The sequence below is a fragment of the Hymenobacter seoulensis genome (assembly GCF_054780535.1).
In genome coordinates this window covers 346030-401709 of the sequence record NZ_BAAGWD010000003.1, presented here as the reverse complement: position 1 = coordinate 401709, position 55680 = coordinate 346030, and the positions used below count along the sequence as shown (strand labels likewise).

Annotated in this window: 55 protein-coding genes (2 of these 55 cut by a window edge); 25 read left to right on the top strand and 30 right to left on the bottom strand. The window is 56.9% G+C overall.

Going from position 1 to position 55680, the window contains the following annotated elements; all coding sequences use genetic code 11:
- Positions 1–1287, top strand: partial view of an AsmA family protein gene (locus tag ACYVHC_RS15350; RefSeq protein WP_460614656.1) — the 3' portion only. 870 nt of this gene lie to the left of the window's left edge; the window shows 1287 of its 2157 coding nt (coding positions 871–2157); its start codon lies beyond the left edge, outside the window; it ends in the stop codon at positions 1285–1287.
- A 125-nt stretch (positions 1288–1412) separates the two neighbouring features.
- On the opposite strand, the gene ACYVHC_RS15345 is transcribed toward ACYVHC_RS15350, so the two are convergent.
- Positions 1413–1817, bottom strand: coding sequence for a hypothetical protein (locus tag ACYVHC_RS15345; RefSeq protein ID WP_460614655.1), 405 nt, complete (start codon positions 1815–1817; stop codon positions 1413–1415).
- Between the two features lie 325 nt (positions 1818–2142).
- Here ACYVHC_RS15345 and ACYVHC_RS15340 point away from each other — a divergent pair, with 325 nt between their 5' ends.
- On the top strand, positions 2143–3774 hold the full coding sequence (locus ACYVHC_RS15340) for an amidase (protein ID WP_460614654.1): 1632 nt from the start codon (positions 2143–2145) through the stop codon (positions 3772–3774).
- A gap of 176 nt (positions 3775–3950) precedes the next feature.
- Here ACYVHC_RS15340 and ACYVHC_RS15335 read toward each other — a convergent pair whose 3' ends face one another.
- Together ACYVHC_RS15335 and ACYVHC_RS15330 are read right to left on the bottom strand one after the other, a co-directional pair.
- On the bottom strand, positions 3951–4193 hold the full coding sequence (locus ACYVHC_RS15335) for a hypothetical protein (RefSeq protein WP_460614653.1): 243 nt from the start codon (positions 4191–4193) through the stop codon (positions 3951–3953).
- 101 nt (positions 4194–4294) lie between these two features.
- Entirely contained in the window at positions 4295–4840 is a 546-nt protein-coding gene (locus tag ACYVHC_RS15330; RefSeq protein WP_460614652.1) for a hypothetical protein, read from the bottom strand.
- Between the two features lie 752 nt (positions 4841–5592).
- Here ACYVHC_RS15330 and ACYVHC_RS15325 point away from each other — a divergent pair.
- On the top strand, positions 5593–7503 hold the full coding sequence (locus ACYVHC_RS15325) for an ABC-F family ATP-binding cassette domain-containing protein (protein ID WP_460614651.1): 1911 nt from the start codon (positions 5593–5595) through the stop codon (positions 7501–7503).
- A gap of 129 nt (positions 7504–7632) precedes the next feature.
- Here the strand turns inward: ACYVHC_RS15325 and ACYVHC_RS15320 are convergent, their stop codons facing one another.
- Complete coding sequence (locus tag ACYVHC_RS15320; RefSeq protein WP_460614650.1) at positions 7633–8646, bottom strand: methyltransferase; 1014 nt, start codon at positions 8644–8646, stop codon at positions 7633–7635.
- 287 nt (positions 8647–8933) lie between these two features.
- On the opposite strand from ACYVHC_RS15320, the gene ACYVHC_RS15315 reads away from it, so the two are divergent.
- On the top strand, positions 8934–10280 hold the full coding sequence (locus ACYVHC_RS15315; RefSeq protein WP_460614649.1) for a type IX secretion system plug protein: 1347 nt from the start codon (positions 8934–8936) through the stop codon (positions 10278–10280).
- A 27-nt stretch (positions 10281–10307) separates the two neighbouring features.
- Here ACYVHC_RS15315 and ACYVHC_RS15310 read toward each other — a convergent pair whose 3' ends face one another.
- Together ACYVHC_RS15310 and ACYVHC_RS15305 are read right to left on the bottom strand one after the other, a co-directional pair.
- Positions 10308–11537, bottom strand: coding sequence for a hypothetical protein (locus ACYVHC_RS15310; protein ID WP_460614648.1), 1230 nt, complete (start codon positions 11535–11537; stop codon positions 10308–10310).
- Positions 11518–12510: a DUF2157 domain-containing protein gene (locus ACYVHC_RS15305; RefSeq protein WP_460614647.1), complete on the bottom strand. Its 993-nt coding sequence runs from the start codon at positions 12508–12510 to the stop codon at positions 11518–11520. The genes ACYVHC_RS15310 and ACYVHC_RS15305 overlap by 20 nt, the downstream gene beginning before the upstream one ends.
- A gap of 217 nt (positions 12511–12727) precedes the next feature.
- On the opposite strand from ACYVHC_RS15305, the gene ACYVHC_RS15300 reads away from it, so the two are divergent.
- The 3 genes from ACYVHC_RS15300 to ACYVHC_RS15290 all read left to right on the top strand — a co-directional run bounded on the left by ACYVHC_RS15300 (position 12728) and on the right by ACYVHC_RS15290 (position 17167).
- Positions 12728–14014, top strand: a complete 1287-nt coding sequence (locus ACYVHC_RS15300) for a cation:proton antiporter (RefSeq protein WP_460614646.1) — start codon at positions 12728–12730, stop codon at positions 14012–14014.
- 127 nt (positions 14015–14141) lie between these two features.
- The gene (locus ACYVHC_RS15295) at positions 14142–15602 is read left to right on the top strand and encodes a M48 family metalloprotease (RefSeq protein ID WP_460614645.1); all 1461 of its coding nucleotides are present in this window, start codon (positions 14142–14144) and stop codon (positions 15600–15602) included.
- Positions 15603–15736: 134 nt separating this feature from the next.
- Positions 15737–17167, top strand: coding sequence for a M48 family metalloprotease (locus ACYVHC_RS15290; RefSeq protein ID WP_460614644.1), 1431 nt, complete (start codon positions 15737–15739; stop codon positions 17165–17167).
- Between the two features lie 24 nt (positions 17168–17191).
- On the opposite strand, the gene ACYVHC_RS15285 is transcribed toward ACYVHC_RS15290, so the two are convergent.
- The 4 genes from ACYVHC_RS15285 to ACYVHC_RS15270 all read right to left on the bottom strand — a co-directional run bounded on the left by ACYVHC_RS15285 (position 17192) and on the right by ACYVHC_RS15270 (position 19624).
- Entirely contained in the window at positions 17192–17533 is a 342-nt protein-coding gene (locus tag ACYVHC_RS15285; RefSeq protein WP_460614643.1) for a hypothetical protein, read from the bottom strand.
- Between the two features lie 184 nt (positions 17534–17717).
- Positions 17718–17927: an alkylphosphonate utilization protein gene (locus tag ACYVHC_RS15280; protein WP_460614642.1), complete on the bottom strand. Its 210-nt coding sequence runs from the start codon at positions 17925–17927 to the stop codon at positions 17718–17720.
- 53 nt (positions 17928–17980) lie between these two features.
- Positions 17981–19078 (bottom strand): redox-regulated ATPase YchF, encoded by a 1098-nt coding sequence (gene ychF, locus ACYVHC_RS15275; protein WP_460614641.1) that lies wholly within the window; start codon positions 19076–19078, stop codon positions 17981–17983.
- Positions 19079–19276: 198 nt separating this feature from the next.
- Entirely contained in the window at positions 19277–19624 is a 348-nt protein-coding gene (locus ACYVHC_RS15270) for a DUF3276 family protein (protein ID WP_460614640.1), read from the bottom strand.
- Positions 19625–20027: 403 nt separating this feature from the next.
- Between ACYVHC_RS15270 and ACYVHC_RS15265 the strand changes: the two genes are divergently transcribed.
- A complete protein-coding gene (locus tag ACYVHC_RS15265) occupies positions 20028–20951 on the top strand; it encodes a DUF58 domain-containing protein (RefSeq protein ID WP_460614638.1) in 924 nt (307 codons plus the stop codon).
- Between the two features lie 293 nt (positions 20952–21244).
- Entirely contained in the window at positions 21245–21451 is a 207-nt protein-coding gene (locus tag ACYVHC_RS15260; protein WP_460614637.1) for a hypothetical protein, read from the top strand.
- On the opposite strand, the gene ACYVHC_RS15255 is transcribed toward ACYVHC_RS15260, so the two are convergent.
- The 3 genes from ACYVHC_RS15255 to ACYVHC_RS15245 form a co-directional block, all read right to left on the bottom strand.
- Positions 21448–22101: a DNA-3-methyladenine glycosylase family protein gene (locus tag ACYVHC_RS15255; RefSeq protein ID WP_460614636.1), complete on the bottom strand. Its 654-nt coding sequence runs from the start codon at positions 22099–22101 to the stop codon at positions 21448–21450. The genes ACYVHC_RS15260 and ACYVHC_RS15255 overlap by 4 nt on opposite strands.
- Before the next feature lie 24 nt (positions 22102–22125).
- On the bottom strand, positions 22126–22791 hold the full coding sequence (locus tag ACYVHC_RS15250; protein ID WP_460614635.1) for a metallophosphoesterase family protein: 666 nt from the start codon (positions 22789–22791) through the stop codon (positions 22126–22128).
- Positions 22792–23180: 389 nt separating this feature from the next.
- Entirely contained in the window at positions 23181–24209 is a 1029-nt protein-coding gene (locus ACYVHC_RS15245; RefSeq protein WP_460614634.1) for a threonine aldolase family protein, read from the bottom strand.
- 101 nt (positions 24210–24310) lie between these two features.
- On the opposite strand from ACYVHC_RS15245, the gene ACYVHC_RS15240 reads away from it, so the two are divergent.
- Positions 24311–24481, top strand: coding sequence for a hypothetical protein (locus ACYVHC_RS15240; RefSeq protein WP_460614633.1), 171 nt, complete (start codon positions 24311–24313; stop codon positions 24479–24481).
- Between the two features lie 158 nt (positions 24482–24639).
- Here the strand turns inward: ACYVHC_RS15240 and ACYVHC_RS15235 are convergent, their stop codons facing one another.
- On the bottom strand, positions 24640–25140 hold the full coding sequence (locus tag ACYVHC_RS15235) for a metallophosphoesterase family protein (protein ID WP_460614632.1): 501 nt from the start codon (positions 25138–25140) through the stop codon (positions 24640–24642).
- Between the two features lie 255 nt (positions 25141–25395).
- Here ACYVHC_RS15235 and ACYVHC_RS15230 point away from each other — a divergent pair, with 255 nt between their 5' ends.
- A complete protein-coding gene (locus ACYVHC_RS15230) occupies positions 25396–26097 on the top strand; it encodes an NUDIX hydrolase (protein ID WP_460614631.1) in 702 nt (233 codons plus the stop codon).
- Positions 26098–26127: 30 nt separating this feature from the next.
- On the top strand, positions 26128–26607 hold the full coding sequence (locus tag ACYVHC_RS15225; RefSeq protein WP_460614630.1) for a hypothetical protein: 480 nt from the start codon (positions 26128–26130) through the stop codon (positions 26605–26607).
- A gap of 94 nt (positions 26608–26701) precedes the next feature.
- Here the strand turns inward: ACYVHC_RS15225 and coaD are convergent, their stop codons facing one another.
- The 4 genes from coaD to ACYVHC_RS15205 all read right to left on the bottom strand — a co-directional run bounded on the left by coaD (position 26702) and on the right by ACYVHC_RS15205 (position 29508).
- A complete protein-coding gene (gene coaD, locus ACYVHC_RS15220; RefSeq protein WP_460614629.1) occupies positions 26702–27166 on the bottom strand; it encodes a pantetheine-phosphate adenylyltransferase in 465 nt (154 codons plus the stop codon).
- A gap of 71 nt (positions 27167–27237) precedes the next feature.
- A complete protein-coding gene (locus ACYVHC_RS15215; protein ID WP_460614628.1) occupies positions 27238–28113 on the bottom strand; it encodes a DUF3822 family protein in 876 nt (291 codons plus the stop codon).
- Positions 28114–28275: 162 nt separating this feature from the next.
- A complete protein-coding gene (locus ACYVHC_RS15210) occupies positions 28276–28788 on the bottom strand; it encodes an NUDIX domain-containing protein (RefSeq protein WP_460614627.1) in 513 nt (170 codons plus the stop codon).
- 111 nt (positions 28789–28899) lie between these two features.
- Entirely contained in the window at positions 28900–29508 is a 609-nt protein-coding gene (locus ACYVHC_RS15205; protein WP_460614626.1) for a DUF4126 domain-containing protein, read from the bottom strand.
- A 114-nt stretch (positions 29509–29622) separates the two neighbouring features.
- Here ACYVHC_RS15205 and ACYVHC_RS15200 point away from each other — a divergent pair, with 114 nt between their 5' ends.
- From ACYVHC_RS15200 to ACYVHC_RS15185, 4 genes are all read left to right on the top strand, one after another.
- A complete protein-coding gene (locus tag ACYVHC_RS15200; protein WP_460614625.1) occupies positions 29623–30057 on the top strand; it encodes a PaaI family thioesterase in 435 nt (144 codons plus the stop codon).
- A 191-nt stretch (positions 30058–30248) separates the two neighbouring features.
- The gene (locus ACYVHC_RS15195; RefSeq protein ID WP_460614624.1) at positions 30249–32462 is read left to right on the top strand and encodes a tetratricopeptide repeat-containing sensor histidine kinase; all 2214 of its coding nucleotides are present in this window, start codon (positions 30249–30251) and stop codon (positions 32460–32462) included.
- 133 nt (positions 32463–32595) lie between these two features.
- Complete coding sequence (locus tag ACYVHC_RS15190) at positions 32596–34020, top strand: ATP-dependent DNA helicase (RefSeq protein WP_460614623.1); 1425 nt, start codon at positions 32596–32598, stop codon at positions 34018–34020.
- Positions 34021–34212: 192 nt separating this feature from the next.
- Positions 34213–34764 carry a DUF1573 domain-containing protein gene (locus ACYVHC_RS15185; protein WP_460614622.1) on the top strand — a complete coding sequence of 184 codons (552 nt, stop codon included), beginning with the start codon at positions 34213–34215 and terminating at the stop codon, positions 34762–34764.
- A 121-nt stretch (positions 34765–34885) separates the two neighbouring features.
- On the opposite strand, the gene ACYVHC_RS15180 is transcribed toward ACYVHC_RS15185, so the two are convergent.
- From ACYVHC_RS15180 to ACYVHC_RS15160, 5 genes are all read right to left on the bottom strand, one after another.
- Positions 34886–35263, bottom strand: coding sequence for a DUF423 domain-containing protein (locus tag ACYVHC_RS15180; RefSeq protein ID WP_460614620.1), 378 nt, complete (start codon positions 35261–35263; stop codon positions 34886–34888).
- 48 nt (positions 35264–35311) lie between these two features.
- Positions 35312–35974, bottom strand: coding sequence for a YggS family pyridoxal phosphate-dependent enzyme (locus tag ACYVHC_RS15175; protein WP_460614619.1), 663 nt, complete (start codon positions 35972–35974; stop codon positions 35312–35314).
- A 182-nt stretch (positions 35975–36156) separates the two neighbouring features.
- Complete coding sequence (locus ACYVHC_RS15170) at positions 36157–37200, bottom strand: vWA domain-containing protein (RefSeq protein ID WP_460614618.1); 1044 nt, start codon at positions 37198–37200, stop codon at positions 36157–36159.
- Between the two features lie 112 nt (positions 37201–37312).
- Positions 37313–38206 carry a hypothetical protein gene (locus ACYVHC_RS15165; RefSeq protein WP_460614617.1) on the bottom strand — a complete coding sequence of 298 codons (894 nt, stop codon included), beginning with the start codon at positions 38204–38206 and terminating at the stop codon, positions 37313–37315.
- A gap of 58 nt (positions 38207–38264) precedes the next feature.
- Positions 38265–39164: a DUF58 domain-containing protein gene (locus ACYVHC_RS15160; protein ID WP_460614616.1), complete on the bottom strand. Its 900-nt coding sequence runs from the start codon at positions 39162–39164 to the stop codon at positions 38265–38267.
- 37 nt (positions 39165–39201) lie between these two features.
- Here ACYVHC_RS15160 and ACYVHC_RS15155 point away from each other — a divergent pair, with 37 nt between their 5' ends.
- Entirely contained in the window at positions 39202–39600 is a 399-nt protein-coding gene (locus ACYVHC_RS15155; protein WP_460614615.1) for a DUF4296 domain-containing protein, read from the top strand.
- Here ACYVHC_RS15155 and ACYVHC_RS15150 read toward each other — a convergent pair.
- The 6 genes from ACYVHC_RS15150 to egtB all read right to left on the bottom strand — a co-directional run bounded on the left by ACYVHC_RS15150 (position 39597) and on the right by egtB (position 45867).
- Positions 39597–39929 (bottom strand): tRNA-binding protein, encoded by a 333-nt coding sequence (locus ACYVHC_RS15150; protein WP_460614614.1) that lies wholly within the window; start codon positions 39927–39929, stop codon positions 39597–39599. The genes ACYVHC_RS15155 and ACYVHC_RS15150 overlap by 4 nt on opposite strands.
- A gap of 121 nt (positions 39930–40050) precedes the next feature.
- On the bottom strand, positions 40051–40605 hold the full coding sequence (locus ACYVHC_RS15145; protein ID WP_460614613.1) for a DUF922 domain-containing protein: 555 nt from the start codon (positions 40603–40605) through the stop codon (positions 40051–40053).
- 206 nt (positions 40606–40811) lie between these two features.
- On the bottom strand, positions 40812–42185 hold the full coding sequence (locus tag ACYVHC_RS15140) for an MATE family efflux transporter (RefSeq protein ID WP_460614612.1): 1374 nt from the start codon (positions 42183–42185) through the stop codon (positions 40812–40814).
- 44 nt (positions 42186–42229) lie between these two features.
- The gene (locus ACYVHC_RS15135; RefSeq protein ID WP_460614611.1) at positions 42230–43348 is read right to left on the bottom strand and encodes a pyridoxal phosphate-dependent aminotransferase; all 1119 of its coding nucleotides are present in this window, start codon (positions 43346–43348) and stop codon (positions 42230–42232) included.
- Positions 43349–43476: 128 nt separating this feature from the next.
- Positions 43477–44490, bottom strand: coding sequence for an L-histidine N(alpha)-methyltransferase (egtD, locus tag ACYVHC_RS15130; RefSeq protein ID WP_460614610.1), 1014 nt, complete (start codon positions 44488–44490; stop codon positions 43477–43479).
- A 78-nt stretch (positions 44491–44568) separates the two neighbouring features.
- Complete coding sequence (gene egtB, locus ACYVHC_RS15125; protein ID WP_460614609.1) at positions 44569–45867, bottom strand: ergothioneine biosynthesis protein EgtB; 1299 nt, start codon at positions 45865–45867, stop codon at positions 44569–44571.
- A gap of 266 nt (positions 45868–46133) precedes the next feature.
- Between egtB and ACYVHC_RS15120 the strand changes: the two genes are divergently transcribed.
- The 8 genes from ACYVHC_RS15120 to ACYVHC_RS15085 all read left to right on the top strand — a co-directional run bounded on the left by ACYVHC_RS15120 (position 46134) and on the right by ACYVHC_RS15085 (position 55294).
- Positions 46134–46370, top strand: a complete 237-nt coding sequence (locus ACYVHC_RS15120; protein ID WP_460614608.1) for a KGG domain-containing protein — start codon at positions 46134–46136, stop codon at positions 46368–46370.
- Between the two features lie 176 nt (positions 46371–46546).
- Positions 46547–47617 carry an o-succinylbenzoate synthase gene (locus ACYVHC_RS15115; RefSeq protein WP_460614607.1) on the top strand — a complete coding sequence of 357 codons (1071 nt, stop codon included), beginning with the start codon at positions 46547–46549 and terminating at the stop codon, positions 47615–47617.
- A gap of 116 nt (positions 47618–47733) precedes the next feature.
- Complete coding sequence (locus ACYVHC_RS15110) at positions 47734–49020, top strand: aspartyl protease family protein (protein WP_460614606.1); 1287 nt, start codon at positions 47734–47736, stop codon at positions 49018–49020.
- 184 nt (positions 49021–49204) lie between these two features.
- Positions 49205–50350, top strand: a complete 1146-nt coding sequence (locus tag ACYVHC_RS15105; RefSeq protein WP_460614605.1) for a lysophospholipid acyltransferase family protein — start codon at positions 49205–49207, stop codon at positions 50348–50350.
- A 95-nt stretch (positions 50351–50445) separates the two neighbouring features.
- On the top strand, positions 50446–51381 hold the full coding sequence (locus tag ACYVHC_RS15100) for an alpha/beta hydrolase (RefSeq protein ID WP_460614604.1): 936 nt from the start codon (positions 50446–50448) through the stop codon (positions 51379–51381).
- Positions 51382–51575: 194 nt separating this feature from the next.
- Positions 51576–52100, top strand: coding sequence for a phasin family protein (locus ACYVHC_RS15095; RefSeq protein ID WP_460614603.1), 525 nt, complete (start codon positions 51576–51578; stop codon positions 52098–52100).
- 185 nt (positions 52101–52285) lie between these two features.
- Positions 52286–53974 (top strand): ABC1 kinase family protein, encoded by a 1689-nt coding sequence (locus ACYVHC_RS15090; protein WP_460614602.1) that lies wholly within the window; start codon positions 52286–52288, stop codon positions 53972–53974.
- Between the two features lie 252 nt (positions 53975–54226).
- Positions 54227–55294: a hypothetical protein gene (locus tag ACYVHC_RS15085; protein ID WP_460614601.1), complete on the top strand. Its 1068-nt coding sequence runs from the start codon at positions 54227–54229 to the stop codon at positions 55292–55294.
- 48 nt (positions 55295–55342) lie between these two features.
- Here the strand turns inward: ACYVHC_RS15085 and ACYVHC_RS15080 are convergent, their stop codons facing one another.
- On the bottom strand, positions 55343–55680 hold the 3' portion of the coding sequence (locus ACYVHC_RS15080) for an outer membrane beta-barrel protein (protein ID WP_460614600.1). It continues 823 nt past the right edge of the window; 338 of the gene's 1161 nt are visible here — the last part of the coding sequence; its start codon lies off the right edge, out of view — the gene reads right to left on this strand; its stop codon occupies positions 55343–55345.

Here is a 55680-nt window from a genome sequence, read left to right as displayed (position 1 = left end):
GATACCTTGCGCCTTAGTCGGCCCCGGCTGGCACTTACGTTGCCTTCCCAGAAACCGCCCAGCCTGCATGAGCTGCTGGCCAGCTACCTCACTGAGTGCCGCCTCAAGCAGTTGGTGGTTGAGAAAGGGCAGTTGCGCGTGACCGGACTGGAACTGGCCCCATCTGTAGCCGATATTGATGTAAGCGCCTCGGATATGCGCGTGCTCCCGCACCAGCGCCAGCCGTCGAGTATGTATTATGCGCAGCGGTGGCTGGTCCGGACGGGACGCGCCTCGGCTACCCTCGATGCGCCATACTACCATCTGTCATGGCAAAAGCTAACCGCCGATACCCGGGCGGGGCAGTTGCGCCTCACCAATACCCTAGTGGTGCCAACTATGCCCGTAGAGGCGCTGGCCCGCAGCAAAGGCCACCAAAGCGCGCACGTCTCGGTAAAGATTCCGGATTTGCTGCTAACGGGCTTCGATTATCCGGCGGCCGCCAACCAGCAGCAACTCCGCGTGCAGTCCCTTACGTTGCGGCGCCCCAGCGTGAGCACCCGTTCTGATGGCCGCTTTCCGATAAACCCCAACCCATCCATTGCCACGCCTGAAAAGCTAGGGCAGCTGCCGTTTCGTTTTGGGGTGGAGAAGCTGCGCGTAGAAGGAGCTACCATCACGATGCTGTACCGGGCGCCGCGCGACCCCAAGCTGGGAGTAATGAGCCTGAACCGCATGGGCATCACGCTGCGCAACATCACCAACAACCCCCAGCGCATGAGTGCCGCGCGGCCCCTGACCGGGGAGGCAACGGGCTGGGTGCAGAACGCCGGATTTGCTAGGGTCGCGCTCAGGGCAAACCTGCTCGATGCTGCCGGCCGGCACACTTTCTCGGGCGCATTCGGGACTACCTCACTTACCATCCTCAACTCCATGACCGTGAACACGCGCGGCCTGGCATTCCGCAGCGGCGATATCCGCAGCATCCGGTTTCAGATGGCGCTGGACCGGCGCAGTGCCACCGGAACCATGTGGAGCGAATACAGCAACCTGAAGCTACAGCTGCTTAACGACCAGGAGCGGCCCGGCGTGCTGCACCGCATCGGAACGTCTGCCGTTAACGGCATCTTCATTCGCGACAATAACCCCCGTAAACCCGGCCAGCCGCTGGAAACAGGCAAAATCAGCTCGAGCCGGGAACTCCGCTATTCCGTGTTTTCGCTGTGGCGCCAAGGGTTGGTGAGCGGCTTGCTGAACAGCGCCGGCGTACCGGCGGGCCTGGCCAAAAAGCTCAGCGAAAGCGAATAGCCAAGCTGTTATCTGATTCTGAAAAGGAGTGAGGCCTCTCACGCATCGGGTAGCCTAGTAGGCAGTGGCCTGGCATGCCTCAGGGGTTCAACGGTAGTGCGGGGCTAGTGATGTTCCGCCAGAACCTATTCTGTGGCTCTTTGCTGTCGAAGCCATTGGGTTGCGGCGGCCATATCAGTGAAGGTGGCAATAACCGGTTTCTCCACGTATTTCAGCATCTCCTCCGAGTTTTTCCGGCCCTTAAAATCGGGGGCATATACCCAGGCTGCAAAGCGCAGGCCGGCCGTGTGCATATCCAGCAGCCAGCTTAGGCCCCAGCCAGTAAGCTGCATGTCCGCCGTAGTCACGTTGGTATTGTCATTCAGGATTTTGGCCGTGGGCCACTGGCTTAGCGCCTCCAGCATGTGCTGGCAGGCAGTACGGGCGCTTTCCTGGGTATGATGGCCCCGCCAATTAGCATGCAGCCATTGGTTGCTGTAATCGTAGCTGATAACAATTTCCGGCGTGTCCAGGATAAGATGCTGCTGCATACCAAGGCGTGTAGAGACAGGTCATATTACAATGGGTAACCACACCGCCAAGCGCCAGAGTACTAGGTGCCATTTCCTGAGCAAGTGTATGTACCCAGAAAATGCCTGACCCGCGCCAGTAAAGCTGCTCCTACAGCTAGGTAAGGGCAGTAAACTGAAGCAAAGAGCAGGCTGCTGTGTATTTACATGGGTTTACGTAGGTAGTGGCTGAGTCGGACGTGTTAACACCCGAATTATTACGGTGGAGCTCCCCACAGATTTGCAGCCAGCGCGCATACGTTGCGTCGGTTTCCGGTCTATCTTGAAGGCCTAAATCTGATTTTGTATGAACCGCCGAATTTTTCTGCGCAACGGCTCTTTAGCCGGCCTCGCGCTATCAACTCTTTCCTTGCCGGCCTGCTCCTCCGGCTCGGAACCCAAAACTGCCGAACGCGGCGCCGATGCTACTGCCGCTCCGGAAGCCTTTGAGCTAGACGAAACCACTGTGGCGGCTCTGCAGGAAAAGATGAAGAGCGGGCAGCTTACCTCGCGCCGCATCACGGAGCTGTACCTGCAGCGCATTGAGGCCATCGACAAAGCCGGTCCCAAGCTGAACTCGGTGCTGGAAACCAACCCCGATGCCTTAGCCCTGGCCGATAAACTGGACGAGGAGCGTAAAAACGGCAAAGTGCGGGGCCCACTGCACGGCATTCCGGTGCTGGTAAAAGACAATATCGATACCGCCGACAAGATGCAAACCACGGCGGGCTCGCTAGCCCTGGCCGGACACAAAGCCCAGCAAGATGCCTTCATCATCAAGAAGCTGCGTGAAGCCGGCGCCGTGCTGCTTGGCAAAACCAACCTAAGCGAGTGGGCTAATTTCCGCTCTACGCGCTCTACCAGCGGCTGGAGCAGCCGCGGCGGCCAAACCAAAAACCCGTACATCCTCGACCGCACCCCAAGCGGCAGCAGCGCCGGCTCGGGTGCGGCCGCTGCCGCCAACCTGTGCGCCATTGCCATCGGCACCGAAACCGACGGTTCTATTGTGTCACCGGCCTCGTGCAGCGGGCTGGTGGGCGTTAAACCTACTGTGGGCCTGTGGAGCCGCACCGGCATCATCCCGATATCAGCCACCCAGGACACGGCCGGCCCCATGACGCGCACCGTCCGGGATGCTGCCATTTTGCTAGGTGCCTTGGCCGGCGAAGACCCCACCGATGCGGTTACCAAAGAAAGTACCGGCAAAAGTCAGCCCGACTACACGAAGTTTCTAGCCGCCAATGCCCTAAAAGGCAAGCGGCTAGGCGTAGAGAAAGGCCACTTGAAAGGAGGCTCTGATGCTATTCCACTTTTGCTGGCTGCCGTGGAGCTGCTGAAAGCCCAGGGGGCTACCGTTGTGGAAGTAGAAGTAGAAAAACTCACCGACCCCTTGGGCGAGGCCGAGTACGATGTGTTGCTCTATGAGTTTAAGGATGGTGTGAACAAGTACCTGGCTGCGGCTGGTGCTCCCGTGAAAACTCTCACCGACGTTATTCGCTTCAACACTGAGAACAAGCCCAAGGCTATGCCCTTTTTCCAGCAGGAAATTCTGGAAAGCTCCGATAAGCTAGAAGGCCTGCAAAGCGCCAAATACCAGGCCGCCCTGCGCAAGTCGCATCAGGGAGCCCGCACCGCAATTGATACCGTCATGCGCGAAAACAAGCTCGACGGTTTGGTCGCCATCACCAACGCCCCGGCCCGCTGTATCGACCTGATAAACGGCGACTCGGGCGGTGGGCCGGGGTTCTCCTCACCGGCCGCCATAGCTGGCTACCCGCACATCACGGTGCCTATGGGCTTGGTGCATGGGTTGCCCGTGGGCTTATCGTTTGTGGGCGGTGCTTACCAAGAAGGGCCGTTGCTGGCACTAGCTTACGCCTACGAGCAAGCCTCCAAAAAACGGTCGGCTCCCACGTTCAAGCCGCCCTTTGTTGGCTAGCTTAAAGCAGGAGTAAGGCCTAGCAATTCATGGCATGTATAGCAGCTACAAACTGCTGGCTCTGCACACAACCTAAAACAATCAGCCCCGGCACCTGGCTAAGATTATCTTAGCCAGGTGCCGGGGCTGATTGCTAGGAGCTGGTTGTAGCCGAAGCCTACTACATAAATCTACGGCTACTTGCCAGATTCATCCTCGTTGGGTTGTTCGCGGCTGGTGCGCTCGTTGGAAGAGCCAGCGCTACCAGAGCCACCTTCTGCGCCTTCTTCCGCATCTAGGTTCAGCTCGTAGCCGCCGCTGCCATAGCTTGGCCGCCCCGAGGACTGGCCTACTGCGCTGCCAGATTGCTGCCCTTTGGCGGCCTGAGCAGTGCGGTCATCGGTATCATCGGGGGTAGCGGAGGGAGGGGTAGTTGCCATAACAAAAGGAGGTAGTAAAGTGAAACAGTTGCTCTCTTGTACGACAGCGCCGACTGTTTAAGCCACGTTTTTGTCGCAAAAACTGTGGGCATGGCCGTTTATTAGGGCACAAATTGCTCTGTCAGGCTGATAATTTCTCCTTGCTTGGTCTCCACCATAAAAGGGGCATACGTGAGCGAGGGCGGCGGTGTAGCCAGCACCTGCTCCGGCGACAAGGGCCGTTGGGCCAGTTGGGTGCCACCGTGCTGCCAGAACCGGAAGGTTGCCCCGGTGCGCAGAGGTAGCGTGCGCACTTTCTTGTCGTCGTTGACGATGTAATAGTCGTTGGGCACGGAGTATACCGTGTCGCCATTTTGCACCTCCTCCATCGCATCGCCACGTCGCTGGGCGGCCGCTACTGCATCGGCCCCTTTCAGAAATTGCACATAATCGACCTCAGCGTAATAACGCCCCTTTTGCTCATAGAAGCGTCGCACGTAGGCATGGCCCCGCCCGGTGTTGCCTACTTTCTCAGTCGTTGACTGCTCACCCGCCAATTCGGCCGGTACGTTGTCGCGGGACTCAGCTACGGAGGTTTCACTTTCCGCCGAGCGGCAAGCAGTTACTAGGGTTAACAAAAAGGCAAAGGGTAGGAGAGAGCGATTCATGCAGGAGTGTACGAGGCGGTGGCAAGGTGGTTTGTGACGAAAAGGAGCAGGAAGCCTACTATCTGAGCGCTAAGTGCATGCACAATGCCCAGGTACCTCTGGTAGCTGTGCTACTGGAGCAACCATTAGGGATTATATCGAAGGAAAGGAAGGCGTTTACGGCAATCGTACCTCTACCAGTTTACTGGAAGGATCAATTCTGACCCACTCAGGATTCAGGCCTCTGACAAGGATGCCAGTCAGCTCCCACTCCTTCAGGTAAACCTGCAACGACGAAGCTCCCAAATGTAGCACCAGCGTGTATAACCTCTGCCTCGACTGGTTTCCTTTACCGTAGCCTTCGTCAATCCATGCCCGCATTATAATCTGCTTGGTATGGGCAACATGTTCAGGCAGATAGTCTGATTGCCATTCCGGACCCAGTACACCATCACAGGTGAAACGGCCCGCAACGGCTGATAAAGCGCTGGCTAAATGCCATCCGAGGTCATCGTAGGATTTCTGAGTTAGCATATAGGAACTGAGCTTTTACACGAATGCATTAGCGCTGATATACAGATCGAACCTCAGCAGTAAACCTAAGGCTGAAGCTGCTCTCAGTAGCTCAGATTAGATAATTTGTAAAGCGTATAGAGAGATAAAAGAACCATCAGTGACACGCAACCGGCAGGCTATTCAACCTTTGTAACCGGACAAGTAAAACTCATCCTGCAGAACCCGTACCTTTGCGGCTTCATAGCCCGCAAAGTAGGATGATTTCCATTACCGACCTCGACTTTCATTTCGGCTCGCGTACCCTGTACGACAAGGCCAGCCTCCATATCAAGCCCAAGGATAAGATTGGCCTCATCGGGCTCAACGGTCGGGGCAAATCGACGCTGCTGCGCATTCTGGTGGGCGAGTATAAGCCCGACGGCGGCAGCATCTCGATGAGCAAAGACGTGAGTCTGGGTTTTCTGAACCAGGATTTGCTTTCTTACGACTCGCACGAGTCGATTCTGGTGGTAGCCATGCAGGCATTTGCCGAGGCGCTGGATGTTCAGAAGAAGATTGACGAGGTGTTGCTGGAGTTCGAAACCAACTACACCGATGATCTGGTAGAAAAGCTGGCGAACCTACAGGAGCGCTTTGAGGCGCTAGGGGGCTACACCATGCAAGCCCGCGCCGAAGAGATTTTAGAGGGTCTTGGCTTTACCACTGAGGAGCTGCAGCGCCCCCTGAAGCTATTTTCGGGTGGCTGGCGCATGCGCGTGATGCTGGCCAAAATCCTGCTGCAGCAACCCTCGCTGCTGCTCCTCGACGAACCTACCAACCACTTGGACTTACCCTCCATCAAGTGGATTGAAAACTACCTGGCGGGCTATGAAGGTGCCGTTATCATCGTATCGCACGACCGGGAATTCCTGGACCGCACCACTAACACTACCGTGGAGGTAACGGGCGGCAAGCTGGTACCGTACGCGGGTAACTATTCGTTCTACCTCGAAGAGAAAGAGGAGCGCAACGCCATCCAGAAAGGCGCTTTCGAAAACCAGCAGGCCCAGATTAAGCAGGCCGAGCGGTTTATTGAGCGCTTTAAGGCCAAGGCCAGCAAAGCCAAGCAGGCCCAGAGCCGCGTGAAAATGCTGGATAAGCTGGAGCGCATAGACGATGTCGCGCAGGCCGATGCAAGGGTGAATATTAAGTTCAACTTCACCGTGACGCCCGGCCGCCATATCCTGCGCATGGAGCACGTGGGTAAGAAGTACGGCGAGAAAATCATCTTCCGTGATACGCACGTGCACATTGAGCGCGGCGACAAAATCGCGCTGATTGGGGCCAACGGTAAAGGCAAATCGACACTGATGCGTTTGGTGGCAGGCTCGGAAGCGCCTACTACCGGCAACCACCAGTTGGGCCACAACGTCATCATGTCGTTCTACGCCCAGCACCAGCTGGAAAGCCTGCGCATTGAAAACGAGATTCTGCAGGAAATGGTAGAGGCCGGCTCGAAGCGATCCGAAATGGAGCTGCGCTCGGTGCTAGGCTCCTTCCTCTTCACTGGCGACGAGGTGTACAAAAAAATCAAGGTGCTAAGTGGCGGCGAGAAAAGCCGCGTGGCGCTGGCCAAAACCCTGATTTCGGAAGCCAACTTCCTACTCCTCGACGAACCGACCAACCACTTGGATATGCAGTCGGTGAACATCCTGATTCAGGCGCTGGAGCAGTATCAGGGCACTTACATCGTGATTAGCCACGACCGTTTCTTTGTGGAAAACGTGGCCAACAAGATCTGGTACATCGAGGATTACCAGCTAAAGGAGTACCCCGGCACCTACAACGAGTACGAGCAGTGGCAGGAAGACCGCGAGAAGGCCGCCAAAAAGGCCGGACTACCCTCGCCCTCGGCCCCAAAGCCACTACCCAAAGAGGAAAAGAAAGTGGATGCCAGCCCGGCTAAAACTCCTTCTCCCGACCAGAAAAAGGCCCTGAAAGAGCTGGCTGAGGTAGAAAAGAAGATCGACGAGCGGGAAAAGGAGCTGGCCCAGTACGAAGCCCAGCTCGCCGACCCGCAGATCTACCAAAACGCCTCGCAACTCAAGGACGCCACGCTAAAATTTGAGCAGGTAAAAAAAGAGCTAGCCCAACTGAACGACCGTTGGGAAATGCTGGCTGAGATGTAACAGACCGCATTGTATAGAATAGCCCCGCTTGATACAGCTTCAAGCGGGGCTATTCATTTTTCTACGATTAAAGGCGTCCAACAAAATCAGATTCCTGTTGAGGATAGATGAAGTTTTCGTTGAGTAACCTCACGCTATTCCGACGCCTTCAATGATGCTGAATGGCGACATCGTTGGTACAATTCGAGTCAGTTCAAAACCGGCTGCGTGAAGCAGTTCGCGGTATTCTTTCGCCGTTCGTTCACATCCGGGTAGATACTGTAACATCTGCAGATCAAGAAATTTGGCTGGCGACGGCTCGTTTCCTTCCGGCACAATCATTTCAACGATTAGCACCTTGCCGCCTTCTTTCATGGCGCTACGGCAGTTTCTGAGTATTGTGATGCATTGCTCATCGTTCCAATCATGAATAATATGCTTCATGATATAGGCATCACCTTGTGGAGGAACCTGATCAAAGAAATTGCCCCCAACTCTCTCACACCTCTCCAACACACCGTGACGAGCTAAAAGCTGTCCAGCTTCTGTAATAACAGCTGGGGTGTCGTATAGGATACCTTTAACACTAGGGTATTTTTCCAGAATGGAGGCCAATAGAAAGCCATGCCCGCCGCCTACATCTACCAAAGTAGAAATAGGAGAAAAATCGTAAGCATTCACAACGGCAACACTGCTGAAAGCACTGTTACTCGTCATGGCATCATTGAATTGTTTCCCCTCTCTTTCGTGCGTCCAGAAATAGTCAAACGACGACATGCCATGCACTTTGTCAAAGGATGGTTTGCCGGTTTTTACACTATAGGGTAGCTCTGCCCAAGTTTGATATTGCCAATCTGTAGTAATCATTTCGGCAAAAGCCCGCAAACTGCCGGGCGCATCACTCAACAAGGGCTCTGCTAAGGGAGTTAAGGAAAACCGCATTTCCCCGTCTTCAGAAAACACGCCAATGCTGGCGCAGGCGCGCAGTACGCGGTATAAGGATCTGGCATGAACCCCTAGTTGCTTTGCCAGTTCCTCCGCTGTTTTCGGACTATGTTGTAAATGGTCGGCAATATGGAGTTCGGCCGCAACTCCGATAGCGCGTGATGCAGCAAATCCGAAGAGCATTTGCATGAGTTGGTCGGGGACGGAAGCTTGCTCCATGGTCGTATGAAGTTTGGATATCATGTAATATATAGTAAAATTTTATTATATAATATGGTTTTTGGATGTTATAAGCCGGCTTAAACCAGCAACCAGGTTGTTCCTCCCAAACGATAGTGCCTTAAGGACACACCATATTTTCCTACTGATACTCAGCTTAACTGCCGCAGGCTGATATCAGGGAAACCTGTTCGCCCCTTGTTATAAAATAGGGCGCTGAGGCATAAAATGACATTGAAAACATAGGTAGAGTAGTGTGGTACTCCCACTTCGCGCTACTTTCGTTTATGCGCCTACTGCCTTTCCACCCACTTCTCCTGCTTGCCGCTACTGCCTGCGTGCCATTGGGTACGCCCATCACGGACCCTAATGCTGCTCGCCGACCTAGTACACCGGGGCAACAAGCACCGGAATACTACGCCGATAAAACCCTGCGCTACGAGGACGCTACCTACGACCCCAACGTGCGGACGGTGCAGTGCTACGTGCCCACGGGGCAGCCTAATGAGGTGTTTACGCCGCCGGTTGTGTCGTTGGCGCAGGGGCAGCCGCTGGCGCTGGAGTTTGATGTGCTGGGCGGACAGGGGCAGCGCCTCACGGCCAAGCTCATCCATTGCGACGTGAACTGGCAGCCTTCGGTGCTGACGGACATGCAGTTTCTGAGCGAGATTAACGAGCAGAACATCACCGATTACCGCGCCTCTGTTAATACCAAAGTGCCGTATTACCACTACCGCGTCCGGATGCCGCGGGTGAAGCTTTCGGGCAACTACTTGTGGGTGGTGCAGGGGCCAGGCGGCACGCCGCTGCTTTCGCGGCGGGTGTTGGTGTTTGACGAAGGCGGCGTGCAGGTATTTCTGAAGCAGGGAATTCCGGTGGCGGGGCAGGAGCGCTACACCTTGCAGCAGCTGGATTTCGGGATTCGCTACAGCATGAACTTAGTAAATCCGGCGCAGGAGGTGAAAGTGGTGCTGCGCCAGAATTTCCGCTGGGACAATGCCCGCTACAACCTGCGCCCTACGTTTGTGCGCGATGCTGAGCGCCAGCTTGACTACCAGTATTTTAACTTCGAAAATGCTTTTCCGGGCCTGAGCGAGTTTCGCTTCTTTGACTTGCGCACCTTCCGGGCCCTAGGGCAGGGGGTAGCCAAAATCGATGCCGAAGCCTCGCCGCGCACCGCCGTGCTGCTGCCCGAGGCTACCCGTAACGGCCAGGGCTACACCCAGTACGACGACATCAACGGACAGCGCGTGATTGAAAGCCGTGAGTATGGCAACGGAGCCACCAACGGCGAATACCTTGACGTAACGTTTCAGCTTCGGGCTGCGCAAGCCGCGCCCGGTCCCGTGTATGTACTAGGTGCTCTCACCGACTGGAAGCTCAAGGATGAGTTTAAGCTCACCTACGACCTAGCAAACCAAGTGTACACGGGCCACGCGCTGCTGAAGCAAGGGTACTATAACTACATCTACGCCGTGCAAACGCCCCAAGGCCCCAACAGCGTGTACTGGGAAGGCAGCCACCAGGAAACCGAAAATCAGTATGATCTGCTGGTGTACTATCGCCCGCCCGGCACCCGCTCTGATTTGCTGATTGGCTACCAGACAGTGACGGTAAACGGCCGGCGGCCCTAGGTTAGTTGTGGCCCGCAAGTGGCATCGTCAGTAGGTGCCCTCGGCGCCACCGCCTCCCGAGGTGCCCCCACCAAACTGAAAGCCGGGCTCGGGTACTTTCAGGCTATTTTCGGTTACGTGTGACATCACGAGGGCTTCCAGGTTAAGCTGGCTGAATTCTGTGCTGTCGGCTGGTTCGGAGGTTAGGCCATGCTTACTAGGGCGCAAGTAGCGCAAGGCCCAGCCGGCCACTACTATCAGCAGCGCGCCGCCCAGTATAAGCGCAACTTCTGGGGGTAGTAGCTGCCGGTAGAAGCGGTAGGTGTACAGCGAAAAAGCCAGCGCCACCAGGCCAGTATGCAGGAAAATTCGGTCGGCATGCCGTAGGCCCCAGTAGATGTAGAGCTCCGGAATAGCCGCCGTGAAGACGTAAAACAAAGGCGCAAAGCTGATCTGGACAGATACCGACAGGTTATTGAGCAGCGCATTTGCCTCGCGTACTACCAGGTAGTTGCCAGCAAGGTAAAAGCAGGCTAGCGCCAAAACCTTTAGGGTTCGGAGGCAAGTTTGGTAGTACGGGTAGTCGGCTCGGCGGGCAAGCTGCGTGGTGGCGTAGTAACTGCCAACGGCGGCCAGCATCAAGGCAAATGGGAGCAGGACTTTGCCTAGGGCAAACGGCAGCATAAAGGCCACTACAATTGCCAGATACACCCCGAAGCTGACGGCTCCCACCAGCGGATCAGCGTAGCGAACTAGGGCTACTAGCAGCAGGAACCATACAGGTAGTAGCAGTTGCCATAGTACGCCCCGCATCAGCGAACCCTCCAAATCCGAAGACCCAACCAATGCTTTGTTGTAAAAATACAAGAATGCTGCTACTCCAAAGCATAGCGCAATATAGAGCAGAGCATTGTCTACACCTGAGCGATAGAGGCGCTTAGACACGATGAGTGTTTCTAGCAGAATAAAGGCGAAAACGCTGCACAGCAGAGAGCATGACATAATCAATGACTCCTCATCGATGCTTGAATTTCCGTTGGAGAAAGTGCCTACTACAGACAGAAAGAACAGCAAACTTGCCCCCGCACTCCCAATGCAGGTGAAGATGAACAGCGTAATCTTAATGAACAGGTGCGGCGAGTAATGCTCGTCGGGGAAGGCGTGGGTGATATCGGTAACCTGGGCGTCAGAAAGCAAGTGGCTTTTCCGCCAGCGCCGCGCGGCTTTCTGTACAATTCCATTGAAAATCCATTGTTCGTTATAGGCTTTTGCTTTCATGGATTTCCAGAATCTTTTTCAGGTTGAGTAATAGCCAAATGGCGCCGATGGTTGACAGCGGGAAATACAGAAAGGCCAGCGCTACGGAAATAGAGCTATCGAGCTGAAAGAAGAGGTATGTGAAGGCTATATATCCATAAAGTGCCCCTAGCAGCAGAAACACGTAGGAGTGCGTTCGTTTGGCGTACCGATACAGGGCGGCGCTGAGGGCTAGAATGAGCAAGGCGGCCGGTACAGGCGACAGGAAACCAAGCTCCGTTTCTCCGCGCCACAGAATACTATTGGCCGCCACCAGCGCTAGGTTGCTGCCTAGTAGCAAGTAGGTGTAGCCGAAGTGCTTTTTCCTGTCAGCGTATTCCGAGAACAAGCCCACGACGCACAAAAGCAGCCCGAGCCCAATAGCTGCGGAATCAAGGTGAGGAAGAGAATAATTGTTCTGGGTGAAGGCCGACAACGGAGCCACGCTGACGCCTACCCAGGCCGCTAGCCCCGTAATAGCCATCGAGAGTACGCCCACGTGGTCGAAGCGGTAAGCACAGATGAAGAACAGCAGGGTAGGTAGTAACACCAGCAACCCGTACCGGCTCCCGAAGAAATTGTATTGGTATTGCAGATAGCCTACCAAGGTTAAGAAGGTAAGGCAGGCTAGTAGTAAGATGTAGGAGGCACCCGTAGAAGTCCTAGGATTCGCTTGCCAGGTAAATGGCTGCCGCTTCCAGTACGCATAGCCAAACCCGGCTCCGGAAATCAGCGCGATGCCTGCCACCACAAAGCCATGGCCAATGCTGTCAATATGCTGATAGATCAGAAGCCCCAGGCCAGTGCTCAGCAACGTAACGCCTAGCGCTAGCAGGGTGCGCAGCTCAACGTATAAGGAGAAGGGCTTTTTCTGCTCATATTCCGCTATAGCAGCTGCCTGCTCAGCAGTTAGCAGGTGCCGGGCCCGTAGCGAAGCCAGGATAGTTTCCGTCATAAAACAGCTTGCTGCATGAAGCGGCCAGCGCCAATAGTGGCGGGCGAGCAAACATAGTGCTTTCCGGGGAGGCAAGGAAGGTAGGCAAGCCGCTGAATGGCTGGGTAGTATGAAATGCCGCCTTGCGCTTTAGCAGCATGCAAGGAAGCTGGGCCGGACAGCCAAAGGGGCAGTGGTTGCGTAAGCGGGTATTCCTCTTCATTCTGGATTTCGCTGCATGTCGCTTTATAATTTGATTCTGGTAGTGTTGGGCGTTGCCATTATGGGCGTGGCCTGGTTACCATCTCTGCTCAAGAAGTTTCCGCTGTCGTACCCCATTCTGTTTGTGGGCCTGGGCATGTTGGTATACAGCTTGCCGCTGGGGCTGCCTACACCTGACCCTATCAAATACTCGGGCTTTACCACGCACCTCACCGAAATCTGCGTTACGGTGGCCCTCACGGGCACCGGCCTTAAAATCGACCGCAAGTTTTCATTCATTCGCTGGCGCATTCCGCTGCTGTTAGTGTTGGTGCTGATGATTATCACCATTGTAGGGTTTGCGGGTGCCGCGTGGTGGATGGTTGGGTTGGCGCCGGCCTCAGCAGTGCTGCTGGCCGCCAGTATGGCTCCCACCGACCCCGTACTGGCCGGTGATGTGCAGGTTGGCAAGCCCGGCGAGGGTAGGGAAGACAACGTGCGGTTTGCTCTCACCGGTGAAGCTGGCCTTAATGATGGGTTAGCTTTCCCATTTGTGCACCTGGCCCTGGTGTTGTTGCCCGTGGCGGCTTTGCCGCTAGCTGAGCGCCTAGTGCATTGGGCCTGGATGGATGTGCTCTACCGGACGGGAATGGGCGTGCTCGCCGGCTGGCTGGCCGGTAAGGTGCTGTCGTACCTGATTTTTGACTTGCCCCGCCGGATTAGTATAAGTCCGGAGGCGTATGGATTTGTGGCACTGGCGGTTACGCTTACTGCCTATGGCACTACGGAGCTGCTGAAAGGCTATGGCTTTTTGGCCGTGTTTGTGGCCGCTGTAACGCTTCGGCGGCATGAGCGCAGCCATGAGTATCACACGGAAATGCATGAGTTTACTGATCAGCTGGAACGCCTGTTCATTGTCGTCATTTTGATTTTATTTGGAGGCGCTTTAGTGCGAGGAATGCTCGCGCCGCTTACTTGGGGTGGCGTAGGGCTGGGCCTGTTTTTACTGCTGATATTGCGCCCTTTGGGCGGCATGCTAACGCTCATCCGCACCCGTATTGCCTGGCCAGAGCGTGTTGTTATTTCGTTTTTCGGCATTCGAGGTATTGGCTCGTTTTTCTACCTGGCATATGCTATCAACAAGGCAAATTTTCCAGATAGCCGCGAGCTGTGGGCCATTGCTGGCTTCACGGTTCTTACTTCCATTGTACTACACGGGGTGCTGGCCACGCCGGTAATGGACTGGCTCGACCGGAAGCAGGGCCGGCCTACCGGCGTGGAGCTGGACGAGCAGCAGCAACAAGAAGCGGAAGTGGCTAGCTAGCAAGCGTGAGGTATACTGGCAGAATAGGAGTAAGGGTAGGGAGGTAGCAGCGTTTCGGGTGGCTGAAGCCAACGGCAAGCGCCCAACTTGCGTTTGAACGCATATCTCCCATTCATTCCCTCCTCTCATGAAAAATACGCTTTTACTCGCCTTGGGCGGCACCGCGCTGGTGCTGGCTCAGGGCTGTGCTACTAACCCCGTGACGGGCAAACGAGAAGTAATGCTTGTGTCAGAAGGGCAGGAGCTGGCCATGGGGCAACAATCGGACCCGGCGGTGCAGGCCCAGTTTGGGGTGTACCCCGATGAGAAGATGCAGCAGTTCATCAACGAAAAAGGCAAGAAGATGGGCGCCGTATCGCACCGCCCCACGCTCACGTACCAGTTCCGCGTTGTCGACTCGCCTGTTATTAATGCCTTTGCGGTGCCCGGCGGCTACGTGTATTTCACGCGCGGCATTATGGCACATTTTAACAATGAGGCGCAGTTTGCCGGCGTGCTAGGCCACGAAATTGGCCACGTAACGGCCCGCCACTCGGCCAAGCAGCAAACCAACGCCATTATTGGGCAGGTGGGCCTAATGGGCGCCATGATTGCCTCGCCCCGCGTTGCGCAGTTTGGCGAGCAGGCCATGCAGGGCATGCAACTGCTGTTCTTAAAGTTTGGACGCGACGACGAAAGCCAATCAGATGAGCTAGGGGTAGAATATTCCAGCAAGATTGGCTACGACGCCTCCCAGATGGCCGACTTCTTCCGGACACTGCAGCGCGAGCAGGAGAAAAGCCAGACCGAGGCCATTCCGGACTTCCTGAGCACGCACCCCAACCCCGCCGACCGCTACGAGCGGGTGCACCAGTTGGCCGCGCAATGGAAGCAGCAAAACGGCAACCCCAAGCTCGCCATCAACCGCGACCAGTACCTGAAACTCATTGATGGCATTGTGTACGGCGAGGATCCACGTCAGGGCTTCGTAGAAAACAACGCCTTCTATCACCCGCAGCTAAAATTCAGGTTCCCCGTGCCCCAGGGCTGGAAAACCCAGAATACACCCCAGCAATTTCAGATGGCTGACCCCGCTGGCAAGGCCCTCATGATGCTAGCCCTTGCCCCCGGCAAAACCCTCGAAGAAGCTGCTCAGGCCTTGGTGCAGCAGTTTAAGCTGCAGCCCGCCGAGTCCAAGAAAACTACTGTGAATAACTTTCCGGCGCTGGCTTTTGTGGCCAACCAGGTGCAGCAAGACCCCCAAACGGGCCAGCAGGTAGCAGGCGTGCAGGTATTGTGCTACCTCATTCAGGACGGGCAAACCATTTATGCGCTGTTGGGCGTGGCCGCTCCCACTGATTTTGCTAACTACGCGCCCACTTTCACCAGCACCATGGAAGGGTTTCAGCGCCTCACCGATCCTGAGAAGCTCAACCGTCAGCCCGAGCACGTGCGCATCCGCTCGGTGAAAACCGGCCAAACGCTGGCCCAGGCCCTCAAGGCCAATGGCATGCCCGACGCTCGAATGGAAGAGCTAGCCATTCTCAACGGAATGCAGCTCACGGACCGCCTCGGGGCTGGCATGCAGTTTAAGATAGTGAGCAAGTAAGCGCCACTTTAGCCGCAAAAAGCACCTAGGGCTGCCCTACAGGAAGGAAAGTTAGGGCCTCATCAACGTGGCCCGATTTTTTCCGTAGGCAGGCTCATAGGTTCTGTTTGTGTGTTCCTTTCTCTCCCTGTTGCATGAAACTTCATCCCACCATTTCCCGCAGGCTGCGCCTAGGCGCACTCGGGCTATTGCTTCCGCTGGCTGGCTCCACGGCCTTTAAAGCGCCTCAGCAAACCAAAAAGGCCGACCCGCAGGTAATTGCGCAATTTGGCTTACTTGATAATGCGCCCCTACAGCGGTTTATTCAGCAGAAGGGTCAGCAAATGGCCGCCGTTTCAAACCGTGCGGACTTCGGCTACAACTTCACTATTGTTGATTCTCCTATTATCAACGCCTTTGCAGCGCCTGATGGCAACGTGTATTTCACGCGAGGCATAATGGCTCACTTTAACAACGAGGCGCAGTTTGCCGGCGTACTAGGCCACGAAATTGGCCATATCACGGCCAAGCACGGCCAGAAGCAGCAGACGCGCTCCACCTTGGCCTCGGGAGCGCTGCTGCTGGGGTCTATCTTCTCGAGTAGGGTAGCGCAGCTGGCCCAGCCCTTGTCGCAGGGGGTAGGGCTGCTTTTCCTGAAATACGGCCGCGACGATGAGCGGGAATCGGATAAGCTGGGCGTGGCGTACAGCACCAAAATAGGCTACGACGCTTCGTATATGGCCGATTTCTTCCAGACCCTGCAGCGCGAGCAGCAGTTGAGCGGCGCCGGTGCCGTGCCTGACTTCCTGAGCAGCCACCCCAATTCTGCTGACCGGTATACTACCGTAAAGCAGCTAGCAGCTGCGGCTAAGCAGCAAGCCGGTGGCCGCCAACTCACCGTGAACCGCAACCCGTATCTGCGGATGCTGGAAGGCCTGCCGTACGGCGAGGATCCGCGCCAGGGTTTTGTGGAAGGCGGCGTGTTTTATCACCCCGATCTGAAGTTTCGGTTCCCGGTGCCGCAAGGCTGGAAGTCCCAGAACTCGCCTTCGCAGTTTCAGATGGCGGAGCCCAACGGTAAAGCGGTTCTTATCCTGACTACTGCTGGCAACGGCACCCTTGATGCTGCCGCTCAGAGCCTAGCTGAGCAACTGAAGCTACAGTCGCCGCAGGCCAGCCGCACTACCATCAATGGTTTCCCAGCCATTGCCATTCAGGGCGACCAAGTAGGCCAGAACCAGCAAGGCCAGCAGGGCATCACTGCCAGCACCTTGTCTTACGTAATCCAGGACGGGCAAACGCTATATGCCCTCATCGGCCTATGCGGGCCTCAAACGCTGAACACCTACGGCCCAACTTTCCAGCGGGTAGCGCAGGGGTTTGCTCGTCTTTCCGATGCTAGTAAGCTCAACCGCCAGCCCGAAAAAATCCGCATCAAAACCGCTAAAGGAGGCCAGACGCTCGCCTCTGCCTTGGCCGCCAACGGTATTCCTTCCAAGCGCTACGAGGAGCTAGCCATCCTCAACGGCATGAAAACCACCGATAAGCTGGCCGCTGGTCAGTTGTATAAGGTAGTTGGGAAGTAAAGGATGTACTGATCTGGAAGTCAATCAACCTACTCCAAAAAATGCTGTGGTAACACCTGCATTTTTATAATAGGTCAAGCTTTGCATAAGTGCTTCAAGGTCCTCTAGCAGTTGTCCAGACTTGAAATATTCTTGCCACATGACGTATTGAGATTTTTTGGCTTTATAGCTTATTTCCTCAATGAGGGCTGGATTGCTCCTTACTTTGTCATAAAGAGCTCTGACTAGTTCCAATAACTCTTCAACGTTCTGTTCTGCCTCAGTATCTGGTTCTTCCTCAATGCTTTCTAAATATGCTAGCTTGACTAACGGATGCAAATCCAGTCCAAGGTAATTGCCAACACAGATAATCACGGAATCCTCCATGAACATTTCGTAGCTAGCGACAAAGTTGTAATATGACCGGTTTATAAAAACCTCACTGTCTTCGCGTGTTGAGTTCGCTCCTGCACATACAATTACATTGAATCCCATATTCAGCTAAATAAAAAGCGCCCCGACCGAATACCGGCCGGGGCGCTTAAGTTACTAGGCTGCTTGAGAAGCGAAACTATGCCTTCTTCAGAAACTCGGTTTTGAGCACCATGGTACTGCCACCGGCGCGGCCTTCAATTTCGCTAGGGCTGTTGGTGAGGCGAATGTTCTTTACCACGGTGCCGCGCTTGAGCGTAAGCGAGGAGCCCTTCACCTTCAGGTCTTTGATGATCGTCACCGAATCGCCTTCCGCGAGCAGGTTGCCGTTGCTGTCTTTTACGTCCATGCGAAGAGCCGTTGCTAATCCGTGAAATCCGAAAAATCCGTCTGAACCCGTGATCAGACGTTGAAGCGGAAGTGCATGATGTCGCCGTCCTGCACCACGTATTCTTTGCCTTCCACGGCCATTTTTCCGGCTTCTTTGATTTTTACTTCGGTCTTATATTCTTGGTAGTCGGCCAGCTTGATAACCTCTGCGCGGATAAAGCCTTTCTCGAAATCAGAGTGGATGACGCCAGCGGCGGCGGGGGCTTTGTCGCCGCGGTGGATGGTCCAGGCGCGTACTTCCTGCACACCGGCTGTGAAGTAGGTAATCAGGTTGAGCAGCGAATAAGAAGCCCGGATAAGGCGGTTCAGGCCCGACTCCGTGAGGCCGTATTCGCCCAGGAACATTTCCTTTTCCTCGGGGTCTTCCATCTCGGCAATCTGCGACTCAATGGCGGCCGATACTAGCACTACTTCGGCGCCTTCCTTCGCCACATGCTCCTGCAGGGCTTTGGTGTGGGCATTACCTGCCGTGATGCTAGCCTCATCTACGTTGGCTACGTAGATAACGGGCTTGATAGTAAGCAACTGCAAATCAGCTACGGCTTCCAGCTCTTCTGGGGTAGCCTGCACAGCGCGGGCGTTCTGGCCATCTTCCAGGGCTGCCTTAAACTTCTGCAGGGCCGCTACTTCCTTCTTCGCCTGGGCATCGCCGCCTTTGGCCGCGCGCTCCGACTTTACCAGTTTCTTGTCTACGCTCTCAAGATCTTTGATCTGCAGCTCGGTGTCGATTACGTCCTTATCGAACACGGGGTCAACGCCGCCGGCCACGTGCACAATGTTTGGGTCGTCGAAGCAGCGCACTACGTGGATAATGGCATCTACCTCGCGGATGTTGGCCAGGAACTTGTTGCCCAGGCCTTCGCCTTTGCTTGCGCCTTTTACTAGGCCGGCAATGTCCACGAACTCAATGATGGTGGGCAGTACGCGCTTGGGGTTTACTAGCTGCTCCAGAATCTGGAGGCGCTCATCCGGCACTGTAATGACGCCCACGTTGGGTTCAATGGTGCAGAAGGGGTAGTTGGCCGACTCGGCCTTGGCGTTAGAAAGCGCGTTGAACAGCGTGGATTTGCCCACGTTCGGCAGGCCGACGATACCGCAGCGGAGACCCATATGGTGAAGTTGTGAAGTTGAGAAGTAGTGAAACAGGCCAGAGGCGCATTTCATGGCGCAAAGGTACGGGGCTTTTTCGGGGAAAGCACTCTTTGAACGCACGACGGCGCGCCAGGGCCGAAGCCGGGCGCGCCGTGCGGTGGGAAGCGTATTAAATCAGAGTAGTAAAACGTGTTTCGCTAGGCTTCCGGAAAAAGGTTAGTACGTGTCGGGGGAGGCGCTGAAACCGGCTTCGCGGTTTTCGGCATCGTACGCAGGGCGGGGGCGGTCCAGTTCTGCTACCTCTTCTGGCGTCAGCAACTCGTCGCGCACGTAGTCCACGGCATCCTGCAGGGCATCCACAAACTTGAGGAAGTCTTCCTTGTACAGGAAAATCTTGTGTTTCTCGTAGGAGAAGGTGTCGTCGTCGCGTAGGCGGCGCTTGCTCTCCGTAATGGTCAGATAATAGTCCTGTCCGCGCGTAGCCTTCACGTCAAAAAAATAAGTGCGCTTACCGGCTTTAATGCGTTGGGAGTAAATCTCCTCCTGGTCGTGACGGTCTTCCACAGTCCTTCTAGTAAAGTTTTGTTATTCCAAGAATATTGAAGTTCCGTGCAAAATACGGGCTTTGATTTAGATATAAAAATTTGAAGTCCCGCTTTTTCAATTTCCTAGCTGAATACGTCTATAACCTAGCTAAATAGTAAAATCAGCCCACTTTGCTTGTAAAGCAAGGCTTGGGAAGAGGCTGGTATAAAATCAAGAAATATATCTCATGTTTTTATATTAAGTTATCACTATGGTTGACTTGATTTGTGAAATATACCTTAAGCTTTGCACAGCTTGCTTGCCTTACTAGCAGTACTCCTAAAGGAGCTGAACTAGGCAAATGGGGTTGCTGTTCACCTGGCACCTAAGGCAGCCCGCGCGGTTTCCTTGTATCTTGCTAGCGTCACACATTGTATTTGCCATGCCCCAACCACTCGATCTGGCCGCTGTTCGGCCCTTTGAAAACCTGGAGTTTCTGGCTCGCCAATTGGTGGAAGGCTTTATCACCGGCCTGCACCAATCGCCGTACCACGGGTTTTCGGTGGAATTTTCGGAGCACCGGCTCTACAATCCTGGCGAAAGCACGCGCCACCTCGATTGGAAGGTGTTTGCCCGCACCGATAAGCTGTTTGTGAAGCGCTACGAGGAAGAAACCAACCTGCGCTGCCATCTGCTGCTGGATGTAAGCCCGAGCATGTATTACCCCGCACCCTCGCATGATAAGCTGCGCTTTTCAGTGCTGTGCGCCGCGGCTATTGCTACGCTGCTGCAAAAGCAGCGCGATGCGGTGGGCCTCGTGACGTTTGCCGAGCAGGTGGAGCTGCAAACGCCCGTACGCTCCACCAGTACTCACCGCCACACGTTGCTGCTCACGTTGCAACAATTGCTGGAGCGCCCAGCCACGCCTGGCCGTGCCCGCACCGATGTAGCTGGTGTAATTCATACCATTGCCCAGCAAATACCCAAACGCTCGTTGGTCGTGCTGTTTTCGGATATGCTGGGCCGCGCCCCCGAGGAGCAAACCGAAACCCTGGCCGCCCTGCAACACCTGCGCCACCAGCACCACGAGGTGCTGCTGTTTCATGTGATGGACCGCGCCACCGAAGCAAATTTTGAATTCCAGGACCGACCCTACCTCTTCGAGGACCTTGAAACCGGCCAAACAGTAAAGCTGCAGCCCTCACAGGTGCGCGAGCAATACCAGGCCGCCATGCGCAAGTATGAGCACGAGCTGGCGCTGCGCTGCGGGCAGTATAAGATTGACTTCGTGCCAGTAGATATCCGCGAGCCGTTCGATAAAGTGCTGTACGCCTACCTCGTAAAGCGCGGCAAAGTGCGCGGGTAAAAACTGTTGTACTTATGATGGTGTGGTATTGCCGCGTGTGTGGCCTTGATTACGACGAATCGCCGTGGGGCCCAGATGACCAAACGCCGGATTTCAGCATCTGCGCGTGTTGCGGAGTAGTATTTGGCTACGATGATTGCCTGCCCGCCTCCGCCAGGGCATACCGCGCTACGTGGCTAGCCGCCGGAGCCACCTGGTTTTATCCTAACATGAGGCCCACCAACTGGGTTCTATTGGAGCAGCTAGCCCAGGTTCCAGCTTTGTACCGTTAGGCTTCTGCGTACTTTTGCGTTATGGATTACCTAAACCTGCTGTTTTTTGCTCTGCCTGTCTGCTTATTGTCGGCGGTGATGACCGTTTACATTGCGCACATGTACGGCCGGCGGTTTTGGCCCTGGCTGCTGTTCGGCTTCTTGGTGCCTATTCTGTCCACGTTTGTGGCCATTGCGCTGGGCATCTGGGATGCCCGCCGCAACGAGCGAGCGGGTAAGCAAGACTAGGGCTGCTTTTCGGCCGGTGTATTATCCAACGACTGCCAGAGGTATTTGCTGGCCAGCGTGCGGTACGGCCGCCACGGCTCAGCCAGTTCTATCATGCGCTTTAGCAAGGCTCGGCCGGTTTCCTGAAGCCCATAGTGGCGGCGCATGGCGTTCTGAATGCCTAGGTCGCCTTCCGGAAATACGTCGGGCTGATCGAGGGCAAACATTTGCAGCATTTGGGCCGTCCAGCGGCCTACCCCTTTTATTTGGGTAAGGTGGCTCGTGAAGGCATCATCGGAAAGCTGGCTCAGGTGGGCATGGTCTAGCTGGTCGCGCTGAGCAAAATCAGCAATGGCACGCAGGTAGCCGGCTTTTTGGCGCGAGATACCCGCGGCGCGTAGGTCTTCATCGGTGAGCAAAAGCAACGCCGCCGGCTCCGGATAGCCATCGGGCGGGAACAGGGCCTGCACTTTGCGCCAGATAGCTGCCGCTGCTTTTGTAGAAATTTGCTGGCCCACAATGGCACGTAGTAAGGCCAGGTATAAGTCTTCGTGGGCAGAAGGGTGAATGGGCCGCCCTTGCCGGATAAGTACAGCCAGCACCTCGTCTGCCTCAGATAAGTGCTGGAGAGCCGTTTCAGTTGCGCTTGGCGCGGGTGGGTTTGGAGTCATGAGCAGGGTAGCAAAGCAGGTGCCTCAGGACAGCACAATATCCAGAAGCGAGGTTGGAATAAGCAGTTCGGCTAGTAACTCCCCGGCCGCCGACAGCCGCAGGCCTGCCAGGTTACGGCCGAAGCAGGCGCCGGTATCAATATTGAGCACGTTGGCTGTTGGGTCATAGGTGGGGTCGCCATCCGGGGTAGGGGTGTGGCCCACTACCTGGCGGCGGCCCACGTTGCGCAGCGGTCCGCGTCGCCACAGCACGCCATCGGAGTTTTCGGGGTCGAGGGGGGTAGCGGTATCGGCGAAGCCGGCATGGCTGATGAGCAAGTGGTCGTTTTCCCAGAGCAGAGGGCGCCGTTCGAGCCACTGCAGGTGCTGCTGGAGCAGCTCGCGGCGGCCTTGGTACTGCTCCACCGTGGTGCGGCCGCCCCAGCGCAGCCACGCCGGATTGGGGCCGCTGGCCGCGAAGTGCTTGCGCATTTCATACTCGTGGTTGCCTAGCAGAAACACCGTGCGCTGCGGGTAGGCTGCTTCCAGCTCAATGGCCAGCTGCACGCACTCGGGCGCAAATCGTCCCCGATCTACTAGGTCGCCGGTTTGCACCAACAGCTCCTCTTGAGGTCGCCAATGGCTCAGCAGCTCCCGGAAGGTATGGTAGCAGCCGTGCACATCGCCAATCACGAAGAGGTTTGAACTCATAGCAGGAAGGCAGTGGAAAGGGTTAGGCAGCAGTTGAGAATGAAAAGAAGGCTAGGGCGCAATACCGGCAGCTTCCGCACTGGGTGGCCAAGGATACTACTACTATGCTAGCAAGCACTTACGCAGCACTGGCTCTGAGGTAGCACAGTAGGCCTGAGCAGGTGCTCCTGGTATGTGCAGAAGTAGCCCGTCACTTGTTGTACTAGCCCATTATTAACCAACAACCCAGCGTGCCGAATTTCTTATGGCAACAGAGAAATGGGCAAGTGCGGGTCAGGAAAAAGTCCTTCGTCAAACCCCGGTCAGTAACTGGAATGTCATATACCAGCGCCTTAGGCCCGGGGTTTGACAAAGGTAGTAACCTAGCCTATACTAGCCTGGTTAGAGGGCTAAACCGCTGCTGTTAGAGCCGCCTCCAGGCGCGCCATCATGCTGTCGTCGATATCGAGGTGGGTCACGAAGCGGATCATCTGGGGGCCGAACGATGACGCTCGGATGCCCTGCTGCTCTAGTCGGGCCAGGAACTGCTCAGCGGGCATTGTATCCTGCAGCCGGAAAATTACCAAGTTGGTTTCTACGGGCAGCACCTCGGCCACATAGGGCTGCGCGGCCAGGGTAGCGCTCAGTTGCTGAGCCCGGCGGTGGTCATCGGCCAGGCGCTCTACGTTATGCTCCAGCGCGTAGAGGCCTGCTGCCGCAATGTAGCCGGCCTGGCGCATGCCGCCACCCATGGCTTTGCGAATGCGCTTGGTTTTCTGGATAAACTTCTGGCTGCCTAGCAACACGGAGCCCACTGGTGCCCCCAGGCCTTTGCTTAGGCATACTGAAATAGAATCGAAGATGCGGCCATATTCCTGCCCCGACTGGCCAGTGGCAACAAGTGCATTAAACACGCGTGCTCCATCAAGGTGCAGCGGAATCTGGTGCCGCTGCGCTACCTCTGCCATGGCTTGCAACTCCGAAAAGGCATAGCAGCTGCCGCCGCCGCGGTTGTGGGTGTTTTCCAGCGAAATAAGGCTGGTGGTGGGGTAGTGAATATTATTGGGTCGGATGGCGGCTTCTACCTGCGCCGCGGTCAGGCGGCCTTGGTTGCCGGCCAGCAACGCCACCGAAGCGCCGGAGTGAAACGCAATGCCGCCTACTTCCCACAAGTAAATGTGCGAGGTCTGCTCACAGATAACTTCCGAAAAGGACTCGGTATGCGCTTTGATGGCTATTTGGTTGGTCATGGTGCCGGAAGGGCAGAAAAGGCCGGCTTCCAGGCCAAAGCGTGCGGCAGCTTCCTGCTCCAGGGCCCGCACGGTGGGGTCTTCTTCGTACACATCATCGCCCACGCGGGCCTGAAACATGGCCTCCAGCATGGCCGGAGTAGGGCGCGTTACGGTATCGGAACGTAAGTCAATCACTGAATCTGTCATGGAGGTATGATAGGGAAAAGAGGGGAAAGGTTTCCCGGTTTCAAATTTAGTCGTTACTTTTGCCCCTCGTTTATTAGAAGACCTAAACCGACCCGGAAAAAATGAGCATTACCCGTCTGAAGCGGAAGCACCGCAAGAACATTGCCCGCGCTAACAACAAGCAGCGCATCATTAAGCAACTACTCCTGACGCCCGTTCTGAAGAACGTGGACCTGGACGAGCTGAAAGCCCGCTTCAACAAGGGCGAAGCCAAGACCGAAGCTGCCGCGTAACTCCGGCCTTTGCGTCTGGTGCACCTACCCCGGTGTCGGTGGGTACCTGCCAGAATCTCTAAGCGTCTTTCCTGTCAAGGAGAGGCGCTTTTTTGTGTTCCTTGTACAAGTACGCCAAATTGCTAGGCCGGTTCAGGCCGCAAACCTTGCTAGGGACTTTAGCCTACCCGCGGGCCTAGCTCTACGGCCTGCAGCTGCTGCACTTTGCCGTCGGCCACCTCAAAGCGCAGTAGTGTGCGCACCTTATGAAAGCCGTGCCGGCCAGCCGCCCCGGGGTTTAGATGCAGCAGGCCCAAGCGCGGGTCGGGCATTACTTTGAGAATATGCGAGTGTCCGCTGATAAAAAGCCCCGGGCGCTGCTGCTCCACCAGTGGCCGGGCGGCGGGGCTATAGTGGCCGGGGTAGCCGCCAATGTGGGTCATGAGCACGTGCAGGCCCTCTAGCTCAAAGGCTTGCACCAGCGGCTGGGTGTTGCGTACATCGCGGCCATCAATGTTGCCGTACACGCCGCGTAGCGGAGCCACGGCTTCCAACTCCTCGATTACGGCCGCCGTGCCGAAGTCGCCGGCATGCCAGATTTCGTCGCAGTCCTGCAGGTGATGCAGAATGCGGGCATCTAGGTAGCTGTGCGTGTCAGAAAGCAAACCAATTTTTTTCATGCTACGAAGGTAGCCGCCGGAACGCAAGCAGAATGCGGGTAACAAGTGACAGATAACGTGTTGGGAAAGATAATTTGCATATTACCCTTGTAATCCGGTGCTCGTGCCCCGAGGACTTCACCGAACATATACAACACAACCGCAGACATCCCGTATCTTGCCCGACCGCCGGACAATTTTCGTTTTTGGGGAAATATGCTGTGCTTTACAGCAATCCGGTTTGAACTCCTTTTTTGCCCTCCAGATTACCTCGCGATGAACGTCTTCATCAACGATATTCCGCTGATTATTAAGAAGAACAGCGAGAAGATTTATAAGCACAAATACGACCTGATTCTGAATCCGGAAGATGAGTTCATCTCCAAAGATTTGGTGGGCGACGTGCTGGTGCGCGACGTGACGGACGTGTTTGTGGACCGCTTGCTACGCCTGATGGAAGTGAAGAAGCTGAAAAAGCTGACCTCGCTTACGCTGTTGGCGCGCAAGAAAAAGCGGCTGATTCTGCATCTGAAGGATCAGTTCAAGATTGTGAAAGCCGCCGGCGGTCTGGTGGTGAAAGATGGGCTGGTGCTCATGATTTACCGCCTTGGCAAATGGGACTTGCCGAAGGGCAAGCTCAAAAAAGATGAGGACCCTGTGCTGGGTGCCCTGCGCGAAGTAGAGGAAGAGTGCAACATCAAGATTGAAATAGGAGATAAGCTGCCTAGCACCTGGCACTCCTATGCCTACAACGGCAACAAAATTTTGAAGAAAACGAACTGGTACATCATGCGCTGCCTCGATGACACGCTGATGAAGCCTCAGGCCGAGGAATATATTGAAGAAGTGCGCTGGATGACACCCCAAGAGGCGTTGGCCGTGCTCGATGAGTCGTATGCCAGCATTGCGCTGGTGGTGCGCCACTACCTCAGTGAAACCGCCGGACAGACTCCCGCCGACCAGGAATCGGTAAAATAACCCGCTTTCCCCCTTAATTTCTGGATGCCTATGCGCCCGCTCCGCTACGTTGCTTTTGTGCTATTGCTGGCGGGTACTGCCGCGTGCTCGGGTACCCAATCGGCTTCTGAAACAACGGGTATTGATGCGGCCGCCCCCAAACCGCGGCCCGTTGAGGTGGATGTACCGGCCCTGGTGGGGCGCAATATCGACCAGGTGCGCCGTACGCTGGGCACACCCCTGGAAACGCGCAACCAGAAAGTAGGCCTGGAGCCCACCCCAGAGCAGATGAAAGGCACCAAAGGCGAAGGCTGGATCAATACTTTTGAGCGAAACGGCACTACCCTCATTGCTACCTTCAACGCCCGCACCCGCAAAGTCCGCGACCTGGTAGTGATGGGAAACAATGAGGAGGAGCTGCTGCAAAAGGCCAATTTGAGCCTCACGGCTACTACCTACATTCTGCTGCCAGTAGCAGACCCGCAGAATAGCCGCCAGATTATGGGGATGCGGGTTGTGGCTAAGAAGTAAAGCCTTAGGCAGTTCAGCGCATCATAAGGCCTAGTAGCTTGGCATTTTATGTGGGCTGCTGAAAGCTAGCCTGAGCTTATAGCCAGTGGACAGCTTAACCAGCAAACGGCGGCAAACGAAACGGCACAAAATCATCGACGTTGCCACCGAACCGGTGAATCTCGCGGATGATGGTGCTGCTGATGGCTGCCAGCGCCGGCGCCGTAATCAGGAACACTGATTCCAGCTCCGGATTGATGTGGCGGTTGGCTTGCGCAATAGTGTTTTCGTACTCAAAATCAGTGGTGTTGCGCAGGCCGCGCAGCAGGTAGCGGGCACCTACTTCCCGAGCAAAATCCGCGGTGAGGCCTTTGTAGGCCCGCACCGATACGCGCGGTTCGTCCTGAAATACTTCCTCAATCATCCGCGTCATTTGCTCAACAGGCAGGTAGCGCTGCTTGCTGCTGTTGTTGCCAATGGCGATAATCACCTCATCAAAAAGCGCCGTTCCGCGCCGAACTACATCGAGGTGGCCATTGGTGAATGGGTCGAACGAGCCGGGAAACAGGGCGATGCGCATACAGGAAAGTGCGAGGTAAAAGGGTTTCTACTGCAACAGGGCCTAGTACTTAGCCCAAGAGTGGCGGCTGCTTAGCACAGGTGCAAGGCGTACAGCTCGAAGTAGCGGTATTCAAACAAATCATTGAGCCGGTAGCTGTAGCCCAGGTCAAAGGGCCGGTTGCCGAAACGGATGTTGCGGATATACTTGCGCAGAATCGTGAACAGCTCGGAATCGTGCATCAGGTCGCCCCACACCATTACCAGGTCCTGGTCGGGGTTCAACTGAAGCTCCTGCATTACCAGAATGGTATAGTAAATCAGGTCTTCGGGGGTGCTGAACGGGAATACGTTTAAGAACTCAGGCTGCTTATCGCGCATGCTCAGGATAGTAACTTCCTGATAGCCAATGCTGAGGTATATGCGGCGCGGCCCGCCCTGCTCGCTCTGGTGTGCCACGCCTTCCAGCAATGCGCTGGTTTGATGCAGCAGCTGGCCTTCCGGATAGGTGTTTCTGAACCAGCTGGTAAGAGCTTTTTCGGCGGCGAAAATGCTGGTAATGCCCTGGCTGGCGTGCGTGTAGTGGTGCAGCGTTTCGTGCTGCGGATCCGGAGCGTGGTGCAGCTTCAGATATGCGGGCTCATCGCCGGGCCGGAAAAGCGACGCGGGCAGCAGCGTAAACTGCCGGTTTTGGACGGCCAGCCGCACCTGGTTCCAGCCGGTCCGGCCTACTAGCTCTTGCTCCGTGGCCAAGGCCTGGAATTGTGCCGCCAAGGATACGGGCGTATCGGGGGCTGCATAATCTTCCAGCGCCACAAACTTATTGCGCCGCACATCGGCCACGCCTACCCGCAGGCCAGCAGTGCCTGCCGTCAGGTACAGGTTGTAGCCCGAGAGGTTTTCCAGGTCCAGCGTTTCGTCGTGCAGGCGGTGCAGGGCAGCCGGGGGCATAATGACGGTAGCGGACATAAGTGGAGCAGAAAAAGCGGGTGCAGAAATCAGACAAGGGCAAAGCTCCGCTAAAGGTACGCAGCCGCTACCGCACGCAACAACTCTGCGGGGCTTTCAAACGGGAGAAGAGAAAAAACAACGGCCGTTTAATGGGCAACTTCCCTGGTTTTCAGACGCTGCTTACTGGAACCGAATTTGCGGAATAAACACGTCATCGGTGCTGATAATGTCGCGCAGTACGGGGTGCACCTGGGTGGGCAGCAGTTGCCCTAGCTGCCGGGGCGTGATAAACTCCAGGTGGGTTAGGAGTTGAGCTTCGGTGGTGTGTTCGGGGTCGAGGCCGAGGCGGGGGCTGGCGCTTTCATCGTGGGCATGCACTTCAAAAAACAACTCCAGGGCCTGCAATTCCGGGCTCTTGAACTCATGCAGGTGCAGGAAGCGTCCCACGCTGATGACTAGGCCGGTTTCCTCCGTAAACTCACGTTCCAGGCACTGGTGCAGGGTTTCGCCAAACTGCCAGCCCCCGCCAGGCGGCGACCAGAAGGGCAGCGCATCTGGGAGTAGCCCCCGGTGGGCCGTAAGCAACATGGCGCCGGCGCGGACTAGCAGGCCACACACCCGCACCCGCGCCACCCCGGCATAGGCGTGCAGCAGCGGATCAGGAGAGGGAGCGCCAGAAAATTGATTCATCATACAAAGGCAAAAGGGATCAGCCACACGACCGGAAGCGCAAGGCTACGAAAAAACAGCGCCATTGGCTACTTGTTACGGGAGCCGGCCCGAAAGCAAACGAAAGGCTTGCCGTTATATTTTTTCTAGGGTTGATGCAGATGCAAACTGGCGGCTGGCCCGGCGCTGGCGCCACCGGCGCAGCCGCGTGAGTACCCATACCAGCAGCACCACTGCCAGCCCGGCCATCACGACGGGTATCAGAAGGCCCAGCACGGAGCCCACAATGGCCAGCATGTTTTCTAGGGTTGCCAGCACGGGGTTGCCTAGCCCGGCAGTGGTGGCCGTGGAGCCCGCCCGCAGCAGTGCCGTACCCGTCTGGATGATGCCCGCTGTACCGCCACCCACCACGATGCCCAGGCCCCAGCGCACCATGGGGGGCATATCCGGCAGGGCCGAGGTCATTAGGACGGTGCCCGCAATAAAGGAAGCCGGCCCGGTAATGGCGTCCAGTACATTATCAATTACGGGCACATAGTACCCTAGTATTTCGGCTACGGTAGCCGTGCCCAACGCAGCTATGGCGGGCCAGGTGCCCAGCCACGCAAATCCTGGCGAGGGCGTCAGTAGCCCCATGCGGTACGCCACCGAGGCCGCCAGCAACGGCACAAATACCCTGAATCCGCTGCAGGCCGCCAGGGCCAGCCCCAGTGCTCCGGCCAGAAAATACTGTACAGGTTCCATCACAAGGAAAGTAGGGGGTTAGGGGTTTGCAGTGCTGTGAAGGCTAGGGCGCACTCCGGCTTCTGACGCGCCGCGCTAGCTATCAGCCAAAATATACACAACCTTTGCGGCTCTATGACTCCTGAACCTCTCGAAACTCGCATCCGCCGCAAACTCACCCGCCAGCATTTCATGCACCACATCGGCGCCGACCTGACCCTGATTGAGTCGGGCCGGGTAGAAGCAGAGCTGCATCTGGCGCAGCAGCACCAGCAACATACTGGTTTTGCGCACGGCGGGCTAGTAGCCACCATGGCCGACCTAGTAGCTGGCTTCGCGGCCGTAACACTGGTGCCCGATGGCACCGGCGTAGTAACGGTAGAGCTGAAAACCAGCTACCTGCACCCCGGAATCGGCCAGAAGCTGCGGGCCGTTGGCTGGGTCCTGAAGGCCGGCAGCCGCCTTCACTTCTGCGAGTCAGAGGTGTGGTGTGATGACAAGCTGATTGCCAAGGCCTCTGCCACCATGGCCGTAATAACCCCGCCCGCCCCGGCCGCGCCGCCACAGTAGAGGGGCCTAGTTAGCACCGGAAGAATTTTGCTGCGCTTACTACTTGAATGACAGTTACATAAAAAGTAATGTTACGGTTTAGCTTACCAAGGGCCCTAGGTCTGGAATAGGGGGGGAGTGGAGTCTGCCATTTTATTGCCAACTTGGCGTTGGAGTCCGGTTTCTACGTCCGGATGACGGTGTCTTACTCTATGAAATGGATTGTTACGGCGCTGTTGGTTTTCCTGGGCGGACCATTGCTGGCACAGCACCGCTACTGGACGGCCAGCAATGATTCGCTAAACCAGGTTTTAACGCAGCAGCGCACCGATACCGCCCGGCTGCGCACCATCCGGCATATCCTCGACATCACGGAGCTGACCGAACCGCGCCGCCGTGTGCAGGCTCTGCCGCTGCTCGATGAGCTATTCCGCATTAATGAGCGCACTCAGCAGTTTGATGATGCTCCGTACCGGGAGCTGCGGGCCGGACTAGCCCTGTGGGTGAAGGGAACCAACTACCGGCAGGCACTGGCGGCGCTGCATCAGGCCGTGGAGTTGTTTGATGCCGTGGCGCGCCCCATTCCGCAGCTGCTGGTTGATTTGGCTCCGTTGTACAATCAGTTGCGGGAGTCAGATACTCGCCGCGCCTATTTTGAGCGGAAGCTGACGTATTACCGCGTGCAGGGGGCAGTTGAGAATCAGGCGGCCTGCTACCTGGTGCTGGGCGGCACCTACCGCCACCAAGGCGACTATAACCAAGCCATTAGTCACTACCTCCACGCCGCCGACCTGTACCGCACGTTTAACCGGCGCTACTACAGCAATGAGCTGATGGTAGCGGGCACTACCTACGCCGATTGGGGCAACGCCCGCAAAGGCCTAGAGTATCTGGAGCAGGCCGTCCGGTTAAATGAGCAGTACAAGATGGGGCAGCTGCAGCGCTTTTTTGCGCAGCAGGCTATTGCCAAGTTATATCTGCAGCAGGGAAACACATCCAAAGCCTTGCAGTACGCCGAAACAACCTTGGCTACCGCTCGCAGCGAACGTGTTGACCAAGCCCAGTTTACAGCGTATGGCTTGGTACTGAAAAGCCAGGTATTGCTGGCCTTGAACAAGCCCGCGGCGGCGCTGCCCCTGCTTACCCGCGCGCAGCAACTCGCCGACTCATTGCGCATGCCCATCACGGCCCGCCCCGGCGAGTTTGCCCTCGATGCCACGTGGGCGCGCTACTACACCCTACTCCGCGACTACAAAAAGGCCGACGCCTACTGGCGCCAAGCGTATCAGAAGGCCACCGCCGCCAATTTTCAGATGCTGCGCCCCAAGTATCTGCAGCAGATTATTCGGTTTCAGGATGAGCGCGGCGCCGCCGGTCCGGCCCGCGACTACGCCCGTGCCTACCTCAACCTGATGGACACGCTCAACAAGGCCCAAGGCAACAACCTGCTGGCCCAGTATGAAGGAGAGCGAATTGAGCAGGCTCAGAATGAGCAGATTGAGCGCTTGCGCCAGGAGAAAATGCTGCAATCCATGCGTTTGCGGCAGCGGAACCAGCTTCTTGGGGTAGCTGCAGTTGCCATTGTGCTCATATCCAGCCTGGGGGTGATGAGTTATCGTCAGCTGCAAACCAACAAGCGCACCCTGGCGCAGCTTCGCACTACCCAAAACCAACTGGTACAGTCAGAGAAGTGGGCCTTTGTGGGTGAGGTATCGGCGGGCATTGCCCACGAGCTGCAGAACCCGCTCAACTTCATGAAGAAGTTTGCGGAAGTCAGTACCACCATGGTCAATAATATAGAGGACCCGGCGCGCAAGGCAGGCTTGGAGCAGGAGATTCTGCTCGGCCTCAAGCAAAATCTGCAGGAAATCAGCCAGCACGGCATCCGAGCGTCGGCCATTATTAAAGATATGCTGGAGCACTCGCGCGCCGGCACTGGCCAGCGGGAAGCCACTGATCTCAACGCTCTGATTCTGGAGTATCAGCAGCTGGCCCGGCAAAGTCAGCAGCTGCAGGGCCAGGCCCGCACTATTGCCGTTACCACCGACTTGGCCCCTGATCTGCCCCTAGTAGCCGTGGTGCCTTCCGACATTGGCCGGGTGATGCTCAACTTGTTCACCAACGCCTTTTATGCCGTGGCCAAGCGCCAGCAGCTGGAAGGCAGTGGGTATGCGCCCCAGGTACGGGTAGCAACCCAACTTCAAAATGGCCAAGTAGAAATACGCGTGCAGGACAATGGCACTGGTATGCCGCCGGAAGTACGCGAGAAAGTGTTTCAGGCCTTCTTTACCACTAAGCCAATGGGCGAGGGTACGGGCCTCGGCCTTTCTCTGAGCCATGATATCGTGAAAGGCCACGGTGGAACTATCACCGTTGACTCGGAAGAAGGCAGGGGCACCGAGTTTGTCATCCGTCTGCCGGCTTAACTGAAAGCCGAGCGTCGGTTGGGCCTTGAGGTAGGGCTAGTAACATGGAAGATGCGTAGTAATACGAACCTTACAATCACTACCCCCGTCGGGAGCTTAAAGCGGCGTAGCTTTGTTGTCCGAATACACTGCTATGCTTTCCGTTAGAACTCCCTCCGTCCGCGACTACTTTCCCTACGAACCCACCCAGGACCAGGCCACACTGTTTCGGCAGATGGATGGCTTTTTGGGTGATGGCCTGCCTGGGCGCAAGGCGTTTGTGCTGCGCGGCTACGCGGGCACGGGCAAAACCACCGTGGTGAGTGCTCTGGTACAGTGGCTACACCGCATGGGCCGCAAATACGTGCTGATGGCTCCCACCGGCCGCGCGGCCAAGGTTATGAGCACGTATTCGGGCGTGGCGGCCAGCACGATTCACAAGAAAATCTACCGCCAGACCAGCGGCACGCCTTCACAAGGCCTCTCGTTTCAGCGCCAGCCGAATCGCACCCAGGACACCCTGTATATTGTGGACGAGGCTTCCATGATTTCCGATGAGAAGGCCTTCGGCGAAAACGGCCTGCTCGACGACCTGATGAACTATGTGTTCGAGAAGCCCTCGAACCGGTTGCTGCTCATCGGGGATACGGCTCAGTTGCCACCCGTGGGTCAGTTGCTCAGTCCCGCCCTCGACCCCGAGCTGCTGCGGCACCGCTTCCGCGCCCAGGTCGATTCGGTGGAGCTGCGCCAGGTAATGCGCCAGGCCGAAGAATCGGGCATTCTGATGAACGCGACAGTGCTGCGCGAAGAATTGCGCGAGGAGCACCCGAACATCTCGTTCTTCACTAAAGGCTACCCCGACATCTTCACGATGGGCGGCGACAAGCTGGAGGATGGTTTGCGCTGGGCCTACAAAAACTTCGGCCACGAAAACAGCACCATCATTTGCCGCTCCAACAAAAACGCCAACCAGTACAACCAGTATATCCGGCGCATTCTGTTCGAGGCCGAAGACGAAATTGAGTCGGGCGACTACCTGATGGTGGTGCGCAACAACTACTACTGGCTGCCCAAGGACTCGGAAATTGGGTTCTTGGCTAACGGCGACTTTGTGCAGGTGGTGAAAATTGTGCGCCTCACCGAACTATTTGGGTTCCGGTTTGCCGATGCCCGCGTGCGCCTCGTGGACTACCCCGATGAGCCGGATATGGAAATCAAGCTGCTGCTCGATACGCTGCACACCGAAAGCCCCGCTCTGCCCGCCGACCGTAACAAGGCCCTTTACGATGCCGTCAGTGCCGACTACGCCCACCTTGAAACCAAGAAAGAGCGTACGGCGGCCATGCGCAAAGACCCGTATCTGAACGCGCTGCAAGTGAAATTTGCGTATGCGCTTACCTGCCACAAAGCGCAGGGCGGCCAATGGCAGGCCGTTTTTGTAGATCATGGCTATCTGAAGGAGGAGATGGTGAACAGCGAGTTTGCTCGCTGGCTGTACACGGCCGTGACCCGTTCCTCGGAAAAGCTGTTTTTACTTAACTTCAATAAAAAGCTAATCGGCGACGCCACGGAAGAGTAAGTGCAGCCATGTGTGCAGTCTAGTGTCTTATGGCCGGCGCCAAAAAAGGAGTGTGGCCGAACGTAAAAAAGCGGCTTTGGTGTTGCACTTCACACAAGCTTCATGCGGCTGGTTGAAAACTGGCACGCAACTTGGCTCAGTGGCCGAAACTCGTATTTTTGTTTACATCCAACGCTTTCACGCATAAACGACATGAAAAAAGCACTCATTCTGGCATTGTCGCTGTCGATGATGGGCTTCGCGGCCCAGGCTCAGACGGCCGCCGTAAAGCCCGCTAACGCCCAGACCAAAGTGGCCGGGCCGCAAATCCAGTTTGAGGAAATGAAGTATGACTTCGGCTCCATCAACACCGGTGATGTAGTAGAGCATACCTTCAAGTTCAAGAACGTAGGCACCCAGCCCCTCGTGATTTCAAACATTGGCGTGAGCTGCGGCTGCACTACCCCCGACTGGACGAAAGAGCCCGTAATGCCCGGCAAATCGGGTACGGTAACAGCCAAGTTCAATTCGGCCGGCAAGTTTGGGATGCAGAATAAAGTACTGACTATCGAATCAAACTCGGCAGGTGGCAACGCCATGGTAGCATTGGTGGGTGATGTGAAGGAGGCCGGCACTGCCAGCGCGGCGGCTCCGGCGCCTTCTCCGGCTGCTTCTGATGTAAGCGCCCCTGCTAACACCAAGGAAGCCAAGCAGAAAACTAAAATCGGCGACAACAAGATCAAGGCCAAGAAGAAAGCCTCCTAAGCCTGCGGGCTTTGCTAGGTGCCGTGCATCTGCAAACCTTCTTGCCTCGGCTCCGGCCAACAAAAAGCGGCTCGCCACACAGGCGAGCCGCTTTTTGTTGCTTTTGTATCTAGTAAGATGGCTATAACTGACGAGCTGCCAGCAACAGCATAATCCAGCCGGCAATGAATAGCACGCCGCCTAGAGGTGTGATGGCACCCAACTTGGTGATGCCCGTGAGGCAGAGTACGTACAATGAGCCGCTGAACACAAGAATGCCGCCCAGCCAGAGCCACGCCACGGTGCTGAGGCTGCGCAGCTCCGGCTTGATGTGCAGCAAAATGCCCACTGCCAGCAGGGCCAGCGCGTGGTAAAACTGATAGCGTACGGCGGTTTCAAAGGTCTCAAAGCGGCCGGAAGCTTCCAGCATCTTGCGCAGGCCGTGGGCTCCAAAGGCCCCGATTCCGACGCCAAGCGCCCCTAGTAAGGCCGCCAGCTGAAGTATAAGACGAGCTGTCATGTGTGGTTCGTACCCTGAAGTAAATGAAGACGGCGCGTAAGGTTGTACTTACCGCGCGCCAAAAATAGCACTGCCCACCCGGATGAGCGTGCTGCCTTCCTGTAAGGCTAGTAGGTAATCAGAGCTCATGCCCATGGATACTTCGCGGAATGAGCTGTCGTCGGGGAAATACAGGGCCTTCAGCTTATCGAAATACCCGCGCAGCTCCCGAAACTCGCGCCGGAGCTGGTCTTCATCGGAAGTGAAAGTGGCAATACCCATCACGCCAGTGAGGCGCACGTGCTGCAAACGGCGGAAGGCTTCGGACTTGAGGATTTCCTCAGCCTCCGGCAGCGTAAGGCCGGTTTTGGTTTCCTCTGCACCAATATGAAACTGGAGCAGCCCTTCAATCACGCGGTTGTGCTTGGCAGCTTGGCGCTCTATTTCCTCCAGTAGCTTCAGGCTATCAATGCTCTGGATGGTGTGCACAAACGGGGCAATGTATTTCACCTTGTTGGTTTGCAGATGCCCAATCAGGTGCCACTCCACATCTGCCGGGAGCTCCGGCTGCTTCGCTGCCATTTCCTGCACCCGGTTTTCGCCGAAGAGGCGGGCACCGGCATCATAAGCCTCTTGCAGGCGCTCCACGGGGTGCGTTTTCGTGACGGCTACCAGCCGCGCGGCCGTGCCAGTAAGCTGTTGTTGAATGCGGTGCAGGTTGTCAGATATCACGGAATTACGCTGAATTAAAAGGATTTCGCTGCTGAGGGAAGGGAGCGGAATCAAAAATGAGAATGTGTACTAGGCCCGAATACACTACAAACCGAATAACCAGCCTACAGTTACCATTACTTGCCTTCTAAGGACTAGGTCGACAAGGAGGACCAACCGAAAACACCGCCTGAATACGGTATCTAGTCTTCCAGGGCATTCGTCAGGAAGGTGTTTTTCAGGCCCAGCCAAATCAGCCACAGCCCCAAGCTCCAGTACAGATAGATGCGGTAGTAATCGAGGGTATTGCGGTAGCGCGTTTGCTTGATTTCAGACTTGGCGTAGCGGTTGATTTGGGTGAATGTCTGGCGCAGGGCTTCGTTATCGGTGGCCCGGAAGAAGCGGCCTTCACCAGCCTGTGCAATCTGGCGCATGGTGGTTTCATCGAGGCGGGTGTTCACGTAGCGGGGGCGTCCGGCCTCATCGGTACCGTAGGGCACAATACCATCCTGCCCCAGCCCGATGGTGTAGAGCTTTAGGCCATAGGCGTGGGCAAGCTGGGCGGCCGTGAGCGGGTCGAGGCTGCCGGCGGTGTTTTCACCATCAGAAATCAGGATGCACACTTTGGTGCGCGAGCGGGAGTCGCGGAGGCGGTTGGTGGCTACCCCCAGGGCCGTCCCGATGGCGGTGCCGTCGTTCGGAATCATACCCAAGCGCAGGCCCTGGAGGTTATCGCGCAGCAGATCGTAGTCGGTGGTGAGCGGGGCCAGGGAATACGCGTCGCCGGCAAACACTACCAGCCCAATTCGGTCACCCTGACGGCCGTTTACAAACTCCAGCGCCACACGTTTGGCCGCTTCCAGCCGGTTGGGGCGCAGATCTTGCAGCTCCATGGACCCCGAAACATCAAGCACCAGCAGAATATCAATGCCTTCCCCGGTTTGCACTACGCGCTCGTCGGTGCGCTGAGGCCGGGCCAGAGCCACAATGGCAAACCCGATGCTCAGGGCCAGCACCACATCCGGAATAAAGCGCAGCACCGTGCTCCAGTCGCGCGGAACTTGCCCGGCCACGAAGGCTACTCCTAGCTGGGCCCGCCGGCGCCGGGCCAGCACCCAGCGCAGCACAAACAGCAGCGGCACCAGCGGCAGCAACAGCAACAGGCGCGGCTGCTCCCAGGTATAGCTGACCAAGGTGGCGTAGCGCACACTATCCAGCACATAAGTCAGAGCATCGGGCCAGGGCATGCGCAAAAATAGGGAATGGTTTGAGCTGAAGTGGTGGTAAGGTAAGCGGGGGCTCGGGGCAGGAAGTTTGCTAGGCAAGATAAAAGCGTGAACCTGCCCAAGGCTCAACCGCTTATAAGTCCTGTACTACCCGTGCGTACTGCCGGTCGGCGAAATTGCGCAGCAGCACAAAGGCCAGGTCGGTTTCAGTATCCTCATCCGACTCAGACACCTGATTGCCGTAAATCACGCGGTCAGCGAGGCGCAGGGCCAAGCCTACATCGGCATCGTTCTGATAATGCGCCACAATTTCACGGGTAGTTAGGCTCTTGATGTTGCTTTCTTCCAGCGCCGAGAGGTAGTTTTTCCAGAGCGTGATGGCGCGCTCCATGTTGGTGAGCGAGCGGGAGAGCGTGAAGCGCTCAACGTGGCGACCGTACTGCGCCAGAAAGTAGGCGTGGTTTTTCCGGAGCCGATACCGTCGGTAGCGCAGCTGCAGCCGGCCCCGAAATACCAGCACTAGCCCTCCGGCCAACAGCAGCAGCAGGGCCGCGCCCGTCAGCCAATACGGATAGTTGAAAGTAGGCTCAATAGGGAGTGGCCGTAGGTTCTGGCGCAGCACGAGGGGCGCCGCCGGATCAGCGGGCGGAGCCGTGCGCACCAGCCGCACTTGGGCGGGCGCTACGGGTACGGCCAGCGTGTCGCGGCCGCGCAGTACGGTAACGGGCAGCGTGAGCGTCTGCACGGAATCGAGGCTGAACGTGCGCAGGCGGTAAATGGCCCGATCGAGGCTGCGGCCTTGGCGGGTGCGGGTGGGGTAGTACTGCCGCCCTACGTACTCAAACGGCGCAAACTCCGCCGCCGAATCAGGAAAGATAACTTCTTGCTGCGCCGCATGTACGTGCGTCAATTCGTACTCCAATATTTCGCCTACCCGCACCGTAGGGCGCAAGAAGCGACCTTTCGGGATAGTGTCCGGTTCGGTATTCTGGCCTAGTGTGCTATGCGTTAAGAGCGTTAGCAGCACAAAGAACCAGCCGGCTAGCCTACTTCTTACAGCATCAAATGGCCACTCGTGTTTGCTGCTACCCACGCCCGCCCCGCTGATTACGCCGCCGAAACAGATTCACCAACTGGGGAACGAAGTTTGATTCGGTGGCAATGGAAAGGTACTCAGTACGGTGACGGCGGCATATCTGGCCGATTTGCTCGCGGTTTTGCTCGTAAGTAGCGCGGTAGCGGGCCCGAAATGCGGCCGAGGAAGTATTTACCCACACCGTACGGCCCGATTCCTGGTCATGCAGCGGGATAATGCCCAGGGGCGGAAATTCCTGCTCGCGCTTATCTAGCAGCTGCAGTACCACTAGGTCGTGCTTGCGGGCCAACATGGTCAACTCCCGCTCGTAATTGGCATCAATAAAGTCGGAAATCAGGAGCACAATGGTTCGGCGCTTCAGGGTGCCTAGGGCCTGCTTGATGCCCGCAGCCACGTTGGTCTGGCGGCTTTTTGGCTCCAGTTCAAACAACCGTTTAATGAGGGCATAGGCGTGCCGAATCCCTTTGCCGGGAGCCAGATACAGCTCTTTCTGATCAGAGAAAGCCAAGATGCCCAATTGCGCCGATTGCCGTGCGGCGGCCAGGGCCAGCACCCCACAGATTTCGCGCCCCACGTCGATTTTGCGGTGTGGTGCGGCGCCTACTTGCTGGGAGGCGCTTACGTCCAGCAATAAAAGTACCTGCTGCTCGCGTTCCTCCTTGTAGGTCTTGACGAAGGTGCCGTGCCCCTTGCTGGATACGGCCCAGTCAATGGCGCGCACCTCATCCCCGTACTGATACAGCCGTACATCATCGAATTCAAGGCCGGTGCCTTTGAAAACGGAGTGAAAGTCGCCCTGTAGCTGTGCGTCCACCGCCTTCAAAATGCGGATTTCCATCTGCCGAAGCTTACGGACAAGTTGCTGAAAGGGGGTATCGGCGGTTTTCATTTCGACTAAACTACGGCTTCCTCGTAACTTTGCAGCTGTGAAAAAACATTCGTTTCGTGTGATGCTGGTGGTAGGCCTGCTGGCTCTGGGAGTTACGGGCTGCCAGAAGCCCGATGATATTGCCCCGCCCCGGCAGCTGCTGCCCCGCGACAAGATGGTGCGCCTGCTGGTGGAGCTGCATACGCTGGAAGCCCGGACCGATGCCTCGGCGCTGCCCAGCGACTCGGCTAGGGCCTTGTTCCGGCAAGAGCAGAAACGCCTGTACACGCGTTACCAAACCACCGACTCGGCCTTCCAGCAGAGCTACCAGTATTACGCCATCCACGACAAGGACCTGGATGAAATTTACGCTACCGTGATTGATAGCCTGACGCAGCAGGAAAAGCGGCAGGATAAATCGGGCACTTCTGCAACCTCGCCTACTCGCCGCAACTAAATCAGGCGGCTGCCATTGGGTACGGGGCCGGCTAGCGCGGTTAGCACAATGTGCCCATCTGCATCGGCAGCGCCGGTTACCAGCACCTCGGAGAGAAACTTACCGATTTGCTTGGGCGGAAAATTCACTACGCACAGCACCTGTCGGCCTACCAACTCGTGGGGCTGATAGTGGTGCGTAATCTGGGCGCTGGACTTCTTGTGGCCGATTTCCGGGCCCAGGTCAATGAGGAGCTGATACGCCGGGCGCCGGGCCTCCGGAAATTCCCTAGCCTCTATAATCGTCCCAACGCGCACATCAACTCGTTCAAAATCAGCCCAGCTTATCATTGGCGGAAAAGGTGTGGTTACGAGAGAAAGCAAAATGACCGCTATGCTGGGCAGCGCCACCGCATAACGGTCAAAATTACGTAATAGGCAGCACCTGATGGCGCCTAGGCGGGGCCATAGTTTATTTCACGGCGTAGGCCTCCAGCTGCTGCAGGCGCTCCTGAATGCGTTGTTCCCATGCTTGCTGCTTTTCTTTGTTGAGGCCGTGGTTAGTCTCACCGTCGTAGCGGGCTTCCTCGCGCTGCCAGGCCAGGAAGGCAACTTTGGTGAGGTTGTTAAAAGCAGGCTGCAGCTTCAGGCAGTCGAACTTTACTAAGGTGAGTTTCTGGCGCAACATGCGCGTATGTATTTCGGTCAGGTCGAAGTGGGCCTGCTCGTGGCGCAGCAGGGCCGGGGTGGCCCGCTGCGGGTCGCGCACCCACGACTCGTGCGGCACAAATACGGCCCGCACATCAGCCGAAAACACGAAATCGGTGCAGCCTACTTTGGCATCGATGGTGGAGGAGGTAAGGGCCGCCAGCTGGTCGGTGGCTGGCCGGCTCTTAAAATCGGCCCAGGTAAGCGGCCGGCCGGCGCGCCACTCTATTTTGGCGGGCTCCGCGGGCGGGGTGCTGGTTCCTTGCTCCGTGGCAGGTAGCAAGCTCAGCAGCAGCGAAAAGGGAAAGTAGAAAAACATCAGTGCTTAGAATAGCATAAACAGACCTCAAAACCGAACCGCACTAGCTTGCTGCGGCCCTACAACCGACTACACCTTTCCGCAACTTGTGCCATGCGGGAAGAGCAGGGGTGACTTGCAACGGGAGCTAGCAAAAGTACGGCCACAATACCGCCCTCGGATTTAGAAGTCGACGGCAAACCCAGTGGGGGCTTTTGGTAAGGGTGCTAACGCGAAATAACGGCGGCTTCGTTCACGAAGGGCTCCTCAACCACGGGCCGGCGCTTAAACCGGATCAGCAGGGCCACGGCTACTAGGGTCAGGCCGGTGAGCAACCCCACCCATACGCCGGTAGTGCCCCAGCCCAACCGGAACCCCAGCACATAGCCTAGGGGCAAGGCAATGGCCCAATAGGCCAACAGCGCCACTACCGAGGGGGTTTTCACGTCTTCCAGGCCCCGCAGTGCGCCCAAGCCTACCACCTGTAACCCATCCGAAATCTGGAATGCCGCGGCTATCAGCAGCAAAGAAGCCGCTTTGGCTACCACGGCGGGGTCGTGGTTGTAGTAGTGCGGAATGGTGTGGCGGCCCAGCACCAGCAGTACGCCCATCAGGCTCATGAACAGGAACGTAATTAGATACGCCGCCAGGCCAGCCTCACGGGCTCCGGCCGCGTCGCGGGCGCCGCGGTGCTTGCCCACCCGAATGGTAGCGGCCGCTGCAATACCACTGGCCGCCATATAAGTTACCGAGGCCACGTTGATGGCAATCTGGTGGGCAGCCAGCTCCGTGGCGCCCAGCCAGCCAATCATGATGGCCGAGAAGCTGAAGGCGCCCATTTCAAACATCATCTGTACCCCAATAGGTGAGCCAAGCCCGATAAGCCGCCGAACGCCGTCGGCATCGGGCTGTAGGTTGAGGCTAGCGGCGGTGCGGTATGCCTGCAGGCGCTTGGCTTTCAGTACGTAAGCTGCCATGAGGGCTGCCAGCAGTACCCGTGAAATAAGGGTGGCCCAGGCAGCTCCCATCATGCCCATTTCCGGGAATCCCAGCTTGCCGAACACCATACCATAGCAGAGCACCGCATTAAGCACGTTGGCCTGCACCGAAAGCAGCATGGCTTGGCGCGTGAGGCCCAATCCTTCGGCAAACTGCTTAAACCCCTGAAAAATCATGAGGGGAAAAAACGATAAAAACATCACCTGAACCCAGGGCGCCGCTAACTCTACCACATCGGTGGGTTGGTTGAGGTAAGGAAGCAGGGCCGGTACTATCAGCCCCAGCAAAGCCAGCAGCACGCCAGCCACTACACTTAGCCACACTCCATTCACCAGTAAGCGGCCCAGCGCCGGAGTGTCGCGGCGGCCATCGGCGCCCGCTACCAACGGCGTGATGCCCATGGTAAGGCCCAAACCGAGCACCATCACCACCGTGCTCACGCTCACGCTCAACGAGACGGCCGCCAGCGGCACTTTGCCGGTCTGGCCTACCACCATGCTGTCACACACATTTACCAGCACGTGGCCCAGCTGGCTGAGCACCACAGGGTAAGCTAGCGTGAGAGTGGGACGAAGGTGGGCGCTAAAATGAAGGCGGGACATACTACGGCAGCTACAAAGAACCGCAAAGGTACGACGCCCGTCTGTCAGAAAGCAGTTGCGGGCAGTTGTAATTCGGTCTGAAGCCGCGACAGGGCCAAAGAAAGCATGGCCTCTGGCAGGGCATAGGAAAGGCGCACAAACCCTGGTGCTCCGCACGTAGCCCCGTCCACTACCTCCACACCGGCGTGCTTTAGCCGCGCAACCAGCTCAGCCGAGGCCGCGACCGACGAGATGCCAGTAGTCAGGTATGCCTGCAAATCGGGGAAAGCATAGTACGTGGCCTCAGGCTGGAGAGGCGGCACGTGGGGAAGGGTCGATAGGAACTCCAGCAGTAGCTTTCGGGTGGGCTGAAGCTGTGTTACTAAGCCCTCTGAAATGCTGGTGGCTGCACGAGTGGCTTCCAGGGCTGCCAGTTGCGTAGGGGCTGGCACGGCGGCGCTGGTAGCGTGCTGCCAGGCTCGGCAGGCGGCTGCTACCTCCACCGGAGCTACCAGGTAGCCCACGCCCCAGCCAATAAGCGCCAACGACTTGCTGAACCCATTCACCACCAAATGCCGACCTCGCGGATCAGGGAACTCCAACAACGACGGTACTGGCCGCTCCCCGAAGGTAATCAGGTCGTAAATTTCATCACTGAGTACATACAGGTCCGGAAACTCCTGCGTAACGGCCAGCAGGCGGCGCAGGGCCTCGTGGTGGTACACGCGGCCCGTGGGGTTGTTGGGGTTCGAAAACAGCAGTACCCGCGTTCTGGGAGAAAGGGCTGCGCGCAGCTGCTCCGGGTGCAGCTCGTAGTTATCTGCCGAGCTTAGGGGGAGCTCTCGCACAATGCCGCCGGCCTGGCGCACCAGTTCCCACATTCCAAACCAGTTAGGGGTGGGCAGCACTACCTCGTCGCCGGGGCGCAACACGGCCTTCAGTAGGGCAAACAAAGCCGCTTTGGCGCCTGGCGTAACTACTACCTGCTCAGATGTAATTAACCGGCTGCCCCCGGCGTAGCGCCCTGCCAGCGCCTCACGCAATACGGGCAGGCCGGCCGCATCGGATATAGGCAAGGGCCCTGCCTGAATAGTGCGCACAGCCGCGGCGGCTGCGGCCGCAGGTACCGGAAAGGAGCCATAACCTGAAGCCAGGCTAACGGTAACAGGAGCACTAGGTCGCATTCAGAAGCAAGTGAGGGGAGGGCAGGACAACAAGCAAGGTACGGCTCTCTATCAATTTCAGCGCTACGTTCGGTGGTGGCGCTTTATCAGGGTTTTGCGGATGGATATGGCCTAGTGCGTGGCTGCGGCTACTGAGCTGCCGGCTGCAAAATTACATCGGCGAAGAAGTCCTGCTCATCGGTGAAAAACTCCTGAACCTGCAACCCAGCGGCATCAGCCACTGCCTCAATGCTGGGGCGGGTAAACTTGTAGGAGTTTTCGGTGTGAATCATTTCCCAGGCGGCAAAAGTTACTACCCAATTCAGGGCCTCAAAGTGCACTTGCTGGGCCTGCGTGCTCACCAGAAAGGAGCGCACGGAGCCGCTCAGCGGGTCGTAGTCGGTATAGTGCTGCCAGCGGGTTAGGTCGAAATTAGCCCCTAGCTCGCGGTTGAGGCGATGGAGCAGGTTGAAGTTGAAGGCAGCCGTAATGCCCTGGCTGTCATCGTAGGCATTCCGGATAAGGCGCGGGTCTTTCTGCAGATCAAAGCCAATGAGCAGGCGGTCATCGGAGGTGAGGGGCAGGGCCAGGTCCTGCAGGAACTGATGACGGGCTTCGGGCTGGAAATTGCCGATGTTGGAGCCCAGGAACAGCACCGCCTTGCGGCCGGGCCGGCTGGCCATCAGGCGCAGGGCGTTGGCGTAATCGGCTACCACGGGCTCTACCCGTAGGCTCGGAAGCTCAGCTTGCAGGCTGCTGGCCAATCCATCGAGGGCAGCGGAGGAAATATCAACGGGAACGTAGGTAAACTGCGCGCCGGTTTCCAGCAGATGCCGCAGCAGAATCTTCGTTTTCAGCCCGTCGCCGGCGCCTAGCTCCAGCAGGAAAAAAGGCTCCTCCGGGTTCTGGGGCCGCAATGCGGTGCTAATAGCGGCTTGGTGTTGCGTGAGCAGGCGGAACTCGGTGCGGGTAGGGTAGTACTCCGGCAAGGCCATAATCTGCTGAAACAGCCGGCTGCCCTCGTCATCATAGAAATACATCGACGACAACGCTTTGAAGGGCTTGCTGAGTCCCTCCCGAATATGCAATGCCAAGGCTGACATAGCGGGGTTTGCGCTAACCGAGGGGATAGCAGGAGCAGGCGGGGCAGTAGGAATAGACATGCAAGAGAAATATCGGGGAGAGAGAACTGGCGGCGGAATGGGTAGCAACCGGCTAGCCTCGGCCAAGGTTATAACCGACTAGCGCGCCAGCCGGATGCCAGTAAACTGCCAGCGCTTATCGGCATGGAAGAAATTGCGGTACGTGGGGCGGATGTGGCTTTCTGGGGTGGCGCAGGAGCCGCCGCGCAACACCAGCTGGTTAAGCATAAACTTGCCGTTGTATTCGCCCAAGGCGCCCGGCGCCCGCTCGTAGCCGGGGTAGGGGTGGTAAGCAGAGTACGTCCATTCCCAAACGTCGCCGAGTAGCTGGTGGCAGCGGTCAGGGGCAGCAGCAGCAGGTAGCGGCTGCGGATCGTAGAGGCCACTTTCCAGGAAGGTGCCGGCAGCGGTGGTGGCATTGAAATGGCGGGCGGCAATTTCCCATTCCTGCTCAGTGGGCAGGCGGCCGCCGCGCCAATGGGCGTAGGCATCGGCTTCATAAAAGCTCACGTGCGTGACGGGCGCGGCCATATCTACGGGCACCAGGCCATGATGCGTAAAGCGGTGCCAGCTGCCCTGTTGTAATACCCAATACAGCGGCGCCTCCCAGCTGTGTTGCTGCACTAGGTCCCAGCCTTCGCCCAACCAGTAATGGAAGTCGCGGTAGCCACCGTCCTCCATAAACTCCAGGTATTCAGCGTTGGTTACTAGCCGGTTTTGCAGCTCAAAGTCGGCTACGTAGGTGTCGTGCGGCGCTTGTTCATTATCAAAGCAGAAGCCATCGCCTTCATAGCCAATTCGGTGCATGCCGCCCGGAACAGGCAGCCACGTAGCGGCCGGCGCTTGGTGGCTTACGGCCGGAGCCGGGGTTGGCTGGTAGGCCGGAGCTAGGGGGCTGGTGCTCAGAATGTACTTGATATCAGTAGTCAGCAGTTCTTGGTGTTGCTGCTCATGCTGCAAGCCTAACTCCAAAAGCTGCTGAAAGCTCGGTGGTAACGTATCCTGCAGTGCCAACAGCCGCGCCATGTGCTCATCCACGTAGGTGCGGTAGGCATACACATCCTGAAGCGGCGGGCGCGAAAGCGTGCCCCGGTCGGCGCGGTTTACCCGCGAGCCCAGGGAGTTGTAGTAGGAGTTGAACAGGAAGGCGTAATCCGGATGAAAAACGGTATAGCCTGGCAGATGCTCGCGCAACAGGAATGTCTCGAAAAACCACGTGGTATGGGCCAAATGCCACTTGGGCGGGCTCACATCAATCATGGGCTGCACCACAGTATCCTCCGGGAGCAATGGCCGGCACAAGGCCTCCGACTGCTGCCGCACGGCCTGAAAGCGGGCCAAGGCGGAGGCCGTTGGGTTGAGGAGAACAGCGGGGCTAGGAGTTGAAACCGAAGGCATAACGAAGGGTGCTGGCGTGGAAACGGAACACAATAGTAACGGCAAAGCTGGCTAGTAGTTTATAGGCAGCGCGTACTAACCTCATCAGTACGTGTTTGTCGTAACTGTCGAGTATTACTACTGACTAGCTGCTCCGTAGTAGTTGGTATTTTACTATATAAACCTAGTTTTTTCCTGCTTATAAATCGGGTTTAGAAATCTGGCGGCGTACATTCCTTACACATCTGAACGTAAGCATCACTCCCCTCAGACTTTATTGCCGAGCTATGAACACGAAATCAGCCAACCGCACCTCTGCCACCGAGCCAACTGTAACCAAGCGCCCCCGCGGCTTTGCTGCCATGGACCCCGCCACGCAGCGCCGCATTGCTAGCGAAGGCGGCCGGGCCTCGCACGAGAGTGGCCGTGGCCACCGCTTCACGTCCGAGGAAGCCCGCGCAGCCGGCCGCAAAGGTGGCCAGGCCAGCCGCACCCGCACCAACGAGAGCCCTGCTGCCCAATAAGTAACGCCTAGGGCTTGCTGGCCAAAAACGTGTAAATGGTTTGGCTGTTAGTACCGCGCCGCTCCTGCCCCTAAACTCGGGGCAGGAGCGGCGCTGGCGTTTGGGGCCGGTGCTTCAAGCCGCGGCCGCGTATATTGCCGGTCCACTCTCCGTATCTGCTCTGCCTGCGCCTGTCTATGCTTCAGCTTCGCCTTTCCCGTCGTGTTCTGCATTTCAATTTCCCGGCCCGCACTTCCCGTGGTGCCCTTACGGAACATGTAGCGCACTACCTGCACCTGCACGACAGTGCCCAGCCACAGCTGGAGGGGTTGGGAGAGGCCGCACCCCTAGTAGGCCTGAGCCCTGACTCACGGGACGATTTTGAGCAAACACTGGAAGGGTTTGTGCGGGAGTTTAACCGGCGGCAGCTGCGAGAATTGCTGCCCGAGGAAGCAGCTGCCCTGGTTGGGCCCGAATGGCCCGCCCTGCGGTTTGCCCTCGAAACAGCTGCCCTCGACTACCAAAATGGCGGGCGGCATCAGCTCTATGATAATGCATTCAGCCGCGGCGAGGCCGGCGTGCCCATCAACGGGCTGGTCTGGATGGGCGATGCGGCGTTTATGCGCCAGCAGATTGAAAAGAAGCTAGCGGAAGGTTACTCCTGCCTGAAGCTGAAAATTGGGGGCCTCGACTTTGCCTCGGAGTTGCAGTTGCTTCGCGAAATCAGGGCGGTGGCGGGCCCTGAGCGCCTCACGTTGCGCGTAGATGCCAACGGTGCCTTTGCCCCGGCCGAGGCCCTAGGAAAACTGGCCCAGCTGGCGGAGTTTGAGCTGCACTCTATTGAGCAACCCATTCAGGCGGGGCAGTGGGAGGCCATGGCCACCGTGTGTCAGCTTTCGCCAGTGCCTGTCGCTCTTGATGAGGAGCTTATAGGTATTACGAAGCCTAGTGAGCAGGCACACATGCTGGATGAGGTAAAACCAGCCTACATCATTCTCAAGCCGACGCTGGTAGGTGGGCTAGGCGCCAGCCTGGAGTGGATTCGGCAGGCCGAAGAGCGGGGTATAGCGTGGTGGCTCACGTCTGCGCTGGAGTCCAATGTGGGTTTGAATGCCATTAGCCAGCTGGCGGGTTCCTTTGCGCAGCCCGGTTTCCCGCAGGGGCTAGGCACCGGCCAGCTCTACCACAATAACCTAGCGGCGCCCCTGCATATTCGGCAGGGCCAGCTGCACTACGACCCATCTGGTCAGTGGGAAGAGCCAGGCTAGAAATATTCCGCTAATAGTGCTCTATTCCGGCAGCCACCCGCTCTTAGAATTTCTATACTGAGCGGAACACTGAATGCAAATTTTGGTTAACTTACGAAGGACGCTTCGTTGTAGCCATGTTATTGCCCGCCAGGATCTTTTCGCCGTTTTTGGGCCGCGCCTGTGCGGGGTGGCTGGCCTTGATACTGCTCCTGATGCTAGCGGCGCCTGTGCTGGCTCAGCCCAATTTATTCCAGTTTCGGGACGCCAAAAAGCAGCGCATCAGTATGCCGTTCCTGATGCAGCGCAATCTGATTGTGATTGAAATTCGGCTGAACGGAAAAGGGCCGTACAATTTTCTGCTCGATACCGGAATCGGCAACTCATTGATAACAGACCCGCGGTTGCGAGAGGAAGTAGGGCTAGCCATAGGCGCCCGCTTTTTCGTGACCGGAGCCGGCAGCGAGGAAAATCCGCTGGAAGCTTACCAGGTCAGCAACGTTGCAGTTAACCTGACAGAGGGTATAAGTGCCCCCAACATGTCGTTTCTAATGCTTTCCAACGATGTGCTGAACCTATCGGGCTTCGTAGGCATGCCCATTCATGGCCTGTTGGGGTCTGATGTGTTTCGCAGCTTTGTGGTGGAAGTTAGCCCCGAGCGGCAAGAGCTGACCTTTCATAACCCTACTACTTTCAAGGCGCCGCGCGGCCGCCGATGGGTAAGCCTGCCCCTGGATATGGAAGGCCGCAAATCGTACGTGACGGTGCCCGTGCAGGTAACCGATTCCCTGAAGCTCCCACTGCGCCTGGTGCTGGATACCGGCGCTGGCCACGCCCTGTCGCTGGAGACTACCTCTGATCCTCGTCTGCAAGTGCCTAAGGCGCGGCTGCGTACCCAGTTAGGACGAGGCCTGAATGGCAGCATCAACGGGTATTTGGGCCGGGTAAAAGGCATGCAGTTGGGGCGCTACTGGGTGCCCACGCTGCTCTCGTCGTTTCCGGATGCTGCCGATGTGGCCCAGCGTGCCGATGCGCCCCGCAATGGCAACCTGGGTTTTGAGCTGCTCAAGCGCTTTGATATTGTAATCGACTACGCGCACAACCGGCTGATGCTGCGCCCCAACGTTACGTTTCACGACCCGTTTGAGCACGACATGTGCGGGTTTGATGTGCTGGCCAGCGGCCCCGACTATCATCGCTACCACATTCTGCGGGTAGAAGCCGGCAGCCCGGCGGCCCAGGGCGGGCTCCAGGTAGGGGATGAAATTCTGTCTGTCAACCTGATGCCCGCCGAGATAGTTACCCTTAACCAACTGACGCGCCTGCTGCACTCGGCTGATGGCAGGGCGCTGATTTTTGTGGTGCGCCGCGCCGAGTCCGGCGAATTATACACTACTACCATCCGCCTGAAGCGGCAGATCTAGCGGGCTTAGTATAGTTGGGTTACCTCATGTTTGAGGGCTAGGGTTCACTTTACGCGGAACCCAACGTAAAACCTGTATCTTGAATCCCGCCCTTTGGTTTTCGATCAGGAGCCTGCTCTCTCTCTATCCCGCCCACTCCCGTATGCCGCTGGTTTCTGCTTCATCATCTGCTGCCTTACCCCATATGCCACCCGCCCTTCAGGCAAATCAGCATATCTACTCCGAGCATTTTGATGAAAACTTCGTCGAGACCCTCGACCGGAATATTCTGCAGCTGCTGGACCGGGTGTGGTTTCGGTCCAAGCTAGTGGGTTTTGAGAACTACCCCCTGCGCAACAACCCCGAGCGGCCGCTGCTATTTGCCTCTAACCACTCGGGCATGGCCTTTCCCTGGGATGCCATTGTGGCCCTCTCGCACCTGTGGCGCTTTCTGCCCGATTTAAGCCATCTGCCTAGGCCGCTTTCCGCGCCCATGCTCTCGCAGTCGGTGCTGATGAACCCGTTTCTGGTCAAGAACTTCTGGAAGAAAGCGGGGTGCGTAGATGCCACCACGCTCAACTTCGAGACGATGATGTACTACAACGACCACAACCTGATGCTGTACCCGGAGGGGGTGCCGGGCATCGGGAAGGGGTTTAACCGGAAGTACAAATTGCAGCGGCTGGCCACCAGCATCATCCGGCTGGGCATCCAGCACCGCACCGATATCATTCCGTTCTATACCATCAACGGCGAGTATCTCAACCCCTACACCTACAGTTTTGAGTGGATTAATCGGCTGAGCAAGAAAATCGGGATTCCGTTTCTGCCCATGGGGCCGGTGCTGCTGCTGGTGCTGCTGCAGCCGTGGTTTTTCTATATGGCGTTTCCGGCCAAGCTTACGTTTGTGCTGGGCACCCGCATTAAGCCCTACGAACTCACCGATAAAACCACCGACGAGCTAACCCGCGCCGACTACGAGGTTCTTTCAAACCAAGTGCGGGAGCGAATGCAGGGCGAAATGGACCAGGCCGTGCAACAGTATGGCCAGGAACCCTACCAATGGCGCGAGCTGTGGCAGCGCATCAAGGAAAACTGGCGCTATTTTCCGTTTTTCCTGCCTTGGGCCTGGCCGGCGCTATTTCAGGAGTTTGAGCGCCAGTACGTGCGCCACGGCCGCCGCGACTTCGACCTGGACCTGCGCAGCCCGGGTACGTATTGGCGCATGTTGTGGCGCAATCCGTTTACCCTCACCTTCTTTATTCCCGTATTAGGCTGGATACCTATTGCTATTCGGGGGTACAAAGGGCACCGACTTGGTAAAAAGCCTGCCTCGACTCCGGCGCAATAAACCTCTCTGTTGCCTATGGCAGCTGCCTGGCGCTTGTGCGGCAGCGCAACGGCCTAGCTTTCCGCTCCTGTTCTGCACTTCCCACCGCTTTTTTCATGCCCTCTACCCAGCATTTGCTTCTAAAGCAAATCCTTACTTCTGCCACTGGTCCGCTGGCTCGCAAGCGGCCACGCCTGCCGGCCATGCGACTGGCGTTTGAGCTTTTTTCCCTAGGTCAGTTGATGCCCTGGAACGTGTTTATGGAAGATGCTGACGTAGATGGCATGCCCGCCGAATGGATTCGGCCCGCTGAGGCTACTGCGGAGCGCGTTATTCTGTATCTGCACGGCGGCGGCTACGTATTGGGCTCCTTGAACACGCATCGGGCCCTAGTAGGCAGCTTGGCCCAGCGGTGCGGCGTTACGGCTCTGGCCATCAACTACCGCAAAGCCCCGGAGTATCCGTTTCCGGCAGCCCTGGAAGATGCGCTCCTGGCGTTCCATTGGCTGTTGCGGCACGGCTACGCGCCCAGCAACATCATCGTGGCCGGTGACTCGGCGGGCGGTGGCTTGGCCCTGTCGCTGCTGCTGGCCCTGCGCGAGCGGGGAGAGGCTCAGCCAGCCGCAGCCATCGGCCTTTCGCCTTGGACCGACCTAGTGTTGCCGACCAGCGTGCTGCGCCGGGTGTGCCACGAGGAAAGCCAGGTGCTGGAGGCGCTGGAAATCCGCAGTTGGGGCCCCCTATATGCTGCTGATACACCGTTGGCCCATCCACTGCTCTCACCGGTACAGGCTGAACTGCACAACTTGGCGCCATTGCTAATCCAGATTTCAGATGCTGAGGTGCTCGGCGACGATGTGCTGTTGTTTGCCAAAAAAGCCCGCGCTGCTGGCACCCCCGTTACGTTGCAGGTATTTGAGGGGCTAGTACATTGGTGGCACTTATTCTGGCGGTTTCTGCCCGAAGCGCGTACTGCCCTGGACCGAGTTGCCGACTTTACTAGAAACGTGTGGGCAACTCCCACTGCCCACGTAGTTTCAAAGGCGGCCTAAACTAATATCAGCCGTAAGCGTTCTGAAGAAAAAGGTATAGGCTATAAAAAATATACTCTCAGGTTCAACTATATAGCTGCCTTTTCGTAGGTTTGTTCAAAGTAGTCGGCTTGCATACTATTTGCTGCTGCGTGCGCTGGCTTTCCGTAGTATCCTCACCTAGTCTCACCCTAATTTTCTAACCTCTCAGCCCCATGGAAGATCTGTTTAAAAAGTTCATCAATGCCGGCGTCGGCTTTGTGTCCCTGACCAACGAGCGGGTTCAGGGCACCATCGACAAGCTGGTGAAGGAAAGCAAACTGTCGGAGCAGGAGGGTGCCAAGATTATGGACGACCTGAAGAAAAACACCGACGCCAAGCGCAAGGAGCTGGAAAAGCAGCTCCAGGGCCTTTCATCGAAGTTGATGAAAAGCGTAGGGGTAGCGCCGAATGCCGATGTGGAAGAACTGAAGCGCACCGTAAAAGGCAACGCGAAATCAAGCTCGTCGTCGGCAAGCTCGTCGGCTTCCGCCAAGGGCAGCGCTAGCTCATCTAAAGCGGCAGGCTCCTCTTCAGCTAAACCTGCAGCCGCTAAGGCCAGCGCTACCAAATCGGCTAGCACTGCTAGCAAGTCTACGAAAGCTTCGGGCAGCACAGAAAGTAAAGCCAACAAGACGGCCGCTAAAAAAGCCATTTCGCCCAACGACAACACTTCTAGCAGCGGCAGCCAGCTTTCCTAAGCCACGTTGCGCTCGGAAGGCACCTCGTAAGCTGCCCAATCAAAACCCCGGTCCGCTCTGTGGCTGGGGTTTTTTGTATGCAGGACCCTAGTAACCGGCGCCTAGCGCAACCCAGCCGATAACCTGCTAATTTGGCATCAGGCTCAGCGGTTGCCATTGGCTTCTGATTGTTCAATCCGTGCTTCATGTTTAAGAACACCATTTCCAACATTGCGCGCATCCGGCAGGTAGCTGAGGTGCTGATTCGCTACGGCTTTGAGGATGTAGTGACCAGCACGGCCCTGCGCCGGCTGGTGCCGCAGAGTCGACGACGCTCCTGGCAGCAGGGCGAGCAGCCGGTGTTCGAAACCACGCGCTGGCAGCGGATTCGCATGATTATCGAGGAGCTGGGGCCTACGTTCATTAAACTAGCCCAGGCCCTGAGCAACCGCGCCGACTTGCTGCCCCAGCCGCTTATTGATGAGTTCGAGAAGCTGCAAAGCAATGTGCCGCCTTTCCCGGTAGCGCAGGCCCGCAAGATTATTGAGCGGGAGTTGGGCCGGCCGTTGGAGGAAGTATTCACGGATTTCGAGGAAGTACCGCTGGGCTCGGCCAGCATTGGGCAGGTGCACGCGGCTCGGTTGCTGACCGGCGAAAGGGTAGTAGTGAAAGTGCAGCGCCCCGATGTGCAGGAAAAAGTACGAACCGACTTGAGCCTGCTGCACGAGCTAGTACGCCTTACTGCTCCTTTCCTGCGTCGCCAGGGCCTGAGCAACCCCCAAGACATTGTGGATGCCTTTGAGCGCAGCATGATGAAGGAGCTCGACTACACCTCCGAGGCGCGGAGCATGGAGCAGTTTCGGAAGCTGTATGAGAGCTACGAAACCTTCTACATCCCGAAGCCTTACCGGGAGTTGAGCACCAACCGCATCCTAGTAATTGAGTACGTGAGTGGCTGCAAAATCACGGATAAAGCCCAACTGCTGGCATGGGGCCTCAAGCCCGATAAAGTGGCCGAAACCGGCATGGATATCTACCTGACCCAGATATTCGAGTTTGGTGCCTTCCACGCTGATCCACACCCTGGCAACGTGCTGGTACGCCCCGATGGCACTATTGTGCTGATTGATTTCGGGATGGTAGGTCGACTGACCAAGCAGCAGAAGTACGCGTTTGCGGGCGTGTTCATTGGTATGGCGCGCCAAGATCCGCGCAGCATGGCCCTCAACTTCCGGCGGCTGGCCCTCACCTCCGAAATTCCCGATATGCGCGCCTTTGAGGCCGACCTGGCGCAACTGATTGAGGATTTCGCCTCGCTCGATGTCAAGGAAATGAGTATGTCGGATCTGGCCGACGCGTTGCAGGGCATCATCTACCGCTACAAGCTGCAAGTGCCCGGTGCCGTCTTCCTGATTCTGCGGGCCCTCGTGATTCTGGAAGGCATTGGCAAAGTGCTGCACCCGTCCTTCAACACCTTTGAGTTTGTACGGCCCTACGGTGCCCGTATCATTGCCGAGCAGTACTCGGCCGAGAACATCCAAAGCGAAGCCCTTTATACCGGCACCCAACTCCTGGCCCTCGTCCAGACCCTGCCCACCGATGTGCGCCAGATCATGCGCAAAATCTCGCGTGGCGATTTGCGGCTGCGCGTAGAGCTCAGCGGCTACCACCTGCTCATGCGCAAAGCCGATCAGCTCGTGAGTCGCAGCATTCTGGCTGCCGTTGCTGTAGCCATGATTTTGTTCGCGGGCCTGAGCTTACTAGGCAAGTACCCGGCTTCTATGCCCTACCACCGAGGCCTGCCCATGGTGACGTGGTATAGCCTTGGCGTAGCTGCGTTTCTGCTTCTGATTCTGTTTATCCTAGGCACAAAGGAAGACCGGCGAAGAGAGTAGCAGTTTTCGATATATAGTAACTGAAGCAAGGTATAAGCACCTTGTGCACTCAGCATATCTGGTCTGAAAGATATATTTTAAAGTCTTATATATTGGTTATTTATAGGTCTGAATAATAGCGAGTTGAGTATTTTTGTGGCGTAGTTGAAAAGTCTGATTTCATGAACGATTGGGGTTTGCTTGCTTGCTAAGAGCTAGCAACTTGCTGCTGCCTTCCGGATAGTAGGGGGCTAGAAGTAACCGAACCCTTGTATGAAATCATTGAACCTTAGCCTAGTAGGCCGTTGGCTGGCCGCAACCCTATTAAGCTGCTTGCTAGTGCCCGCCATGGCGCAATCAACGGAGGAGCAAGAGTCGTTTGAAACGCAAAAGCGCCTTACCGTAGGAGTAACCAAATTTGCGGAGGCGGGCAGTGCGCTTAAGCGTTTTATCCGCGACCAGGCTGCCCGGGTGCAGAAGCAGGAAGAAACTCCAGATCAACTCACAGCTGAGTTTGTGTTGCCAACCCGGGCTCTCCCAAGCCTCGATTCATTGACGGCCACGCTGGGCTACGTGCTCGAAAATAACCTCAATGTGCGTACGCTGGCTCCGCGCTTGTTGGAACTGCAAGCAGACGAGCAAACCGAAGCAGCCCAACTTAAGCGGGTAGAAACCCAACTCCTCAACACCAAACTGCCTCAGGACGAGCGCGCCACGTTGCAAAGCCAAGTGGAGCGCCACGAAACGCGGCTGCGGCAGTTGCGCCAGCGCCAGCAGTTGCTAGCTAGCCATGGAGGCCAAGCCTACGTGACCCTCCGGCTTTATGATGAGGTTACGTTCCCGACCGGCAACCGGAAAGTGAGCTTCGTGAATATGCCTGGCGTAGAGTATAGCTACATGCGCCTCGATAATCCTAAGCTGGGGCTCACTAGCTCAGCGTACCAGGGCTACGCCATCAAGTATCTGTTTACACGGGGTAAAAGCTATTTCAACTTAGGAGTATATAAGCCCACCGAGAAAAATACTACCGATGCTGAGTTCGTGAATGAGCTGTTTCTGATCAACTTCGGCCAGGACTTTTACCCGCGCAACTTTGGCCGGGGCCGCCGCCGCTACCTAAACCTCTATACTAGCTACCAAGTGGGCGGCTTCATCCTGAACCGCAACAACGACAAGGCCAATGACTTTATCCCAAATCTGAACCTAGGCCTGGGAGTAGAGCTGCTCAAAACCCGCCACGTGCTATTCGACACCAAAGCCAGCTACTTTGTGCCCCTCAACAGCCGCAGCCGCGACCTGCGTGGCCTACTCGGGCAGGCATCCTTCAACTTTGTGTTTTAGTGGATCCCTGCACGAGATAGGGCACTTTACTGGAGCCTGCAGAGATGGCTAGAAAGCAACTCCAAGATCAAGGCGGAATGACGTGTGGGTGGGAGTTGTGTCGTAGTAACCGCTACTATCAATAATATGGTCTGCCCGGGCTTCAAGGGAGAACGTTGGGAGTGAGGGCCGTTGAACAAGCAAGCCTAGTCCGGCAGTACCACCTACGCTGTTGGTACTCGGAACCTGAAACTGCCGACGGGTGGCAGTCGGTTTGTCAGAGTCCTGTAAAATCTCCTCGGTTTTACGATTGAAATTCAAGCCGTAAACCGGCCCCGCATTCAGATAAGGACGTAGGCTACCATGCCCAATGGTATAGCGCAACAGCAGCGGGAATTGTAACTGGG

Excerpts from the sequence above, each read along its gene's own strand:
- ACYVHC_RS15330 (WP_460614652.1), bottom strand. The coding sequence starts at position 4,840 with ATGAATCGCTCTCTCCTACCCTTTGCCTTTTTGTTAACCCTAGTAACT.
- ACYVHC_RS15310 (WP_460614648.1), bottom strand. The coding sequence starts at position 11,537 with ATGAAAGCAAAAGCCTATAACGAACAATGGATTTTCAATGGAATTGTA.
- ACYVHC_RS15145 (WP_460614613.1), bottom strand. The coding sequence starts at position 40,605 with ATGTTTTTCTACTTTCCCTTTTCGCTGCTGCTGAGCTTGCTACCTGCC.
- ACYVHC_RS15315 (WP_460614649.1), top strand. The coding sequence starts at position 8,934 with ATGCGCCTACTGCCTTTCCACCCACTTCTCCTGCTTGCCGCTACTGCC.
- ACYVHC_RS15345 (WP_460614655.1), bottom strand. The coding sequence starts at position 1,817 with ATGCAGCAGCATCTTATCCTGGACACGCCGGAAATTGTTATCAGCTAC.
- ACYVHC_RS15335 (WP_460614653.1), bottom strand. The coding sequence starts at position 4,193 with ATGGCAACTACCCCTCCCTCCGCTACCCCCGATGATACCGATGACCGC.
- ACYVHC_RS15295 (WP_460614645.1), top strand. The coding sequence starts at position 14,142 with ATGAAAAATACGCTTTTACTCGCCTTGGGCGGCACCGCGCTGGTGCTG.
- ACYVHC_RS15230 (WP_460614631.1), top strand. The coding sequence starts at position 25,396 with ATGAACGTCTTCATCAACGATATTCCGCTGATTATTAAGAAGAACAGC.
- ACYVHC_RS15170 (WP_460614618.1), bottom strand. The coding sequence starts at position 37,200 with ATGCCCTGGCCCGATGCTCTGACTTATGTGCTGGATAGTGTGCGCTAC.
- ACYVHC_RS15255 (WP_460614636.1), bottom strand. The coding sequence starts at position 22,101 with ATGACTCCAAACCCACCCGCGCCAAGCGCAACTGAAACGGCTCTCCAG.
- egtD (WP_460614610.1), bottom strand. The coding sequence starts at position 44,490 with ATGTCTATTCCTACTGCCCCGCCTGCTCCTGCTATCCCCTCGGTTAGC.
- ACYVHC_RS15200 (WP_460614625.1), top strand. The coding sequence starts at position 29,623 with ATGACTCCTGAACCTCTCGAAACTCGCATCCGCCGCAAACTCACCCGC.
- ACYVHC_RS15340 (WP_460614654.1), top strand. The coding sequence starts at position 2,143 with ATGAACCGCCGAATTTTTCTGCGCAACGGCTCTTTAGCCGGCCTCGCG.
- ACYVHC_RS15095 (WP_460614603.1), top strand. The coding sequence starts at position 51,576 with ATGGAAGATCTGTTTAAAAAGTTCATCAATGCCGGCGTCGGCTTTGTG.
- coaD (WP_460614629.1), bottom strand. The coding sequence starts at position 27,166 with ATGCGCATCGCCCTGTTTCCCGGCTCGTTCGACCCATTCACCAATGGC.
- ACYVHC_RS15120 (WP_460614608.1), top strand. The coding sequence starts at position 46,134 with ATGAACACGAAATCAGCCAACCGCACCTCTGCCACCGAGCCAACTGTA.
- ACYVHC_RS15240 (WP_460614633.1), top strand. The coding sequence starts at position 24,311 with ATGAGCATTACCCGTCTGAAGCGGAAGCACCGCAAGAACATTGCCCGC.
- ACYVHC_RS15250 (WP_460614635.1), bottom strand. The coding sequence starts at position 22,791 with ATGAGTTCAAACCTCTTCGTGATTGGCGATGTGCACGGCTGCTACCAT.
- ACYVHC_RS15265 (WP_460614638.1), top strand. The coding sequence starts at position 20,028 with ATGCCCCAACCACTCGATCTGGCCGCTGTTCGGCCCTTTGAAAACCTG.
- ACYVHC_RS15285 (WP_460614643.1), bottom strand. The coding sequence starts at position 17,533 with ATGGAGGATTCCGTGATTATCTGTGTTGGCAATTACCTTGGACTGGAT.
- ACYVHC_RS15290 (WP_460614644.1), top strand. The coding sequence starts at position 15,737 with ATGAAACTTCATCCCACCATTTCCCGCAGGCTGCGCCTAGGCGCACTC.
- ACYVHC_RS15235 (WP_460614632.1), bottom strand. The coding sequence starts at position 25,140 with ATGAAAAAAATTGGTTTGCTTTCTGACACGCACAGCTACCTAGATGCC.
- ACYVHC_RS15090 (WP_460614602.1), top strand. The coding sequence starts at position 52,286 with ATGTTTAAGAACACCATTTCCAACATTGCGCGCATCCGGCAGGTAGCT.
- ACYVHC_RS15320 (WP_460614650.1), bottom strand. The coding sequence starts at position 8,646 with ATGGAGCAAGCTTCCGTCCCCGACCAACTCATGCAAATGCTCTTCGGA.
- ACYVHC_RS15225 (WP_460614630.1), top strand. The coding sequence starts at position 26,128 with ATGCGCCCGCTCCGCTACGTTGCTTTTGTGCTATTGCTGGCGGGTACT.
- ACYVHC_RS15190 (WP_460614623.1), top strand. The coding sequence starts at position 32,596 with ATGCTTTCCGTTAGAACTCCCTCCGTCCGCGACTACTTTCCCTACGAA.
- ACYVHC_RS15260 (WP_460614637.1), top strand. The coding sequence starts at position 21,245 with ATGGATTACCTAAACCTGCTGTTTTTTGCTCTGCCTGTCTGCTTATTG.
- ACYVHC_RS15215 (WP_460614628.1), bottom strand. The coding sequence starts at position 28,113 with ATGTCCGCTACCGTCATTATGCCCCCGGCTGCCCTGCACCGCCTGCAC.
- ACYVHC_RS15115 (WP_460614607.1), top strand. The coding sequence starts at position 46,547 with ATGCTTCAGCTTCGCCTTTCCCGTCGTGTTCTGCATTTCAATTTCCCG.
- ACYVHC_RS15100 (WP_460614604.1), top strand. The coding sequence starts at position 50,446 with ATGCCCTCTACCCAGCATTTGCTTCTAAAGCAAATCCTTACTTCTGCC.
- ACYVHC_RS15110 (WP_460614606.1), top strand. The coding sequence starts at position 47,734 with ATGTTATTGCCCGCCAGGATCTTTTCGCCGTTTTTGGGCCGCGCCTGT.
- egtB (WP_460614609.1), bottom strand. The coding sequence starts at position 45,867 with ATGCCTTCGGTTTCAACTCCTAGCCCCGCTGTTCTCCTCAACCCAACG.
- ACYVHC_RS15300 (WP_460614646.1), top strand. The coding sequence starts at position 12,728 with ATGTCGCTTTATAATTTGATTCTGGTAGTGTTGGGCGTTGCCATTATG.
- ACYVHC_RS15105 (WP_460614605.1), top strand. The coding sequence starts at position 49,205 with ATGCCACCCGCCCTTCAGGCAAATCAGCATATCTACTCCGAGCATTTT.
- ACYVHC_RS15180 (WP_460614620.1), bottom strand. The coding sequence starts at position 35,263 with ATGACAGCTCGTCTTATACTTCAGCTGGCGGCCTTACTAGGGGCGCTT.
- ychF (WP_460614641.1), bottom strand. The coding sequence starts at position 19,078 with ATGGGTCTCCGCTGCGGTATCGTCGGCCTGCCGAACGTGGGCAAATCC.
- ACYVHC_RS15205 (WP_460614626.1), bottom strand. The coding sequence starts at position 29,508 with ATGGAACCTGTACAGTATTTTCTGGCCGGAGCACTGGGGCTGGCCCTG.
- ACYVHC_RS15195 (WP_460614624.1), top strand. The coding sequence starts at position 30,249 with ATGAAATGGATTGTTACGGCGCTGTTGGTTTTCCTGGGCGGACCATTG.
- ACYVHC_RS15185 (WP_460614622.1), top strand. The coding sequence starts at position 34,213 with ATGAAAAAAGCACTCATTCTGGCATTGTCGCTGTCGATGATGGGCTTC.
- ACYVHC_RS15245 (WP_460614634.1), bottom strand. The coding sequence starts at position 24,209 with ATGACAGATTCAGTGATTGACTTACGTTCCGATACCGTAACGCGCCCT.
- ACYVHC_RS15135 (WP_460614611.1), bottom strand. The coding sequence starts at position 43,348 with ATGCGACCTAGTGCTCCTGTTACCGTTAGCCTGGCTTCAGGTTATGGC.
- ACYVHC_RS15325 (WP_460614651.1), top strand. The coding sequence starts at position 5,593 with ATGATTTCCATTACCGACCTCGACTTTCATTTCGGCTCGCGTACCCTG.
- ACYVHC_RS15210 (WP_460614627.1), bottom strand. The coding sequence starts at position 28,788 with ATGATGAATCAATTTTCTGGCGCTCCCTCTCCTGATCCGCTGCTGCAC.
- ACYVHC_RS15140 (WP_460614612.1), bottom strand. The coding sequence starts at position 42,185 with ATGTCCCGCCTTCATTTTAGCGCCCACCTTCGTCCCACTCTCACGCTA.
- ACYVHC_RS15085 (WP_460614601.1), top strand. The coding sequence starts at position 54,227 with ATGAAATCATTGAACCTTAGCCTAGTAGGCCGTTGGCTGGCCGCAACC.
- ACYVHC_RS15305 (WP_460614647.1), bottom strand. The coding sequence starts at position 12,510 with ATGACGGAAACTATCCTGGCTTCGCTACGGGCCCGGCACCTGCTAACT.
- ACYVHC_RS15150 (WP_460614614.1), bottom strand. The coding sequence starts at position 39,929 with ATGATAAGCTGGGCTGATTTTGAACGAGTTGATGTGCGCGTTGGGACG.
- ACYVHC_RS15280 (WP_460614642.1), bottom strand. The coding sequence starts at position 17,927 with ATGGACGTAAAAGACAGCAACGGCAACCTGCTCGCGGAAGGCGATTCG.
- ACYVHC_RS15160 (WP_460614616.1), bottom strand. The coding sequence starts at position 39,164 with ATGAAAACCGCCGATACCCCCTTTCAGCAACTTGTCCGTAAGCTTCGG.